Raw genomic sequence first — 57,671 nt, 5'->3', positions numbered from 1 at the left:
CCCGACTTCGATCGTATCATGACCGGATGGTGTAATGATCGTACCGTTTCGATTGATAAACGCGATCAGCACATCCTTCTTTAACTTCAGATCCATCAGTGGCTTACCCGTTACCTCGGATACTTCATCCACACGGAACTCGATCGCCTCTACCCGGAAATCAAACATATGATATAACGTCTGCACACTGCTGTTCATGGAACGTGTATTTGATTTTGCACGAACATAAGCAGTAATAGTCTCCGCTGTAATAAAACTCGGATAAAATACACTTCCGAGGTTCAGATTATTAATTATTTCCTTGAAATTACTACGATTGATCTTCGTGATGGTCTTTGCATCCGAAACATGTCTGGCATGCAGTGTCAGGAGGATATTTTCCTCGTCAATCCCGGTTAAAGCAACAAAGGATTCTGCATTGCTTAAGCCTTCTTCCTTTAATACGTCCTGATCGGTTCCGTCTGCATTGATAATAACTGCTTTTGGAAGCAGAATACTGAGTCGCTCACAACGATCCTTCTCTTTCTCAATGATCTTTACATTGATTCCCATATTGATCAACTGACTTGCAAGATAATATGCAACGTCACCACCGCCGACGATCATCGCATCACTGACACGATTTGTCTTGAATCCGATAAAATCAAGAAATGCACGGCTCATCGGACGGGATCCTACAAACGAAAGAACATCTCCTGCATGCAGTTTAAAATGACCGGATGGAATATAGACTTCTCCATCTCTTTCAACCGCACAAATCAGAATATTGATATTCTTCGCTCGATCCATAAGCTGCTGACCAAGATGTGCCACAGACAGTCCGTCTAACATATTATGCTCCGGAATCTTGATCTTCGTCATCTCTGCCTGACCATGTGCAAAGGAATTGATCTCCAGAGCTGTCGGCATATAAAGTACACGCGCAACCTCCGTTGCTGTTTCAAGCTCCGGATTGATGACCATGGTAAGTCCCAGACTCTTTTTCAGATATTTTATCTCCTTGCTGTAGTCCGGATTTCTGACACGCGCTACCGTTGCGCAGTCACGTCCCTGTTTTGCGATCGTACAGCAAAGCAGGTTCAGCTCGTCAGAATTTGTTACCGCGATCACAAGATCGGCATTCTCCACACCGGCTTCCATCAGCACGCTGTAGCTTGCACCATTTCCGCAGATTCCCATAACGTCATACTGATTGACGTTCATCTCAACCTTATCCGCATTTTTATCAATGACTGTTATATCATGCCCTTCCTTGCATAACTGTCTGGTCAGTGCCGTTCCGACCTTACCGCATCCTATGATCAATATATTAAGACCCGTTTTCTTCGCGCCTCGTTGCTTAAACATCACTTACCTCCACCGACTTCGGCTATATATTATACATACTTTTTGTGCATAAAACGCTCACTTTATTATAGCGTCAATCTTGATTGTAACATCTTTTTTCTATATGTACAGTGATATTTGAAAATTTTATCTAAAGTTTAGTTTGATTCTGTGCTATACTCCTGTCTGGAGGATTTGATATGTTATTTTCTTTATTTATTAATTTTTTCAAAATCGGATTATTTACATTTGGAGGCGGTTATGCGATGATCGCACAGATCCGGGAAGAAGTAGTTGCAAAACGAAACTGGCTCACGGAAGACGAACTGATCGAAGTGATTGCGATCGCTGAATCAACACCCGGGCCGTTGGCGATCAACCTCGCTACTTTTGTTGGTTATAAACAAAGAGGCTTCCGCGGAAGTCTGGCAGCCACCCTCGGTGTCTGTATCCCATCCGTTATTATTATATTTGTCATTTCTCTGTTTTTTGATGCTTTCATTGCAAATAAATATGTAGCATATGCCTTCGTTGGCATTAAATGTGCCGTTGCTTTTCTGATCCTTACAACCGGAATCAGCATGATGAAAACACTCGACCGAAAAAAAATACCGGTTCTTGTATTTGTAGTTACTTTTATAATCATGGTGATCGGAGAACTGCTTTCCAAATCCGTTAATGCAATTCTTCTGATCCTCGCAGGCGGCATCATCGGAATTTTCTGTACCTCTTTTAAAAGGATCCGAAAGGAGGATGCAGATAAATGATATATCTGACATTGTTTATTGAATTCTTTAAAGTAGGACTGTTCAGCTTCGGAGGCGGCTTCGGCATGATACCGCTGATCCAGGATGCTGTCATCCGCCATAACTGGATGAGTGAAGATGCCTTTTACAATTTTATCGGTGTCTGTGAATCTACACCGGGTCCGATCGCAGTCAACATGGCGACCTATGTCGGATCGACGCAGGCAGGACTTCCGGGCGGTATCGTCGCTACTCTCGGTGTCATCACGCCGTCCTTTTTCATTATATTATTAATTGCCGCAGTTATAAAAAATCTGACGAAAAATACCTACGTGCAGGGCTTTCTGTATGGCATCAAACCGGTTATCCTGGCCCTGATCCTTGCAACCGGAATCAACATGCTGTTAAAGTCTACCGGGTATGTCAGCTTATCCGAATATGATGTGAATATCCCTGCTATCATTATTCTGTGCCTGCTTGCAGGAATCTATTTCTTCATCCGGCGCAAATGGAAGCAGAAGCTGTCAGCGATCTCTCTGATCCTGCTTTCCGCGGTTCTGGGAATCGTGGTATCCGTGATTGCCGAACACATCAGATAAAAAGTCACCTGATACAATGCAAAGTATCAGGTGACTTCATATTTTTCATTGGCAGTCATAATTATCCTTTTATATCAGATTGCTCTGCCTTTTATTTTCGATAGGATGGAGCAAGTGCGTATGCCGGAACATACTCCTCTGCTGCCAAACTGTTCATGGCAAATGCCCGTACCAGAAACGTACCGATGGTTTTTGATGCATTCCGAATATAGCGTGCATCCGTTTCATTATCTCCGGCCTCCGTCATATACAGTGCATGTTTTTTCTTCAGATACTCGACCGCTTCCTCCACGGAATGAACCATTTCCCCGATCCGGCTCGTTTCTTCCTGTTCTACATGTCCATGTCCAAATAAAAACTTCTGAAATCCACTTTCATATGCAACATGTTCAGAAAATCCGCCTTCAAAAATGGAGTTATGCGCATATGTGAAGAAATCCTCCACATAATGAAGTACATATCCGAGTTTCAGGAAAGAATATCTGCTGTTCTTCCCCTTTTCTTCCAGCTTCTGTATCCGGTTCACTGTATTATCAAATGAACTTTTCCAGGTATGCTTCTTAATATAGGTATGAACCAATATATCCGGCAGAATACTGCCTAACAATAACCACTTCCTTTTGTTCTGTGGAACCTGTTCTATGATTTCTCTGGTTACAAATAAATGACTTCTTTTTTTCATATCAGTCTCCTTCCCACTTTTAACTCGGCACAACTTTTCCGTTGTTCCTATCTATATTTTACCGCAGGAAGTATGAAATACAAGCCATTTCACAGAATTTTCTTGAAATTAGAAAAATTTTCTAACAATTTTTACACTAACCAAGACATCTTACACAGAGGTAACATACCTGACTATCATCCGTATAGTCTTCCGCAGCCAGGATCTCCATCATTGTATCCTTATACTCTTCGCCATATTTTCTCCTGTATATGATGCTGTATGACTTTCCGGTGCCATTGATATTCTTTTTTAGATTTTGAAGTGCAGTCTTCTGCAAAAATGCCTGTCTGTCATCCGGATGCAATTCATCTGAATTTGCAAATGTCTCAAACCAGTCTGAAAGCTTTGCCGAAAACACACTGTTCTTTAAGCTTTCTCTGTCAATACTTACAATCTGATATGAATTCTGTATAAGATTAATGATAAGTACTTTAGTATATAGCTTTGTAAGTGCATTATGTGCCGCCTGCAATTTTCTCTGGTCTTCTCCCTTTTTACTGTAGTATTCTGCCTTACAGACATACATTCTCTCATCCGCCTGCTCTGCAAGTTCCTCAAAATTCTCCCACTGCCTTTCGCAGCAATTATGAAATACACGATCATAATCACCATTATGATAACATCTGTCTTTATATTCGAAAGTAAATTGCAGGTAACCACAACGATATAGTCATCTGTCCGGTCGAAAGCGCACCGGCTCACAATACCATCTATGTTCCTGTAGCATATTGCAGGGACATCTGCCTGTTCAGTAACCTTATCACGGGATATACCGACATCATTCAGCGTTTTACCAACCATTGCTGCTTTTGTACTTCCAAGGATTTTGCCATCTCCACTATCCGCAACAAATATATTGATGCCTGTATACATCGGCATATTGGAAATAACTACCGATATCTGATTCTGATTCTGATTCATCTCATCAATCAGGCGCTTCGGTTCTATTCCTACCTGGATCATCTTTGTTCCGGAATTATTCCAGGTTATTGCATACATCATGCTTCGCCCCTCAGATGTATTTGGCGTAACATCCTGGCACATTGTCAGATCTTTATCATATATAAAACCGCTGTCTTGCATATGGGTTAATCTGTCTGTATTCATTATACCTTATTGTATGTGTTTCATACAGTTTTCTTTTTATCCGATTGTCTTTCATTAATACATATCATTATAAAAGTCTTCCATACCTTCCGGCATCTCGGTTTCATAAAAACCTCGTCCATTTCTGGTTCCCATTCGGATTGTCATACCAAGATCCTCATAGACACTGGTGCACTCATAGTCAATCGGCTCTGTCGTTCTGACAAGCTTCTCCAGCTCTTCTGCAGCCGCCATATATTCGTCACCATCAAAGCCACCGATCGCCGGTCCTGACGCCCCATAATATAAAGTCAGATAGATCACCTTACCATCCTTATCTTCTGCCGCGATCGTATAGTCCAGTAACTCCTCATTATTCTCGGTTGTCTCCTTATCGCCAAATAATGTAACGATCTGACCAATGAACAGGCCATGATATTCTGCAAGTGCTTCGTCCTCATACACATTTAACAACAAATAACTGCCTGCCAGGTCCACATCATCATTTACTCTATAAAATGTATAATTTTCGCACGAATATCTCGTTTCCTCTGTCCCATCTGTCTTTTCTGTTGTGCTGTCTTTTTTCTGTGTATTCATATGATCTGAACTTTCCCCCGCTTCTTTTTCTGATGCTGCTTCTGTCTTCTCCGCTGTCGCATCTACTTCTATTGTCCGGTAATTCTCAGTTGTTCCATCCATACTGTATTCGGATGTAGCTACCCATTCTCCATAATCTGTCGTGATACCTTCATCGGCACACCCTGTCATCATAAGCACTCCAACTGCCCCTAATAATAAAATCGTCTTTTTCATATCCGGTGTCTCCCCATATATTTATTTTACCCCTGTAAACCTGTCAGATCTAATTTATATATCGTTCGCTCTAACTTCATCCGATCCAGGAACATTTTTTGCAACTTTTCCAACCTTATTATGCCTTATTTTTGCAACTTTTCCAACCTTATTATGCTCCATTTTTGCAACTTTTCCAACTTTTTGCTGTACGACAAAAGGACGGCCGTTTTCACGACCGTCCTCTTATGTCTGTCAATTTTATTTATAATCATTCTCTAGCCCGTCTGCATCAAAGTAATTGATCTTCATAGCAGAACGTACATCATGAAGAGTTGCTGCTGCTTTCTTCTGTGCAGCCTCGCTTCCTGCCTTTAAGATGTCAAGAACATCCGGAATACGGCTCTCCCACATCTTACGACGTTCACGGATCGGTGTAAGCTCTGCCTGTAATACATTGTTCAGGAACTTCTTCACCTTAACATCACCAAGACCACCACGGCTGTAATGCTCCTTCAGTTCATCCAGATTCTTATAATCCGGCAGGAACTGTTCAAAATGCTCCGGACGACAGAATGCATCCAGATATGTAAATACGGAATTTCCCTCGATCTGTCCCGGATCCTCCACACGGATATGATTTGGATCTGTATACATGGACATAACCTTCTTCTTTACTTCATCTGCTTCATCGGAAAGATAGATGCAGTTGCCAAGAGATTTGCTCATCTTTGCTTTTCCATCAATACCCGGAAGTCTGAGACACGCTTTGTTAGACGGTAATACGATCTCAGGATCTGTCAGAGTTTCGCCATATACGGAATTGAATTTGTGAACGATCTCCTTGCACTGTTCCAGCATAGGAAGCTGATCTTCACCAACCGGCACTTCTGTTGCACGGAAAGCCGTGATATCTGCTGCCTGACTGATCGGATAGCAGAAGAATCCAACCGGAATACTTGCTTCAAAATTACGCATCTTGATCTCGGATTTTACAGTAGGATTTCTCTGTACACGAGATACTGTAACGAGATTCATATAATAGAAAGATAATTCTGTCAGTTCCGGAACCATGGACTGAATGAAGATCGTTGATTTCTCAGGATCGATCCCACATGCCAGATAATCAAGTGCAACCTGGATAATGTTCTGTCTTACCTTCTCCGGATGCTCGGCATTATCTGTAAGTGCCTGTGCATCTGCAATCATTATATATATCTCGTCATAGTTTCCTGAATTCTGAAGCTTTACACGCTCAGAAAGGGAACCAACATAATGTCCAACGTGAAGTCGTCCTGTAGGGCGGTCACCGGTTAAAATAATTCTACTCATCTTAAAAAGTCTCCTTCATTTCTTCGTTCGATAATCCTGCCCCCAATTATACCGCGAGATACTGTCATCGTCAAGGAAACCCTACTGTTCACTGATGATCTTTCTGCCACTGAAATAGGTGATCAGGAAATATCCGCCATAGATCACAACCAGAACAACAACGGTCATAAGCATGGCTGCTCCCATGTCATCGGTTCCCATCAGTGAAAGGATCTGTCTGCTGAATTTCAATCCAAATATTGAATGAATGACTGCAAGTGCAAGCGGAAACAGGAAGAACAGACCCATCTGTGCAAATAACGCATGATTGATCATCTTCTGATCCACACCCAACTTTCGAAGCATCTTATATCGTTCCACATTATCGGTGCTTTCTGACAATTCCTTTAATGCAAGGATCGCTGCACCGGAGATCAGGAAGATCATTCCAATATATAAGCCGATAAAGGATGCGATCGCGCCAAGTCCGATACTGGCAGCTTTTACATTTTCTTTCGTATTCAGACTCAGCCTGACATCCGGGTCATCATCCAGATTGATATGTTCATTTCTCGCCATGATCTTATCCGTATCGGTCGTATTATAGATTGCAAGCAAGCTTTCAGAGATTGGAGTTACTCCTGTAAGCACCCCATCCGGCACAATAATGATACCAGTATTAATCGCCTGCGTAGAGATCTGGACATCACCAGCCTGACATTTGCTCATTCCCGGCTTCAGTTCATAACCATTTACCTGAATCATCGTACCAGCCTGCAATGACATATCTCTGTATTTCACCATCTGCTTGTAATTTGCCACAACTCCGTATTCATCATCTTTGATCGACACAGTTTCAAAACCACACAGCTTTGCCACACGATTATAATCGGACACTGTCATGACATTTTCCATAACATCCATCATACCATACACCGGCTGGTCACCAAGGAACTCACCCTTCGCCTGCTCACTGAACGTATCCCCGTATGTGAAATCCGGCAATGAGTATATATACACATCTTCATAGGCTGAAAACATAGACCGCAAATCAATTCCATGTTCCTTATATATATCGCAAATATCGCGTTTATCCCATGTCGGATCATAATAAGCATCCTCATCCGCACCCTTACCGGCTTCAACATCATAATCGGAGCTTCTTACCTGTCTGGTAATATTTACATCAACGGTAGCATACCTTCTTAACCCCTCATTCAAACCATTTCGGATCGTAAGCGCCGAAGTCAGCACGCAGATCGTAACAAATAACATAATACAAATGATCGAGATTGACAGTACATTTGTATTTACACGACTGCTCATCTGACGGATGACAAATGAATTCAGCCCTTTATAATAAACACGTTTCATGGAAGAAACTAACCGGAACAACATACCGGAAATCGACCAGAAAAACAAAAATGTGCAGACACATCCAAGCCCGATACAGAAATAGATATCTTTCATATAGAGCTCTGTTGTATTTGAATTGATCTGGTAATATGCATATCCAAGTCCTGCTACGGAAAGGAGAAATACGAATACCGATATCCACGGATTTTTCATCTTAACAGTCTCTGATCTTCTGCCACTCTGGAACAGGTCGATCAATTTGCAGCGTCCGATCGCGATCGTATTAAACAGAATCACAACCACATAGATGATAGCAAAATAGAAACAGGTCTTTACAAATGCGGAACTTGAAAATACAAAATTATAAGAAGACATATCCGCTTCAAACATATTTGCAACTAACAGACTGGTAAGCTGGGAAATTCCGACACCGGAAAGAAGCCCAACACCAAGTGAAACCAGACCGATGATCAGTGTCTCGATAAACAGCATCTTTGATACCTTCCATTTGCCCATTCCAAGCAGCAGATACAATCCAAATTCTTTGTTACGCCGTTTCATCAGGAATCGGCTGGCATATATTATCAGGAAACCAAGCACAAATGCAATGAATACGCTGACACCGGAAATGATATTTGCCATCAGCTCTACAATTTCTCTGGTATCTTTGGAGATCCTCATCATCGCCGTCTGTGTCTCGATCGCATTAAAAATATAGAAGATTGCTACGCCAAGAACTAAAGTGAAGAAATAGATTGCATAGTCCTTCAGGCTTTTCTTCATATTACTAAGGGATAACTTAAATAGCGTCATTTAAGTCACCTCCAAGCAAAGTTACGACATCTATGATCTTGTTGAAGAATTCTTTTCGGCTGTCTGCTCCACGGCGAAGTTCATGGAATACTTTACCGTCCTTGATGAACAGGATGCGACCGGCATAACTTGCGGTAAAGGAATCATGTGTTACCATCAGAATCGTAGCTGACAGTTCTTCATTCAGATGTTTCAGACTTTCAAGCAACAGCTTTGCGGATTTGGAATCCAGTGCTCCGGTCGGTTCATCGGCAAGGATCAGCTTCGGGTTCGTAATGATCGCTCTCGCAGATGCCACTCTCTGTTTCTGACCACCGGACATCTGATATGGATATTTATTCAGGACTTCTTCGATCGCAAGCTCCTTTGCGATCTTCTTTATCTTTTCATCAATCTTCTTTGCAGGAGTGTTCTGTATCGATAACGCCAGTGCAATGTTCTCATATGCTGTCAGTGTATCTAACAGATTGAAATCCTGAAAGATAAATCCCAGTTCTTCCCGGCGGAAGCGGTTCAACTGGTTGCCGCGAAGCTTTGTGATATCATCTCTTCCTACATAGATATGACCGCTGCTGACACGGTCTATGGTGGAAATGCAGTTAAGCAGTGTCGTCTTTCCACTTCCGGATGCTCCCATGATCGCAACGTACTCACCTTTTTCTACACTAAATGAAATGTTATCAATGGCTTTTGTAATGTTAGATTTGTTGCCGTAATACTTTTCGATATTCTCAATCTTTAAAATTGTTTCCACTTTTATCTCTCCTTGCTATCCGGTGTGTGACTAAATCGTTCAGGTAACACTTACATGTTTTTTGTGACCATTGTTCCACCAGTGAGCATCCCGTAAAATCACGTTTGCCTTTCCTCATGTTCTGCCATCCTATCTGCACATGTCTCTGTCGCAATAAAACCATTGCTCCGACGACATGGCACAGGATAGCAGAACACTCAGTCGGCTGCTCTATGGATTTTAGGTATTGCTCACTGTCAGAACAACAGCCCCATAAAAACATCCACGAAATACTAAAACGATTTACCCACACACCATTTTCTATTAATAACTGAGTTAAGAGCTGTTGATCCTGTCAACACCACATCTCCTGTTTACAAGTGTGAGTATATCGTTTTCAAGGGAGAGGGTCGTTTTTCTTATGTTACAGAAGGTTACAGTTTTGTAAGGTTAAGATATTGGGCATTCTTTATCTGTCTGTCAGATAAGGGGCACATGGTAAAGTATAGTTTTATTCATCCACCAGATAATAGTCGTTTCCGCCAAAGGTTACAGCGACGTCTGTTCCGATATTTTCTTTGGAAGTGATGGTAAGATGGTGTCCTAGCTGGTCGCACAGACCTTTTACGATATATAAGCCCATACCTGTTGACTTGGCAAAACGACGTCCGTTCTCACCGGTGAACGATTTTTCGCAAACGCGAGGAAGGTCTGCTTCGGAAATTCCGATTCCATTATCTCTGATATGGAGTGTGATATCGTCGCCTGCTTTTGTCGTCCAGATCCGGATCTGCCGATCCTCATCCGGCTTTATATATTTGATGCTGTTGCTCATGATCTGGTTTATCATGAATTCCAGCCATTTGGCATCTGTCGTAACGCTGACATCAACGTCATGCACATCCAGACAAATGTCACTCTCCAGCAACATATCTTTATTCTTCAACGCCACTTTATTCACAACCGACTTGATTCGCACTGAATCAAACCGATAATCTTTGCTCGCATGCTCTGCCCGGACATAATACAGCACCTGATCGGCATATGCATCCAGACGGTTCACCTGATCTTCGTATTTCTTCGGTATCTTATCCTGATTATTGTGGCACATCAATACCAGACTTGCGATCGGCAGTTTGATCTCATGCACCCATATCTCGATAAAATCCTTGAAATCATCCACACTCTGCCGGTACTCCTTCACATGCTCTGTCATGGATTTGTTGATCTCATATAACGCCTCATAGACCAGCTTTCCCTCATAGAAACCCGGCTCCTCTAACGTATCCATGACCAGATATTTCTGATCCAACCGCTCCATATGTGCATAAAGGGAATTATAGAAATGTCTGCGTTTTATATAGTCTGTTAATATGACAGTTACCAGAAGCAAAACTGTCAGCACAAGAAAGATCACCGTCAACTCCCCTGGTGTCCGCATCGCACGAAAAGCAATTAACATAATCGCTATAAATAACAGATAACCGATCAGAATACCCGCTTTATCTTTTATATATTCCCAAATTCTCATATCAGACGATACCCCTGTTTCTTTCTTGTCTCGATCGCATCCGGCAGTCCAAGCTCCGCAAGCTTTGTCCGAAGCCTGCTGATATTAACCGTAAGTGCATTATCATTTACATATTCTTCATTATCCCAGAGATCTGTCATGATCTCATCTCTGGATACGATCTTGTCCTTACTGCTTAACAACCGTTGGAAAATGATCATCTCATTCTTCGTCAGAACCTGTTCTTTCTCACCAAGCCGGATTGTCCCTTTGCTGAAATTCACCTCTGCTCCACGATAGGATGCTGCATTCTGGCTTCCCTCCATCCGTTTCAGCACTGCTGCGATCCGCAGCAACAGGATCGTCGGATTATACGGCTTCGTGATATAATCATCTGCCCCATAGCTCATCGACAGAACCTCGTCCATCTCTGATGTACGACTAGTTACCATGATAACCGGGATATCCGATTCCTTCCGGATCTCCTTTAACAGATTTCTGCCATTTATGCCCGGAATATTAATATCCATCAAAATAAGATCTGCACCTGCTGCCAGAATCTCTTCTTTTGAATGTTCAAAATCAGTCAGATAGGATGCTGCATAGCCTTCGTTCTCCAAAATCTCAACAAGCTCCATGCATATGCTCTTATCATCTTCCACAATAAAAATCTTTTTCATAACGCTCTCTACCGGCTCCTTTTATCGCCTATATTTACCCAACAGGCAGCCACACTACCCAGTTGCCTGTCGGCATCATTATAGCATACCCCAAAAACTTTTCACCATATTTGTTTCAGGGCTTTCTGCCACCACTTCTATGCGCTATCTTTCTTTACGAGGGATAATCTCTATTAAACATATAAAATTCTCCCGACTACTGTAATTGAAAGACTCACTCCGTTTTCTATTCAGCTCGCGCACTGATTTGTCAGCAGTCGCCCTAACTCACCCTGACGGGTTCAAACAAGGGCTTGATGCTGACAGTTAGCGCAAGCAGAATTACGAAAACTCCGTGAATGTCTTATCAATACAGTAGTCGGGAAATTTTATATTGCATAACAAAGTATAAGCCCATCGTAAAGAAAGATAGCGAATATCATCTCGCAATAAAAAGCCCTGAAACAGATATGGTGAAAAAACATTCATGAAGGATTCGCGATAAAGTTTGTGCTAACTGTCAGCACCAAGCCCTTGTCTGAACCCGTCAGGGTGAGTTAGGGCTGCAACTCTTCCTTACGAGGAGATAAAAATGCAACGCAACAATCCAAGCTAAAAAAAGCCATTAGGCAAATAAGAAGAAAAATGTTCATAGTATTTTTGTAATGAAGCTTGCGCTAACTGTCAGCACCAAGCCCTTGTCTGAACCCGTCAGGGTGAGTTAGGGCGACTGCTGACAAATCAGTGCGCAAGCTGAATAAAAAATACATGAATTTTTCTCTTATTGCTCTAATGGCTTTTTATAGTTTGGATTGTTGCTAAATATTATTCCTCGTAAGGAAGAACTGCTCCATCGTAAGTTTCTTTGATGTAGTTCTTTACGTCGTCAGACTTTAATACGTCAACGAGTGCCTTGATTGCTTCGTTGTTTTCGTTGCCTTCCTTAACAGCGATAACGTTTACATAGGTCTTAGCTGCTTCTGAATCATTCTGCTCATATGCAAGAGCATCTTTTCCTACTGAGAAGCCTGCTGCAAGTGCATAGTTACCATTTAAAACGACATACGCTGTCTCGTTTACAACTCTGGCAACCTGTGCTGCCTCAAGTTCAACGATTTCTACATTGTGTGGGTTTTCTTCGATATCATTAACAGTTGCATTGATACCTGCGCCATCCTTTAACTTGATGATTCCGTTGTCCTGTAATAACAGAAGGGCTCTTGCTTCATTTGTTGTATCATTCGGAACTGCAATAGAATCACCGTCAGCGATCTCGTCTAAACTTTTCTTTGTACCCGGATAGATACCGAATGGCTCATAGTGGATCTTGCCGGCAACTACAAGGTGTGTACCTTTTTCTTCATTGAAGCTCTCAAGGTATGGAACATGCTGGAAGTAGTTTGCATCGAACTCGCCGCTTTCTACAACCTCATTTGGCTTTACATAATCATCAAATACTGTAACCTGAAGATCATATCCTTTTTCCTTTAATGCTGTCTTTGCATACTCGAGAATCTCAGCATGTGGTGTTGCAGATGCTGCAATCGTAATTGTCTTTGAATCTGTTTTGCTGTCTTTATCTTCTTTCTTGCCGCAGCCTGAAAGGGCTCCTGCTACTAATACGCCTGTTAATGTAAGTGCTAATAATTTCTTAAATGTCTTTTTCATGGAAGATTCCTCTCTTTCTTTATTTTTTCTTTTCATTTTTATATATTGGATGCCCGGTGTGCACTTTCCTGACATCTGTTTGTAAACCGCCAATAACGCTCCGGCACTGATCCGGCTGTCATGGTCAGGGTTTATCTGATTATGATTTTCTCCGGTCTAATCGGTTTGCGATCAGCATTCCGACTGACTGGAAGATCTGAACGATCACGATCAGTAAGATAACTGTCACGATCATGATATCTGTCTGGTATCTGTAATATCCATAGCGGACTGCGATATCACCAAGTCCACCACCTCCAACTGCACCTGCCATCGCAGAATAACCAAGGATGGTTCCGATCGCGATCGTTGCTCCGGTGATCAGCGATGTTCTTGCTTCTACAAGGAGCACACGAAGGATGATCCTCATCGTTCCCGCACCCATCGCACGGGCAGCCTCAACAACTCCGTTGTCAACTTCCTTCAAGGATGACTCTACCATTCTTGCGATAAACGGAATAGCTGCTACCGTAAGCGGTACGATCGTTGCTGTCGATCCGTAACTCTTACCAAGAAGAAATCTGGTAAATGGGATCAATAAGATCAACAGGATCAGGAATGGTACGCTTCGAACGATATTTGCGATAAAATCAAGAATTTTATACAAAACCGGATGCGGTTTCAGTCCGTCTTTATCGCTGATACAGAGGAGCACGCCCATCGGAAGTCCGAATACATATCCAAACAATGTAGAAACAACTGTCATATAAAGTGTCTCTAAGATACCATTTAAGATCATTTCTCTAATTTGTTCCGTCCACATGTTCCTCACCTCCATTCACATTGTCACTTAATTCTTCAAGCTCCAATCCCCGTTCTTTCAGGTACTTTTCCATCGCTGCAACATTTGTCGAACCCTTCGGAAGCTCAAGTATCATTTCACCCTTCGCCACTCCTCCGACATTCTTTGTCGCTGCTTTTAAGATATTGACCGGCTCCTTAAATGTCAGGATCATATTTGCAATTACCGGTTCAAATGCTGAATTCTCCGTGTATACAATTCGGATTCTGGTTCCATTCTTTATGCGGTCAGCCGTTTTTAACGTCTTCGGCTCTGTAGCATTTCCTTCATCCTTCTGTAACAGCTCTCTGGCTACTTCGGACTTTGGATGATTAAAGATATCAATCGTTCTACCATGCTCAACGACCTGACCATCCTTCATGATCGCTACCTGATTACAGATTTCTCGGACAACCGCCATCTGGTGAGTGATAACAACGATCGTGATTCCAAATCTCTGGTTAATGTCCTTTAACAATTCCAGAATCGATGATGTCGTCTGTGGATCAAGTGCACTGGTTGCCTCATCACAAAGCAGGATCTGCGGATCGGATGCAAGTGCTCTTGCAATCGCAACTCTCTGCTTCTGTCCACCGGACAACTGTGAAGGATATGCTTTTGCACGATCCCGCAAACCAACGATCTCTAACAGCTCATATGCCTTTTTTCTCGCCTCTGCCTTTGATTTTCCCTGAATGAACAGTGGAAAACATACATTATCAAGAACCGATTTCTGCATCAGCAGATTAAAATGCTGGAAGATCATACCGATATGTTCTCTCTGTTTACGAAGCTCTTTATCTGACAGACCACCAAGCTCCTTATCCTGTACCACGACCGTTCCCGATGTCGGTACTTCTATATGATTGATACATCGTACCAGGGTACTTTTTCCTGCACCGGACATTCCGATGATTCCATAAATGTCGCCAGCTTCAATATTCAGTGATACATCCTTTAAAGCATCGATCGTTCCGTCTTTGGTCTGAAACGTCTTCGACACATGCTCGATCTGAATAATTGCCATATTGTTCTCCCCTTTCAAGTTCTTTTCCTATTATAAATCAGACAGTCTTCTACTTTATCCATGTAATAGATACCATCCTGCCGCATAACAAAAGGCAGTCATCATATGCTTATGACAACTGCCCTTTGTTATATGATAAACAATACTATATATCTAACAAATCAGGTGTTCAAAGCATATGAAATAAACGCCATACAATCACGCATCATCCGGCAGCAACACATATTGTTCTTTGCAGTTGTCATGATTTTTTCTGAGCCCATATGCTTATCCTCCTTGTAAATTCTCTGTGATTTATTCTCAGGAACTTTTCATACTATGTTGATATGTTTTATCTATTTTGTTCCTTTCATGTTTCATGATTATAGCGTCCGTTTTTCCGGTTGTCAACCATTATATCCTATTTAAGTTATAGGATATATATTTGACTGGCTATAAGTTTTTCTTATAGCCAACAAATATGCAGTATGATTTATACTCCCAGCTCTTGTTGAATCAGTAGAAAACTACACTTGTCTTCTCTTGTTGCACGCAATGATGTTGACACATATTACGTTTTCAGTTAAACTATACAGATGTAAATACTATTGTTAGGAGGAAGATTGGTTTAACATTACATATTTACTTCCATGTTTTACTAATCTAAAGTTATTGCCGGTATAACTGCATGTCATTTCATTCATTATTAAATTCAATCATCGATTCACAATCCGTAACGAAAAATTCTCTGATCAATGAAACCGGGATCGACCGTTCAAGCTTCTATCAGATCTTGAGCGGCAAACGTATTCCCACAAAAGATCAGATTACAAGTATTATCCGCCAGCTTGATATATCTGCTGCCGATGAGATGGCTTTATATGATGCCTTTTATCTGGAACGGCTTGGTGAGACCAATTATCATTACCTGAAATTCACAGAGAAATGTCTGAGGGTGATCGGTTCTCCATATATAGATACCAATGCATCTAACAACCAGACACCTTCCCGCTCACAGGAATTACAAAATAAACTACCTGACAATCCGATTGATACAGATCAGTCACAGGCTGCCACAGAAACTATACTTTATCACTCCACGGATGAGATCATCTGTGGTCTGACTAAATTCTTAATACACGCCAGCAAAAAAGAAAACAATCATTTACAGGTATCACTTCCGTTCGATCTGTCATCACGGATCAAACTGTTTTCCAGCATTCAATCACTTATCACTTCTGGGAAATTTCAAAATGCAACAATTTCCCAGATACTGCATTTTCAAACAAAAAATCCGAATGACATCACTGAAAAACTGGACGGATTTGCCACGCTGTTAGAATCGATTCTTACAAAAGAACCCAACATCACCTATAACATTTACTATTATTCCAATGAACAAAAAGTCAGCAAGAACTCCGGTGTACTTTTCCCGTTCTATATCATAACGGATGATGCCAGTCTCCTGCTAAATGCCGATGCCAACAAAGGTTGTCTGTTGACCGATCCGAGCCTTATCGGATTAATGCGGGAAGAATTCGCTTCCGTATTTGACCATGCGAAACCATTTCTGTCCAGCTTCAGCCAGAAGGAGCTTCCACAGTTTCAGGCAAGATCCATTCCTGCAGAAGAAGTGATCTTTATCCAGAAGCATCCCGGTGCCTGCCTGATGGTGACCGATGATCTGGTTGAGAAATATGTTCCTGAAGAATTCAAGGAAACCCTAAAACAGCATTTTCATTTCATGCAGCAAATGAATGCCAGTGAAGGCATCACACTGGACGGCATCCGGGAATTTGCAAGAAATCATGTGATTTCCGAATCCGGATTCTATGTGGAAGCAAACACGTCAGATATTATCAATGCTCTGGAACAGTTAGAGGCACGGCTTGACAGGAACCTCTTTGTCCTTGATACCGAAAAAATTCCGGTATCGGATAACTGGGCATTTCTTTTATATCCAGATCAATATGCCCTGCTTGTTCCAAATAAAGAACTGGATTTTATTATCTGTGTATCTGATCCGGATATTATTCATGCTTTAACCTATACCTTTCACTCGGTAGATTTTGAAGATTATATTTTAGATAATACCCTTGTCAGAAATGAGATACAAAAGCTGATTTCTGAAAATGAAAATCGAGTGGCAGATTCAACTTTATAAATGCCACTTCTGGTTTTTTGTACATCAGCATGGTAATATTTAATTGTTTTTATTGTTACATCATTTGATGTTCACTTTATTCATATGAGGGGTAATTTATAGACAGGCGGCGGCTTCTTACAGGTCAAAGAAGCCGCCGTCTTTGTGATCTTACTATATTATCATAGTAGCATTACAGGATTTTATTTCTCTGTTTTGCGCTATTCTGTCATGTTCAAAATCCCTAGATCGTGCCTTTTACAACCAGAGTACTGACACCCGGATCCGCCGTCCATACACCGGTAGCCGGATTCTGTGTATAGGTTGCAGCCGGGACTGTGATCTGACCCGCAATCGTTGTAAACACTCCTGTTGTCTCATCATAGGTATAGTTTGTTGTCTCTGCCCATGCCGTTCCATTAAAGGATACTGCAAGGTTTGACAAAAGCGGATTAAAGGTATCCACTATCACCGCATCGGTTCCGATATCTGCCGGTGCACTTCCTGCATTCTGGATCAGGAAAGTATAGGTCAATGTTCCGTTTTCTGTTACAGGAACCGGACTTACAGACTTCGTGATTGTAAGGATCGGCGTACTCTCTGTACCGATCGTCTCTGTTACCGTGATCGGAGTAATGCCACCACCGGATACAACTGCTGTATTCGTGATCGTTCCTGCTGCATCCATCGGTGCAAATGCATTCACCTCTGTCTCATAAGCAACTGTGATATTGCCCCCTGCAGGAACTGTCAGCCCTGAAATTGCAAGTGATGGTTCTGCAACAACAACTGGTGTTGACTGAAGCACTCCATTTACATAATATTTCACACTATCAGCCATATAAGTGAGCGGAGTCAGTGTTTCTGTTCCAAATGTGTATGCGCCCAGATTATCTGTAACTGTCAGACCATTAAATGCAGTCGTACCGGAATTTACAATCGTTATAATATACGTTACGGTATCATTCTGACCATATGTCTTTCTGACTGCGGTCTTGCTTGCTGACAATACCTCCAGCAGTTCTCCGACTGCTATATTGGAATTTGCTATGGAATTACCATAGCGAAGCTGTGCCTGATTGGTAAACTGTGCCATAAATTGCTCTCTTCCTTTCTTATATTCAGGTATAGTACAATATATGACAGAATTATTATTTTGTTATTTTTATTAATTATCTTTCTCCCGGAGTTTTACGACCAACTCATAAACCTCAGGATGTTTTTCTTTCAAATGCTCATCCAGCAAATGTCTTCGTTCTTTAAACTTCTCCGCAAGCTCCGGATGTTCCTTTGCAATACGGTCATGGATCTCTCTACGATGCTCCTCGAAGCGTCTGGCAATCGTTTTCTCATCCTTACCTGATATATGAACGATCTCCTTCAGATGCTCTTCCAGATGCTCTAACCACTCATCCTCATCCATAGCTTCCATATGTGACCAGCTTCCATGCAAAAGCTCATCAACATCTCCGGTCTGTTTCAAATGCTCGATCTGAAGTCTGATCTGCTTCTCTATCTCATCTTCACTCTCCGCTCCAAACGCCCAGACAAATTCCTGAACCCTGTTATCTGCACGCTTTCTGGACGCACTTCTCGGCTGATTGTCTACATCACCCTCTAATGGATATGGTCGCTTAATTCCCATATCCTTTAAGGCAATATGTACTGTTCGTCTGACACAGCCTTCCTCAATCAGATAACCAAGTCCCAGCTTACGCAGCTGTTCATTCACATCTGCGATATGCTCTGTCATGTAGAAACGGATTCCCTTATCCTTTAACGACTGATATAACATGGCGATCCTGTCAGCCGCTGTTATATCGATACTGCCGATTCCACTGGCATCTATGATAACCGCCTTTGTCTCAGGCGTGATATGATCTTCAATATCTCTCTGGAGGATCTGTATATTCGCAAAGAACAGATTGCTGCTGAACCGATAGATCAGTACACCGGAGATTGCATGGATCTGGCTGCTCTCCTTCAGATCCCGGAAATGCTTGTGCCCCGGCTGGATTCCAAGGAAACATCTTGCAGGCTTGGCTGTCCGTATGATCATCTCTGTAAACGAAAGAAGAATGCCGATCAATACACCGTTGATCGTGCCAAGTAACAGCACACCAAAGAATGCCCCGAAAAAGATCAGGCATTCTGTACGGCTGACTTTAAAGAGTCTTGCCGCAAGATCAAATTCCGTTGCTCCAAGCAACGCTGATATTACAATAGCTGTAAGCACAGGAACCGGAAGATAACCGATAAATCCGGTTGCACAGACCAGAACAACGATCATGGAAAGACCTGCTATGATAGCGGTAAGCTGTGTCTTTGCCTGATACTGTTCTCCCATTGCCGTTCTTGATACCGAGCCATTGATCGGACAACAACCGGTAAATGCCGCAAGGAAATTCCCCATTGAAAATGCCAGAATCTCCTGGTTATCATTGATCCGGTAACCATTCTTCTGCGCAAAATTATTCTCCGCCAGAAGTGTCTCTGCCATTATAACGACTGCTACCGACAGGCTGATCGTTACAGCCTCACGGATCGATATCACACTAAAATCCGGAACCGCCCAGCGTGGGAGTCCGGTATCAACAGATGCAAGTGTCTGTACACCCCAGTCCTCTATAGGAAGCAGGTATGTCATGCCTGCACCGGCTATCATCAAAAGAACCGCCATCGGAAATTTCGGGATCAGCTTCTTACATACCAGCAATAGCACAAGAGCCGCAAGTCCCAGTACCACCGACTGCCAGTTGATATCTTTGGCTGTCTTTATAATATGTTCTGCCAGCTCAAAAAACTCTCCGGTTCCTGCCGATCCTCCCATCAGCTTCGGTACCTGCATTAGTATAATAGTCGTACAGATTCCGGTAATGAATCCGCCCATAACCGGTGCCGATATATAGTTGACCAGTTTCCCTGCTTTCATAATATAAAACGCCAGAAGCCACAATGCCACAAAGAAGGTCAGTACCGGAACAACCGCCATTGCCTCCTCTGATCCACTCTCTATATGAAGGCTTAACAATGCCGACCCAATAAGGGCTGCCGGAGCTGCATCCACTCCAAAAATAAACTGAGGCGATGTCGAGAACAGAGCAAATATCAAGATCGGAAATACCGAACCATACAGTCCATAGACCGCAGGAAGTCCGGCAATCTGCGCATATCCCATGGAGATCGGAATGGATACTGCCATGATAATAATACCTGCAAGAAGATCCTTTATGAAATTTTTCTTATCATAATGACGTAATGTAGCCGCTAATGTTATCTTCATCTCTGCCTCTTATATCTGTATATTATTATACTGCCATTATAAAAGAAAAGTGGAGCTATGCACAACCATTATCTTCGCCTTTCTTTTATTCAGCCCCCTGTTATCAACCATCTGATATATGACATATATCAATTTCACCATCCGCCGTCTATCTCCGGCCGGATCTCCGCCAAATCTTTCTTGCTTCCGCTTCCCTGATCAATTCATCTCTGAAATCAGGGTGTGCGATCGATACCAGAGCCTCTGCCCGCTCCCATGTTGAACGGCCTTCCAGATTCACAACCCCATATTCTGTTGCCAGAAAATAAACCTGACTTCTTGGAGAAGTAACGATATCTCCATTAAACTGTGGATGAATTCTTGAATGAACCACCCCTTTACTGTCCTTGTACACAGAACTCATGCAGATAAATGCTTTACCTCCCTTAGATGCAGATGCACCAACGAGGAAATCCAGCTGTCCACCGGTTCCGGATATCTGTCTGACACCTGCACTCTCCGCTGCCACCTGACCATACAGATCAACAGCAACACAGCTATTGATGGAAACCATGTTATCAATCTCACCGATCACCCCAGGACGATTCACGTACTCTAACGGATATGCCGCAACTCCCGGATTATCATCAATCCAATCATATAGGTTCTTGCTTCCGACCGCACAACCAAATACTCCTTTTCCGCGATCGATCTGCTTGTATTTGTTCGTGAGCTTTCCCGCCAGATACATTTTCAGATATGCATCACTGCAAAGCTCCGTATGCATACCAAGATCCTTCAGATCAGACTCCGCAATAATATCACCCAGTGCATTCGGCATACTTCCAATACCGATCTGCAGGGTTGCTCCATCCACGATATAAGGAATGATCAGTTCCGCAATCTTACGATCAACTGCAGTCGGCTCCGGCATCAGCATATCCGGATACGGTTCATGCTCTCCTTCCACGATATAATCAATATCCGAAATATGGATACACTCATCATAACCGCCGCGAACCTTCGGAAGATTCTCATTGATCTCTACGATCACGATATCTGCCGCACGCACGATTGGTGCTGCCACTCCGGTATTGACCGAATAATTAAAATATCCATGCCGATCCATCGGTGACACACTGAGCATAACTACATTTACCTTAAGAAAATACTCATAATATGCTGCATTATTATGAAATACCATCGGAATATAATAGCAGAGTCCACGATCACATAACGATCGCTCATATGCTGAACAATGCCAGCTGTGATAAGTAAAATGCTCCTGACTCTCATCACATTCTGCAACTGCGATCGGCCCTGAGATCAGATTACCACGGATCTTAACATCAAACAGCTCGTCTCTACGTTTCGCCAATGCACGATCCAGGATCTCCGGCTTTCCAAGTGAACAGGTATAATCCACCCAGTCACCATCTTTTACAACGGAAACCGCTTCCTCCGGTGTGCGGAGTTTTCGTCTGTATTCCTCTAAAAAATGTTCGTATGTCATACTGTTCCCTCCTTCGCTTATCCGTCCCTGACACAAATTATGCCTGTAAAACCTCCGACAGCTTCGTGTCTGACTGCAATACTTCTATCGCTTTCTTTTGGTACTGTTCTTCGTGAAGATAAGTATACCGGAATGGTTTTATAGCCGGTGCTTTTTCGATCGCACGGATGAAATCTTCCCGCTTCATGCCGACTGTCTTCACATAATCCCAGAATCCGGTATCTGTAAATACCGTATTGATCCGCTCATATCTGTGATCCTGAACAACACTCATCAGATATGTTGCAACTCCGACCTGAATACCATGAAGCTGCGGACGTTCCAACATCTGATCCAATGCATGTGATATCAGATGCTCACTTCCACTGGTCGGCGCACTGTCTCCTGCAATCTCATTTGCCACACCGCTCATGGCAAGAGAATCTAATAGTTCTTTGATAAACCGTTCATCGTGAATGTCTTTAAACGGTGTCCGCACAAAGCTGTTGACCGCCTTCTTCGATATCATCATCGCAAAGTCATTTACCGAACCATGTCCATGTGCTTCTTCAAAATTCCAGTCATAAAGTGCCGTGATCTTCGATACCATATCACCGATACCGGAAAACAGAAATGCCTCCGGTGCCCCCTTTATCACATCGATATCTGCAAAGATTCCATATGCGATCCCTGCCGGTACGGATTTGCGTCGTCCCTCCACGATCAGAGATGCGCTGGCACTGGAAAATCCATCACTGGATGCCGATGTCGGCACACTGATGAATGGCAGTTTTCTTAAGAAGCCACAATATTTGGCCGCATCAACCACCTTACCGCCTCCGATACCAAGCACTGCCTGTGCTGTATTCGGGAATGAAAATGCAAGCTGCACCAGATCGTCGATCCGAACGGTATCCATCTCCATATATTGGAGTACCTCAACACCGCTGTCTGACATACCCTCCATCACCGTATGTCCAAACATATCGATCAACCCATTGCCAAACAGGATCACAACCTTGTAGATTCCCTCATCTGCAAGATAACCCCCGATCCGTCTGAGCAGATCTTTCTCCACCTTTAATATCGATGGTATCTGTATCTCCCTGGTATCAATCTTCGCCATAATCGCCAACCTCCTATAGTCCTGTAATTTATTATACATTCTCTTATTCAAAATTTCTGCATTACTCTATATTTTGCACGATTCTATATTCAACATACCCTATTTTAACCCAAACTGCAACTTATTCCATTCAGGCCAACACTAACATAGAGCAGTGGAAATACAAATGAAAGTGCTCTGCGTAATAAATATATATATCCCCCTGCTCCGCAACTACGCCATCCTTCAACACAACGATCTTATCAACACCATCTACCGTACGCATTCTATGTGCAATGATAAATATCATAAAATGGTATCAATGCGATCCAAGCAGCAAGGATCGCAAGAACACAGGACGCACAGGTAAAATACTTATGTCCTCCTGCTATGCCCATGAGTCTGGACAATGCACTTTGTTTCTTTTCTTTCATAGTTAACCTCCTGTTACTAAAGTTAGCATTTACTAACCCATGTTTATTTTTATAGGACTGATGCATGTTGTATTTCATGCAGCAGTCCCTATTATCAGAACTTCATTCCGATCACCGCCTGCCAGCCCGCATAGTTAAATGCTCTGACATTTGCCATAAATTCTTTTGCCTCTTCATAGCTCTTATCATGTGTGATGAGTTCATACACATACTGCCATCCGTTCCTGCAATATACATGGATAAAAAAATCATCTATCGGATGTCCTCCATCCGAAAACTGCTTCACAAACTGTTTATAATAGTATTCTTCCTTTGCCGCAAGCCTGTCAAAATATGTCTCATATTCTGTTCCCGCCGAACAGCAGAAGATCAGTTTGAATTCTTCCTGATGTCTGTAAATATATTCCAGTACAAGATCCGTTCCTTCATCTCCGGCACCCTCCGCCTGGCTGATATCTGTCGCTTCTCCTGCTTTTTTTATGCTGTCAGAATAAATCGCCATTAACTCATCTGCGGCTTCTTTTACGATCGCTGTAAATAAGCCACTCTTGTCGCCAAATCTTGTATAGATTGAATTCGTGCTGACTCCACTATCTGCCGATATTCTCCGCAGGCTGGCATCATGGAATCCATATTGTAAGAATTCCTTTCTGGCACTGACAAGTAAATTTTCCGTTACACCTTCTGATTCTTTTCTCATAAACCACACCTTGATCAGTATTTGCATTTATATACAATATAAAATAACAGTGTTATTGTAACGCTGTTATTTTATAAAAGTCAAGATTATTTACACAATTTGTTCTACATTATTTTTCAAATAAGAGAACTACTACTATACCTGTTACCAATACCAGATTACCGTTTTCGGATCGTATACAGACATCCCATTCCTGATACTGCAAGCAGAATATAAAGCACAGCCAGATTCATATCATCTCCTGTCTTGGGTGATGCTGTCCTATCATCTTTTTTCACTTCTGTTGTATCTCCATCACCACTCTGTGTCGTGCTGCCTGTTCCATCTTCTGTACGGTCTGTTGTTGTGCCCTCTGAAGAATTTTCCGTCGTAACTTCTGTTGTCTCTCCGGTTGTGGTCTCTGTTTCCGGTTCTGTTGTTTCTTCTGTTGAAGCTTCTGTTACATCCCCGGTCGTATCCTCCGATGGATCCTCAGTCGTTGCTCCTGTCTGATCCTCTGTTGTCGTCTCAACCTTCTTATATGCGATTGCATAATTTGAAAATCCATCTGTCTGGAACATCACCATTTTAGTTGCCACATCAAAAGAAGCAGGAATAATCTCATAGGTTCCATCCTTTTTCTCATGAATAACTGCCAGCTCACTGTTTGCAGGTTCCCAGTCGGCTTCTATCTGAAGGGATACCTTTGCCGGTTTCTTCAATGTCTCTATATTATTTACCCACAAATTTGCTACTGTATTCTTATACAGGATCTGTGCCAGCTTGATATCAAAATACCCGGTGATGTGATAATCACCTGCTGCCTTTTTAAAAGCCTCAAGCTGTTGCTGTGTGAGAACTGCATCCTTGATCGTCAGTCTATTGTTTCCTGACGTGATCTCATTTTCTGCAAGCTGGATCAATGCTTTTTTCACTTTATCTGTCTTAAGCTCTACCTGATCTTCTGCCTTTGTAAATATGCCGCTGATATGTACATTTTCATCCGGCATTGTATATGAAAATGTAGATGCATCTGACAAAGGCGTTAAAGACTGACCATTTATCGTTATCGATCCAAGCTGATATCCATATTCCGGTACTGCCCGGAGAATAATTTCTGAACTCGGTATAACACTTGCCCATCCATAATTGGTGTCCTGCTTAACACCATCTAAACCAATCGATGTTCCGTCCGGATTTTTGATCTCAAGGATCTCAAGCGTTCCATTCTTTAACAGCTCATAATCTTTCAATCCATTATTACCTGTTTTATCTTTGGCCCATATAATAGTTCTTGGTATGATCGTCGGCTTCTTTGTAACTTCGATCACATATTCACTGGCAGGCGCAATCGTGAATTCCACTGTATCCTTCGTTCCTTCCGGCAATGTGATTGCCTTTCCATTTACTGTGACCGTCCCGATATCTCCATCTCCAAATGCCAGTTGGATCCTGAGCAGATTATAGATTTCACCGGACGCATATCCCTTGCCAGTTCCCTGTATCTGACTGCTCTCAGCTCCGATCTTCGCTGAATTCAGATAAATTTCCATTCCAAATCCATCATAGGTTCCCATGATCTGAATATCATCCGGGTAACCGGGGTTCGGAGGCGTTGATACTTTTTCTATTCTGAAATTCAGATTACCGCTAAAACGGTTTGTATCCAATTTTACATAAGGATTCGAGCTGATATCATACGATTCATCATTGATATATAACTGAAGTTTCACACTTGAGATTCCAAGCAGGTCATCTGGCGAGGAAACATCCAAAACGGTAGTTGCTTTCAGATAATATTCTTTATCTGACAGATCGATCTGCATGTTATTTCCATTGATCGGACAATTTGTGTAACTGTCCATAACAATATCTCTCGTACATAATGTCAGCCTTACTTTATAGGCATCATCAACAGCAAAGGTCGCTTTTCCATTTTCAATAGATGCCCCGATAAAATTCAATGTTGCCATGTTGGTTTCTGCAGCCCTTACCTGTGTGCTGGCAAATGGCAACCATATCATACTGATACACAGCCATAAACTTAGAAAAATCCCTAATTTTTTCCTCATAATTTTGTCCTCCATCTGCTTCCCTCCCCAGGGAAGTTATTTGCAGTCATTCTATCAAAAAGCACCTGATTCCACAAGCGTTTCAGACAAGAAAAATCATGAAAAAAGTCAGGAAAATAGCGAGTTTGAGGCGTTGCGGCAAACACCGGAACGCAGTGCTATATTTCCTGACTGATATAATTTTTATGTCCGTAATTTGTCTTAGAATTTCTTCTCCATACAAATGAAATGTTTGTCAAACAGATCACATTCCCCGACAGTTCTAAACCCGATCTTTGCATATGTCGAGAGTGCTACCACATGGCCTTCCCGAACCAAAATATGGATTCCTTTCATGCCCCTGTTCTTCAACACATCACCGGCATAATTCATCATCTGCTTTGCGATTCCCTGTCCCTGCATATCCTTTCTTACACAGAGTCTGGACAATTCTCCCGACGGTGCCTGATCCTCATGCCAGCAGGTGAGCGACTCCACGGCATCGTCATGGTCGATTGAGATCGTCGCAATGATCTCTCCCGCATCGTTCTTCATCACAAACAGGTCTTCATTCTTAAGGTCAAATGCGATCGTGTTCTCATCCGGGTATGTCTCGCTCCACTCACATGGTCCCCCGATCATCGCATGGTATAAAGCCAGCAGTTCATCTTTATCTTCTTCTGTTGCATTCATTATCTGCATGGTAAGTCCTCTCTTTTCTGTCTTTCTTCGTTTACTTATTCACTCTGCATCAAACAGGTCTTCCATTTCCTCTACGGCTTCATAGTATTTGTTCATCCACTCGCTCATCCGGTCAATTTGTTCTCTGTCCGCTTCCACCTGTTCAATATCCTCCGGCCATTCATCACCCTCATCTATGCCCTGTTGCAGGAGCCAGTTCTCCGCACACTCAAACCGGCACATTCTGCCATCGTCACTTTCGATTGTTACCAGCACCAGAAGCGGTTCCCCGGGCATCCGCTCCTCGCAGCCATAATCTGCTTCATCTATTCTGGTCACAGACCACATGTTATGCATCTCCTTTTTCTTTTGCAACTATAAATAAATTAATATTCATTATAACACAGGTCATCTCAAAACTGAAAACAGGTTCTACCAACATTTCATTGTCGGTAAAACCTGTTTAAATTTATTCTGTAGTATTCTTTATATTAACAGATATTTTTACTTGTTATGTTTCCTTTTCCTGTCCAAAGTTACCACAAGGTCAATGTTGGAAACCTAACCAACCTTCTAGATCTGCTGTGTGTCATATCCTACAAGAGCCAGATAATTAAGAGCCTCTGCACACTCTGATGCAGAGAATGCAGTTTCTGCACCCATCTTCTTTGCCAGTTTAGAAAGGGTATCCATTGTATTCACTGACTGACCGTTTACCTTTGACATAGAATCTTTTGTGATTCCCATTGTTGCCTGTACCTGTGACATGGAAGATTCAAAATTGGCAGCCGTAGTAACCGATGCGGTTCCAAGAGCAGTCACCCCTGCTGTAACGGGTAATAGTTTCTGTCCGGCAGAGGAAATGTTATCTCCTGTGGTCTTTAACTTTTCTCCGGCTGTGGCTATCTTCTGGACTGCCGTAGCTGACTGATTTGCCTGTGTTTCAAGGTTCTTCAAATCCTGCTCCGTCTCTACGGTTTCCCTTTGAAGGGCATCATACTGTTCCTGTGAGATTTCTCCATTGGCAAGTGCTGTATTTGCCTGTTCTGCTACCGTCTTTAAGGTTGCCAGTTTTTCTTTCGTTTCACCAACGGCCTCAGCAAGCAGTTTATGTTTTTGTGCCAGAAGTTCCGTATTGCCCGGATCCAGTTTCAGCAGTTTGTTAACATCCTTCAGCTTCGACTGGGTGGACTTGATCTGTCCATTCACACCTTTAAGGGCATTCTGTAATTTGGTTGTATCACCACCAATTTCTACGGTAATTCCTTGTATACGGCTTGCCATGAATTCTCACCTCCTCTCTCCTAAATTTTGACATAAAAATGCTCGGATTTCTCCGAGCAAGAAAAAGCACCAACCCACTTAAGGATTGATGCTCTCAACTAAATATCAATATTCTTTTCCTTCAAACTTGATCTTACTTTATCTGCATTTGCATAGCCAAAAAACTGATTCGCATAATCTAGTAACAATGAATTCAAAAAGATAACATCTCTTTTTACTAACTGTTTAATTTTATATTGATACACCATCGCACCAGATTTTAAAAATTTATTTGTAGGTGGTTCTATCGTATCTTCACTCCCAAATCCCAAACACGCAGATAAAGTTGGGGCATGTGGCGGATATATTATCCTTGTACCTGAACCCTTTAAGTGCTGTTTATATGCAGGACTCATTGTAATTATTGCCATATTCCTTGATAAAGGAAATATACCATAATCTTGCGGTGATACCATTTGAAGCAACATAGCATCTTCAATCCGACCACTTTGCATTAGTGCGTTCATCTTTCTTACACCAATAGGTCCCATATATGCAGCCCATCCTCTATCAGTAATAATTAAATCCTCTTTACTATTGTTTGTTCTTACAAATACATTATACGAAAAAACAACATCTTTCACATAATTAAAAAGATTCATGTTCTCGCCTTTATTTGCTATCCTAACCAACTCTTCCTTATTTTGACATTCTAAAATCTTATTCATGTTTTCGTAGAAATCACCACTGAATATATCCTTAAATGGGTCATTCTCAAAAATAAATCCATCTCTTTTTAAGGTCTTATACCAGAGATTATGCTCCATATTTTCATCCTTAACTCTTAAAGTCGTAATAATTAAATACTTCTTTATTGTTAATAAGTCCTCTGATGTTAAAGCAATATTGTAGTTTTCTTTAAGAATTTTGTTGTTCAATATATTAGCAAACTGAACCTCTATCTTGTGACATAAGTCTTTCTCAATATTCTCAGGATAATACCCTTTTTCGGAAAATACTGATTTGGTACTCTTGGACTCTATATTCCCTGAATTCAAATCATAATACTGGATTTTTTCGTCTTCACAAAAATGTCTCAAAATGAGTTGAGGAATAAAATGGCTATTAACCATATAATCACCTCTTTACTGATTTGAGTATAACATATTATTAATAATTATTACCATTAAAACTTGTCGAAATCTTCCTGCGTTGCTAGTTCTGCATATTTGCAATCATCGTTTCTGCTCTCTGCATACATATCATTGATAAGACCTATCGACAGCATATCAAGATCTGCCATCGATAAGCCTAACTGCACACATCGAAGCAGAAACAATGGGGTTGTCATTTCACGCTCAGTTGGGCGAACTTTTTTTAGATTCAACATCCGTTTTTACATTCAGTCCCCAGAGTTCAATCAGCTGTGGAAGAACCTGGTAAATAGAGAATCTAAAATTTTATTAAACCGACTAAAGACTCCATAGTTTGTGTGTTTGACTTACTGTTTATATCTATCTTCTCCTAAATATTTTTCTAGTCATTGCAATATAAAATTGCTTATACAGTCTCTCCCTTAAGAGTCCTGGTATTCTGGATAATATACAGAGCGACCGATATGACCATCATTATAGCGCACAAACCAATCAATAGATCTGATACCATCGGTGTAATGTGGAACCATATAATATGCACCGCTGCAGTTCCATATAATAAAAAGGTTACTATCTTTCCATGCCAGTCTGCACCATATACTTTTCCTGTCTTTCGTATCACAAGACATCCACTGACTACCATATACAACTCTTTACCTGCCATTATTACGATTAAAAGAAGCACATGCGGAAAACGAGTAAACAGACAGATTAACATCGCTGCCTGTGTCAGCTTATCAGCCACCGGATCAAGTATTTTTCCTAAATTACTAATCCTATGGAATCTTCTTGCGATATATCCATCAGCAAGATCCGTAAGACCAGACAGCAATAAGATTTCACCAGCTAACAGAGGATTTTTCTTTACACAATAACTCCATATAATTACCGGAATCAGACAAAGCCGAAAAAAAGAAAGAAGATTAGGAACCGTAATAATTCTATTCAAATTTTCTTCCTGATTCACTTCACTCTGCATGTACGGTCACCTCACTTTCCTTTTTTTTAGACATAAACCAATAAAATATAACACAAAATGCTAAAGCAAACACAACACCAAAAACATTTTGAATCACTCTAAGACTAACCGCTCCTTGTAGTCCATAAGTCTCTGCAGCAATGGCTAAAGCACCAAATGTGTTAAATACTGCCTGCCAGCCATATTGTGCTGAAAATCCTACACCGATTCCACCAAGAATTCCTATATATGCATAGATTGACGAAGGAAGCAGAAAATATAATACTGTAAAACATATAACACCTGCAATATTTCCGACAATCCTTTTACGGACTCTGTAGTGCATATCTTCCATAAACGGCAAAATCACGGACATGGCCGCAATACCAGCCCACATTGCACGTGGCATATTACAAAGTTCTGCAATGCAAAGGACAATCGGTACGCATAAAATCTGACATATCTGCCATTTTGTTCTGGAAGAAGTGATATCAAATTCTTGTATCAGATCTTTCAGATTTCTTTTATAAGTTCTGTTTTTATGATTTCGATAAAATACGAAGCAGGTAAGTGCTGCACCTAAAGCCATTCCGACTAATCGCATCTGATAGCTTTTTCCCGTAACATCATAACCATATAGCAGCAGATACCCAAGAACCAATGTAGATTGATTAAACATGAGTGGATTATGGCATCCGAACAGAATCAACACAGCCAGTGCCGCAATATTTAACAGCATTCCCAATACCGGTGAAAACTGATTTGCTAAATGCGGACATACAGTCATAATTACAAAGAACAAAGCCAAAAGCATCGTAGATTGTCCGGTGTGGATCCCCAGATCCGCATTTCTAAACACCATGAGACATAATAAGACTACTACACCTACAATGCTGTTCTCATTTCCAAATAGGATGCTGAACATACTAACAAAGAAAAAACAAAATGCCATTGTAACAGCTATCTTCACCAGATATACCCACATATGATATAATTTTTCTTTTAGTGTTTCACTCTCTTTCAACAGTTTTTTAGAACCTGCCTGATTTAACTGCAACTCCTGATAAAATGTCATATAAATCCTCCTATCTTCTAATTTATCTTAAAACTATATAATCTCATCTTTCTGCTTTGGCAGCTCTATAACAAATCTGCATCCACCATATTCACGGTTTTCTGCTTTGATTGTTCCTCCGGCACTATCTACAATCCGTTTTACAAGTGCAAGACCTAGGCCATTTCCTTCTGCTTTATGAGATCCATCTACCTGATAGAACTTGTCAAATATTCTGGATTTTACATCATCCTCTATTCCTGGTCCTTCATCTTCCAGAATGAACTTAACAGAATCCTGTTCTTGTTTCAGAAACATCGTAATTGTCCCCTTTGAAGGGCTGAACTTAATCGCATTATCTAAAAGATTTATCCAGATATGCATAAAAAGTCCTTCATTCCCAGTATATTTAACTTCCTCCAATTCTACCTGAAAACCAATTTCTTTTTCTGTCCATTTTGTTTCCAATGAAAGAAATGCCTGGCGGATCTGTTCATCCAGACGATATTCCGTTTTTTTCATTGGTATATTCTGATTCTCTAACTTGGATAACAGCAAAATATTACCAACCAATCCGGAAAGCCTTTGGGTGTTAAATAAGATTTTTTCTACATATTCCTCTTGATCCGGAGACAGTTCTTCTCCCTGAAGCAGCATTGTATATCCTTCAATGGCATTAATCGGGGTCTTAAACTCATGAGAAACATTAGATACAAAATCCATCTGCAGCACCTCTGTTGCACGAAGTTCTTTTGTCATAACGTTAAAACTTTGATAAGATTCTCCAACTTCTGCTATACGGCTGTTCGTTTCCAAATGCTGTTCAAAATCTCCCTGAGAAACTTCCTTCATTGCTTTACTAAGTCTGGTAATTGGTTCCAGTAACTTTGCATTGATAAAGGAAGTGATCAGCCCTGCAATCAATGTATTGAAAATCAAAAGCCAGCCAAGCACAGGTATGCTGCCCGGCAGATTAAAAAAATGATTCAAAAAAGCAAATAATAAAGCAGATATGACTGTTGAAAATACAAGTGCAAGCCAGATTGCACCAGTCAGACAGGATCGGATCCGCAATCCTTTTTTTTTCTTTTGTTCCATTATTTTTTCACCACCTTGTATCCAATTCCACGCATTGTTACGATTTCAAAATCTGGGTTATCTTTAAAACGCTCTCTGAGTCTTCCTATATGTACCTCTATTGTATGTGGGTCTGCCTCCGTCTCGTATCCCCATACTTCATCCATCAACTGTTGTTTTGTAAATGTTCTGCCTGGCGAAGCTGCAAGCTTATATAAAAGCAGGAATTGTTTTTTAGGTAAAACAAGACTTTCCTTATCAGTTGTAACCGTCATTGCATCATAATCAAACTCTGTTGAACCGATCACAATTTTGTGTTCATTCAATATCTGTGCACGGCGAAGCAGTGCTCCGACTCTTAAAACCATTTCATTCACATTTACCGGTTTTACCATATAATCATCACTTCCCGAAAAAAATCCCTGACGCATATCATCAAAGGAACCTTTCGCAGTGATCATAAGCACTGGTATCTGATATCCTGCTGAACGAAGTTCTGACACCAGTTCATAGCCATCCATAACCGGCATCATAATATCAGAAATGATCAGATCAATATATTCCTTATCCAATACTTCTAATGCCTGTGCTCCATCCGATGCACTTTTGACTTGATATCCATTCTTCTCAAGCACTTTTTGGAATAGCTGGCTTAATTCTTTATCATCTTCTACAATCAATATTTGAAACACGTTTTCCTTCCTCCTTATTAAAACAGATACCTTGCCCATCCAAGCAGATGCTGTACCAAAAATATTTTTCTCTGACGTTTCTTTGTTAATTCGATTGGCTCTACATGATATGGATCATTATAAGTTCCGCCTTCTAATATCTGGCGGGACACTTTTTCATATTCCATCATGCCCTCTTCCAACTGTTTATTAATATCTTTACTGCGTATTACAAGCATCAGTTCCGTATCCAGATATACACTTCTCATGTCCATATTAAAGGAACCGATTACAGACAGATCATCGTCAATCAGAATACTTTTTCCGTGGTATGAATAACCGCCTTCATATTCCCAGATATTAATTCCTGTACTTAAGATTCTATTTCTGTTTTTCGCATAATCGGCAGACCCAAATGGATTCCTATTATTCGCAACTGAATTTGTCATGATAGAAAAATCTGAAACGTTCTCTGCAATCTCCTCCCATGTATTATACATCATATCATTACAGATAATATATGGCGTGTGGATCTTCACACGATTTTTTGCATTTTTCATCAATTCTCCCAACTGATACCACACTACTGGTTCTTTGGAACCTGTGTGAATAGGATTTGACACTAATGTAATCTTTTCTGTCTCAAAAGTTTCGTCCGTATAATCGGTCTCGCAGATTCTTTCCTTATTCTCCTCAAAATATTTCTGATAGCTGTTCTGCAGCTCTAAAACTGCGTTCTTTACAGATTTTCTATTTGCCAGTTTTTTATTGTTATGAAAATAACCACTGTCTTCCTGATTCCATATGGTTTCAAAATACTCTGACAACTGGTTAACTGAATTTTCTTTCTCAGGTTCATCGCAAACCACTAACACGTCTCTGTCATAGTTCTTATGTCCCGGAAAATCACCCAGGAAATAATTGTGTATATTTCTTCCCCCAAGAATATATCTCTTTCCATCTGCAATCAAATATTTATCATGCATTCTACCCATCATTTTCCACGGTTTCAACGGATTGGCCTTATTATACAGTTTAATTTCAACATTCTCATGGGAAGATAATCCATAGAAATACGGATTTCCTTCCATATCAATCCAGCTCTCCATTCCATCTACTAACAGACGAATATGTACACCTCTGTCTGCCGCATCATGCAGTGCTCCTAAAATCAATTTTCCACTTTCATCGGATTGAAATGCAAAAGTAGAAAGAATAATTTCCTTTTTTGCATTCTTAATCAAACGCACTCTTTGTAAAAGCGCTTCTGGATTCTTTTCTATGATTACTGCCCGTTCTGTATTTTCACTGCATTCGTTCCATGACCCATTTATTGTTTCTTTTTTGGTTGTATTGGACACTTCCGGCTGCTTTTTATATGCAACGCAGATTCCGAGCAATTCATAAAAAACCACACATAAAAAAATTGCCAGTATAACAAGAAGGATTTTACATATTTTATGCTTTATCATTGTACATCACCTGATTCCTTTTTATTTCATACTTATACAATACAAAGTCAATCTCAATTTAACCTCAACAAAATTTATTTTTCATGCGTCATTTCATCTGTTATGATTAGATATGGCGTCATAAACCAACAATATTTTTCAGCTTTATTTATCATACTGATATAAACTTCTTCTCCTACTTGTATAAACTTCAGGATAAAGTTCCCGAAGGTTAATTTTCTTCATTATGTACCTCCATTTCGATTCACGGATGATTGACGGGTGAATCGAATGGAGGCGGAGACCGACACCGGCAGGCAACCGGGTCACCTCCGAAAAAATGGCAACAAAAAACGCCAGATTTCCGTGAGGGAAAACTGGCGCGCCAAGAACAGCCATTATTATACTGAATTACATGGAACGATAATGCCGATGCAATGTTATACTTGCCCGGAGGAGGAGGGCGGCAGAAATGTTTGGTTTCAACCGCCGCGACATCTCAAGCGCAAATCATCGCTGTTAAATAGCAACGGTTTTGTGTTTGGAGTGCTTATTCCTAAAAATCAAAAAATGATTAGGGCAATCCGAAACTCAATCGTCTATTTTTCATAGAGAACACTGGCCGTCCTTATAGCGTTATTCTATTTTCATCATACGGTAGCCCACACCAATATGTGTTTGAATATATTGTGGAGACTCCTCTGTTGGCTCCAGTTTTTTTCGCAATGTTGCCATAAATACCCGCAGCGAAGCCACATCGTTATCCCAACTGCGGCCCCAGATATTTTGTGTGATAAAGGTATGGGTCAGTACCTTGCCGACATTCTTGGACAGCAGACACAACAGCTTATACTCAATGGGTGTCAGGTGAAGTTCGTTTTCATCCAGATAAGCGCATCCCCCGGCATAATCCACTTTCAACTTACCATTCACAAATACAGAACTGGCAGTAAACATCTCTGCCGTCATCAGAGAGAGTCTTCGCTGCGTCACCCGAAGTCGTGCCAGCAGTTCTTCTACCGAAAAGGGCTTTGTCAAATAATCATCCGCTCCGGCATCCAGCGCCTTGATTTTATCGTTATCCTCGCTTCGGGCGCTGATTACAATAATCGGAACATTGGACCAAGAGCGAACCGTTTGAATGACTTGAATGCCATCCATATCCGGCAAGCCCAAATCCAGTAAGATGATTTCAGGATTGTGCGATGTGGCCTCCATAATGGCTGCCGAGCCATTAGGTGCTACCACATAACGATAATCATTTGTTTTTAAAGTGGTCGTAATGAGATTTCGTACAGACGGGTCATCCTCAACCACTAATATCAAAGGTTTATTCATGAAGTTCTACCTCCTCTGCAGGTAATGTAAATTTAAAAGCAGTGCCATTTGGCTGATTGTCTGATACGGAAATCGTGCCGCCGTGGGCGGTCACAATGGACTTACAGAGGGACAGCCCCAATCCAAGGCTTCTGCGGCTGTCGACCACTTTATTGGCCCCACTATAAAACATATCGAAAATACGGGGTTTCTGCTCATCGGGAATCCCAGGGCCGTTGTCGGAAACGGAAACCGTGACCCATTGCTCTTTTTGATCGGTGTGTATTTCAATTACTGAACCGACAGGGGTATATTTGATGGCGTTGTCAACCAAATTGATAATCACCTGAACGATCAGCTTCGCGTCAATGAGGGCAAGGATAAAGTCTTTACCGCTGGTCACACGAATGGTGTGTTCTTTACTTTTTCTGTTGATGTGCTTCAGCGCTTCAGAAACGACCTCATCCATGAGTTCGATACTCCGAGTTAGATTGACCTGTCCGCCCTCAATTCGTGTGACTGCTAACAAATTTTCAACCAGATTGATTAGCCACATGGAATCGTCATAAATATCAGTAAAGGTCTGCTCCCGTAGTGCATCGTCCATTTTTTTATAATTTGCAAGCAAATTGTCTGCGCTGCCGGAAATCGCTGTCAAAGGCGTCCGAAGATCATGGGAGATTGCCCGCAGCAGGTTGGCACGAAGTTGTTCATTTTGTGCCAGGACAGCCGCTTCCTCCTTCTCCTTGGCATTTTTGATGTTTTCCAGCGCCAATGCGCACTCGCCAAGAATGGAAAGAAGCACGCTATTTTCAAAAGAGTCCAATGGAGTACCGTTCACAGCAATACCAGCTACTCCATATACATTCTGGTTAACCCGAATCGCAAGGTATAAACACTTTGCACTGGATAATGTATCTGTTGTGGCACCGGCGTGTTTATTGTTTCGGAAGGCCCAATCGGCGACTGCTTTCTCGTTCTCAGAAATTAAATCTTCCTGAATGCTATTAACAGCACGAAAAACGTTAGGGGTGGCAAGTTCTTTACCATCAGACAGGTAGACCACAATATCTTTTTTCAGCAGCTTCATGAGCTGCCCTGCCGTAGCGGTGATTACCGCATTCTCATCCTGCTCTTTTTGCAGAAGCTGGTTGGTTTCAAAAAGAATCTTTGTACGGTAAGCTGTATGGGCAGATTGTTTCGCATTTTCTTTCAGCCGGGTAGCGAGAGATCCGGAAAGCAGTGTTACTATAAACATAATGGTAAAGGTAATAATATAGTTCGGATCGTCAAAATGGAATGTCAGTCTCGGAGTGGTAAAAAAGAAATTGAAAACCAGCACACTGACAACCGAGGTCAGAATCCCGCACAGTCGGTTGGTTGTGATTACAGCGGTCACAAGTACGCCTAATATATAAACTGCGATAATATTACTCTCCGTGAACCCAAGAGCGTCAAAGCCACAGCCAATTAGTGTAGCTACCAGCAATACAGCTATACTCTTCAGAACATCACGCAGGGGCATCGCATCTACCTGCGCCTTACTCTTTTTTTCCTGATAGCTGGTTCCTGTGCTGGCATCCGGTATCACATGAATATCCAGATTAGGTACGCTGGAAATCAGGCGTTCCGTCAAGGTGGGCTTGCTGAAAATATTCTTTCGTGCAATGGTACTTCGTCCAATTACGATTTTTGAGATGCCGGAAAGACGGGCAAATTCCGCAATCTGATAAGGCACGTCATCGCCATAACTTGTCTCAATCGCAGCGCCAAGTTGCTGAGCCAGACGCTTATTATCCTGCAAACGTTTTTTATCATCGTCACTCATCGCCGCTGTATTTGTCGTTTCCACATAAAGAGCGGTAAATGTTCCCCGAAAGGCTCTTGCCATCCTTGCAGCAGTCCGAATGATTTTTGCGTTGGATGGCGACGAGGAAAGACATGCCAGAATGCGCTCGTCTGTATGGTAATCGCCTCGGCTCTGTACTCTGGCGCTTTCCGTCAGCAAGTTCACCCGGTCAGCGCACCGACGGAGGGCGATTTCCCGCAATGCGGTGAGATTTTCCAGCGTGAAAAAATTAACTGTTGCCCGCTGCGCCTGATCTTCCCGGTACACATTTCCACTTGCCAGTCGTTCCAGCAACTCCGCAGGCTCAATATCCACCAGTTCTACCTGATCTGCTTGATCAAAGGTGGAATCCGGAATACGCTCCCGCACAAGAATTCCGGTGATAGAGGCTACTGTATCGTTGAGACTCTCAATATGTTGGACATTTACAGTCGTATAGACATCAATTCCAGTATTTAGCAGTTCCTGAACATCCTGATACCGCTTCGTGTGCCGACTGCTTTCGGCATTGGTATGGGCCAACTCATCCACCAGTATGAGCTGAGGATTTCGCTTGAGTGCAGCATCAATATCAAATTCACGAAAGGTCATTCCTTCGTAAGCAACTTGTTTCACAGGAAGCTGCTCCAAACCGTCCAGAAGTGCCATCGTCTGGGGTCGGGCATGGGGTTCTATGTATCCAGCAACCACATCGATGCCACGCTCCTTAGCCTGATGAGCCGCCTGAAGCATGGCATAGGTCTTTCCGACACCTGCGGCATAACCGAAAAAGATTTTGAGTTTTCCGCTTTTCTTAGTGGATGCATCGTTACGGATCACACGAAGACGCTGATCCGGATCTTGTCTTGGCAGTTCCATTTTAACCCTCCTATCTGTCACTCAAGTAAAAGCGATTTCCTTTTTCAATATTATAACACACAACGTCAAAGCCTACATCTGCGACTGATCCACGGCAAATTTGTTCAGGCATCCAATGAAAAAATCGACGACAGGTAATTTTTTGGAATCCCTCCATAGTGCTATTTGTGTGATTTGATTCTGGGTAATCGGCTCAAAATTGTTTTCCAGAAAAACATCCAGTTTATTCATCAGAAAATCCCCAAAAATAAATATGGCTGATGTACTTACAAGTAAAATAACATCCTGCATGGATTCACCCCCAATTCCTTTGATTTTTCTTAAAATCAAGTATGAAAGCACTTTTGCAAATTTCTGTTACTTCCTAACGCCAACATGGTATCTCCTGCTTTCAGCACTGTGTCTGAAGTAATAGATAACTCCAGCTTGCCGCTTTTCTTGATTCCCATAATGTTAATATTGAATTTTTTACGAATATCAAGCTCTCCAATCGAATGGTCCGCCCAATCTTTGGGAATGGGAATCTCAAACATGGCATGATTTTCATCCAGTTCTATGTAATCGAGAATGTGATCCGCACTGTAACGGATTGCTGTCCACTTTGCGAGCTGTTTTTCCGGGTAGACTACTTCATTTGCACCGTTACGCAGCAAAAATTTTTCCTGAACATCAGTTGCAGCTCTGGAAACTACAAACCTCGCTCCTAATTCACTGAGCAGAGAAGTTGTTTCCAGTGAACTTTGAAAGTTGTTGCCGATGGCCACAATGCATACATCATAGTTGCGAACACCGAGAGATTCCAAGAAATCGGCATTCGTACTGTCTCCAATCTGTGCATTGGTAACAAGGGGCAGAACAGCCTCTACACGTTCCTCCGAAGTATCTACCGCCATCACTTGATGGCCCAAATGATTTAAGTGCAGGGCAATATGCTTTCCAAATCGCCCCAGACCAATTAGAAGAATTGATTTCATAATGTCTCCTTTATCCTACTGTTATTTTTTCCTTTGGTAGTTTTGAAACTTTCTTTTGTGCACTGGACAAGGCCGCAAAAATTAATGTAAGGCCACCGACTCGTCCAAAAAACATCAGCAGAATCAAAACACTCCGTGAGAGCAGATTCAGTTCCGGCGTAATTCCCAGGGACAGGCCGACTGTGCCAACAGCTGAGGCAGTTTCAAAAAGGCAGGTAAGCATGGGAAGTCCTTCGGAAACGCTGATGATAAGCCCACCGGTACAACATAGCGTGATATACATAAGCGAAATTGTCGCTGCATTTTTTACGACATCATCATCAATGCGACGTCCAAAGAGGTTGGCATTTTCTCTGCGCCGAAAGGTAGAAATCGCAGTAGTAAGCAAAACAGCAATGGTTGTTGTTTTCAAACCGCCTGCGGTAGACCCGGGACTACCGCCGATCAGCATCAGCGCAATGGTGATAAATTGTCCGGCCTCACTCAAATCAGTTAAATCCACCGTATTAAAACCCGCCGTTCGTGGTGTCACAGCTTGAAAAAGAGAAGATAAAAGCCGTTCCTTTCGGGTAAGATCAGCAAACTCAAAAAAATAAAAGTAAATTGCCGGAACGATCAATAAAACCGCTGTGGTACAAAGAATCACCTTACTCTGCATCCGATATTTGTGCAAATGCAATCGATTTGTCCGAATATCATCCCAAGTCAGAAAGCCAATGCCTCCAAACACAATTAAGAACATAATAGTAAAGTTTATGACTGGATTTGCTGCATAGCTGGTCAGGGAGGAAAAGGGAGTGCGCACACCCAATAGATCAAAGCCTGCGTTACAAAAAGCGGACACGGAATGAAACAGTGCCATCCAAAGTCCCTTTTTCCCGAAATCACGGCAAAACACCGGCGCCATCACGGCTGCACACAGCAGTTCCATCACCAGTGTCACCCTGACGATAAAGCCAGTCAAGCGAACGATTCCCCCTACCTTTGGCGCTGAAATCGCCTCCTGCATGGTACAGCGCTGCATCAAAGAAATCTTCCGACCGGAAATCATTGCAAAAGATGCGGCTATGGTAATAACCCCCATGCCTCCAATCTGAATCAGCAGTAAAATGACAAACTGGCCGAAGGCCGACCAGTATGTTGCCGTATCATGTATAATGAGTCCGGTTACACAAACTGCTGAGGTAGAAGTAAACAATGCATCCGAGAAAGGCGTTGCCAGTCCGCTTCGGCTGGAAAACGGCAACATTAAAAGGAAGGTGCCGAAAAGGATCACACCGGAAAACCCGAGGATGATAATTTGAAACGAAGTCAACTTCCTTTTTAACAACACTACTCCCATAACTGCAATCCTCCTTTATACCCCTTTATGTGCCCTTAATTATAAATCAAAGGGAGTAAAGAAAGTAAAAGAGAATGCGCATCTGTATTAAGACCGTCTAAAGATGCAGGACTTATTCTTTTTTATCACGAGCTTGTGCCAGAAATTCAATCAGCCGTTTCCTTGTCAGAATCCCGCATAGAGCATTCCGGCCATCAACGATGGGGACAAAATTCTGATTCAGCATTGAAGTTACAACCTGCTCGGAATCTGCATCTATTTGTAACGCAGGGCAAAAATCTCTGCGAACAATGCTGCCAAGTCGGTATCCCTCCTGTACTTTCAAGTCTGTACCTCCATTTCTATCGAATCACCATGCCACTTCCTACATAGTGGCATTTTTCTTCTACCTGCATAACGTTACTTGGTTTCTTACCAGAATCCTTTTTCTTTCTTGATACTTCTGCATACACACGTTTATATTTATCTGTTCCAACATTATCGAAAAAAGTCGAAACATTATTCACGTCAAATCGCTTATCTCTCTGAAGTAAACGTACAAACCAGCGTATGTCATTTTTTGTCCCTTGAAGCCTTATCTTTAACATATAGGCACCTCCTTGAATAGAAAAATAAAAGGCAGGGATATTCAATATTTGTAATTAAATATCCCTGCCAAATTGGCTATTTTATTCACTTTTATTCATCAAAGAATATTGTGTCCCTCGTGTCGACTCTATAGCCGACAACGACATGAATTCTGTCCACTATCTGCTTTTTATTCCTTTTCACATCGGTTCTGCCGAAATTGAAAAAGCTGCAAAAGTGCGTAAATTCAAGGATTTTCACGAATCTGTACGACGTAGCCCTATTATAGTCTCCACATGACACGATACGTCCTACTTGATGTTAGCCGTCGGGAGAGCTTTCGACTTGGCCTATTCAGAAATCATCACTCTGCCTGTGCATCAAAGGATTGTTTCACAATTTCCATGATTTGCTCTAATTCATCCTGATGCTCCATAAACAATTCTACATCGCCATTTCCCCAACGTCCTAAGCCAGTAATATCTTTGCAAATACCATTAGGGTCATTAATCTCTGAAAACTTCATATTAATCGAGATACGCAATCTTTGTTTCTGAAAAACAATATCAACAAAATTAGTATCTAGTTTATAGGCAACATACAACTTTTTATATTCCTTCTTAACCGCAGGGGATAAGTTCATAATGCGCTTATCTAAAGACTCGAATAGTATTCTTGTAAAAGCATTCACATCATATGTTTCCAAGGAATATTTCTGCACTGTTTTATCTTCTACTTGATATGGCGCAAGTTCTGCAACTGTTAAAGTTGGATATGGCCAAATAGATTCTGCTTTCTTTGCTAATTCGTTTGCCCTCTCTTGGATATGTTTTTCATTCCACTTATTTTGCAAAACCACATATTTATTAAGCCTAAGTGCACTTTCTTTGAATCCACCCGGCATATCCATCTTTTCCAAGAAAGGCCTGTCACTCATTTCAGAATTATATGCAGTCAAAGTAAGATTGCCAATTGTATGTAAATACTTTTTCTGAACCTCTTGCCACTCAGTACCAAGATCAGCTTGCCACTCTAAAGAAAGATTTTTGTTCTGCGGCATAATATGCTCAATGGTGTAATTCTCTATTATAATCGGAGCTTTGTTTTCAAAGTTTTCCAAACGACTGAGAATATAATTTCTAGCACGCATATTATAAATATCACGGCTTACAAATGCATCTTCAAACTTATCGTCATCTGGGAATTCTTTATATGTATCCTGCATCACGAAAAATGCCTTAATAGAATTCAGATAATCATCTGGTCTAATATAATTCTTCAATGTTGCAAAGGTTTTGTTCATTGAGTTGGTCGGGATCTCACAAATTGCACGTCTCAGAACATAGCTAATACAAAGCTTCAAAATTTTCTTCAGTTCATCTGATGTAATTAGTCCTTCTACGCAGTCATGATGAATTTTCAGCAAGAACGGGTAAGATACTTCCATTCTTAAATCGATAATGTCCTCATATAACTTCTTTAAATCCGTGTCAGTATTTCGCTTGAATACAATATTTGTATAATATTTTGCATATTCAAGCAAATCTTGACATAATTCTCTGATAGTTCCAAATTCACAATTCAAATGATACAATTTAAATTCTTCATATACACGTCCTTGCTTTGGAATACGAGAAAGTTTCATGGTCAAGTAATGGCGGAAGAAAGCATCCATTACCGTTCCTTGCGTTTCATAGATAAACAGCTGTTCCATAGGCCGCCAAAGATGTTCATATACATAAGTTTGTTCAGATGGCTCTAATCCCATCAAAACATAGTTACGAATCAAATCAGATTCAGAAAGTTCCTTACCAGTAGAATTCAAACTTTCAAAAATTGCCTGTGCATCGTCAACAGCGCGATCTAATGTGATATTAACAATTTGTAATTTTCCAATTGACTCATATACCTCTGCAGGCTGAATTTCTTTATCAGCAAGTTTTCCAGCAAAAAAATTGTAATTTTCAATCAGTCTTGATCTAGTGCCTTCTGCAATTGGCTTTTCCTCAACAAGGCTTATAAGAATATCTCTATCTGTTTCAGTCAGCAGTAACTTATATCGTTCATCACCACTTTCATACTCGTTTTTTAGAAGCATATTATCTATACGACGAGCATTGATTGTTGTGTCATTCGGATTCTTTATTGCATAATCACGCAAAGCCAGAAGAAGCAGTGTTAAGGTAGTCATTCGCTGTTGGCCGTCAATAATCATATATTTCTGAACACCTGTTGGCATTGCCTGTTCAGCAATATTAACAATAGAACCTACAAAATGGCCCACTTTACCTTTTCTCTGCATCTCTACAATATCGTTCCAAAGTCGTTTACACTGATCTATATCCCAGCTGTAGAATCTCTGATAAACCGGAATCAAGAATTGCTTATTTCCGTTCAATATCTCATAAATATTGCCTTTACGTGCATCCATATCGCACCTCCATTACTTCTTTTCTCCATAAGAAACCGTATCCTCTGCCACCTTGCTTAGTTCTATTTCAGATACATATTTATAGAGTTTTTCCTCTTTTCGTGGTTCCACATTATCCGTCCAAAGCTCACACTGACTAATTACTGTGCTTATTGCAAAATCATAGTCTTCCGGCGGATACTTATATTTCTTGAGGAGTCGCTTAACCATCTTACGCATCTGCGCTCTAGCAGTTTCTTTCTTCTGCCAATCGATAGTGCGATTCTTACGAAGCATTTCTGTAAGTTCTCTTGTCAAAGCAATCAACTCATCATTCTTATAAAAATCCTTAATATGCTCTGGTTTTGTAAGGGCATCATAAAATGCAAGCTCTTCTTGTGAAAGCCCCAGTTTCTGACCATTCTTATAGAGATTTGCAATTTCCTCTGCAGTTTTCAGCAGTTCTTTAATAACTTCTTCATTGGTGATTAGTCCGTTATAATAAGAGTTCATCAGTTGTGCAATCTTTTCCGAGAATTTTTGTGACTGTACCACATTTGTTCTCTTGTAAAGAGCCACTTGCTCGGCCATGAGTTTTTTCAAGATCTCGACAGCTATATTTTTTTCCTTCATCCTAGAGATTTCATCCAGGACTGCCGGATCAAACAAGCTGAAATTTTCACCACCACTTTTGCTGCTGTCAAATAAGCTGATGACACCTTCGCTCTGTACTGCCGCTTTCAAAAGTTCGTTGATTTGATCGTTAATCTCAGTAAGCGACAGGCTCTTTCCACCGGTACCACCGTAAGTGATCTTAATAACCGTAGATCGCAAAGCTTCCATATAAGCTGCTTCATGCCTTTCCTGTTCTGTTGTCATACTTGAACAAAGCGAATGAGACTGTTTCAAAAGCATAGCTTCCTTCAAGAACAAATCTTTTCTTTCTGGTACACTTGCATCGAGAATAAAGTTTACACCACCCGTAATAAGCTTAGCCATTGTAAGCGGAGAACCACCTACAAAGCCGCTAAAATCAAAGCCATGCAGTAAATCCTTGCATACCTGCAGCTTTTCTTGAAACTTCGGATAGGCCATCTTTGCAATATTCATGTCACCATATTTAGACTGATCGCGTTTCGTATATTCTTTCATCGCCGCCTTTAGAGCTGACGCAATTCCAACATAGTCTACGATCAAGCCACCTTCTTTGTCCTTGAATACACGGTTAACACGAGCTATTGCCTGCATCAAATTATAGCCATGCATTGGCTTGTACACATACATGGTAGCTAAAGAAGGTACGTCAAATCCGGTAAGCCACATATCTACAACAATGGCTATTTTCATTGGATCATTATTATCTTTAAATTTCCTCGCGAGTTCTTCTTTGTGCGCTTTGGTTCCGATAATCTCTTTCCAATCTTCCGGGTCATTGTTACCACCAGTCATAACCACACCAACTTTATCTGTCCATGTAGGTCTAATTTTTAAGATGCGGCGGTAAATTTTCATTGCAATCGGGCGAGAATACGCCACAATCATGGCTTTCCCTGTCAGAAGATTTGCTCTGTATTTTTCATAATGTTCAACGATATCATCACAAAGAGATTCAATCGTAGAATCTGCTCCCAGTACGCTTTCCATCTGGCCAAGCATCTTTTTGCTCTTCTCGATCGTTTGCGCATCGGATTGTTGCTCCAAGACATCATAAGTGGAATCAATTAACGCCAGCGTATTCTCATCCAACTTTAGATGAACTACACGGCTTTCATAATAAACCGGACGAGTAGCGCCATCTTCCACGGCCTGTGTCATATCATAAACATCGATATAGTCACCAAAAACCTCACGAGTATTTCTGTCCTTAGCTGAGATCGGTGTACCAGTAAAGCCAATAAATGTAGCATTCGGCAATGCGTCATGAATAACACGGGCATTACCAATTACCGTATGTGCTTCCTTTTCACCGTTTTCATTCTCTGACATAACGATTTTCTCATCAAAACCATATTGTCCACGATGTGCTTCATCCGCCATAACAACAATATTTCTGCGTTCCGATAAAGCTTTCTCTCCACGCTCAAATTTAAACATCGTAGTAAATATAATTCCATTTGCACTTCTGCCATCAAGAAGTGACTTCAGATGTTCCTTGCTCTCCGCCTGTACCGGTGTTTGACGCAAGAAATCTGCACATTGTGAAAACTGTGCATAGAGCTGATCATCCAAATCAATACGGTCTGTCATAACTACGATGGTCGGGCTATCTAATGCATCTTGCAATAAATGTGCATAGAATACCATCGACAATGACTTACCAGAGCCCTGTGTATGCCAGAACACACCACCCTTACCATCGGTCTTTGTTGCTACCTTTGCTTTCTCAATAGCTTTACGTACTGCAAAATACTGATGGTATCCTGCTAATACTTTAAAACGATTACTGCTTACGCCTGAAAAAAGAATAAAATTCTTCAAAATATCAAGCAAACGTTCCTTTTGGAACATACCCTCATAGAAAGTTTCAAAGGACGCATACGCAGTATCTTCATAATTACCGTCTTTTGTTTTCCATTCCATAAAACGATCTAATCCGGAGGTGATAGTTCCAGCCTTATTCGTAGATAAATCACTAATTACACAAATCGCATTATAATAGAAAATAGATGGAATATCCTGCATGTAATTTCGAATCTGATGAAATGCATTTTCTGCTCCAACTTCATCCTTAGCCGGGCTCTTCAATTCCATCAAAACAAGAGGCAATCCGTTAATAAATAGAATAATATCCGGACGACGGTTATTTCCATTTTCTAAAAACGTAAACTGATTTACCACATAGAAAGAGTTGCTATTTACATTTTGGTAATCAATCAAACGTACAATCGACGATTGCTCCTCGCCCTTCACAAAAAACTTAACCGTAACGCCATTTTGCAGATAATCCATGAATATCATATTCTTCTGCAGCAGGCTTCCGGTATCAAAATTCTTTAATTTAGACATTGCCTCATCAATAGCTTCTACAGGCAGACCACGGTTGATACGCACCAAACTATCTCTCAGAATAGAATCCAGAATCGGACTGGTATAATCTCTATCAAAATCCGGAGCGTAGAGGTGGTCATAGCCCATGTTTTCAAACAATTCAATGATTGCCTGTTCATATGTATCCTCTGTAAATAAATTTGGCATGTTCAACCTCCTGTATTTTTCGTTATATTCCAATAAGAAAAATATTTTCTGTTCCTCATTTGTAAACTTAATTACTCTTCATATATAATTTCTTTTATCTTCACAGCATCTTCGTTATTATCATCCTTACAAATCATGCTATAAAATTTCTTAACATCCTTATCTTTCAAAATATACATGACTTGTGTGTTTTCTAATGCAATTTTATATAACTTATTTTTTTGCTTTACCGACCAGTCTTTAATCTTTGAAAGTTGTCCTATAACCGTATGCGTATTAGCAAAGCTTTCACTATCTTCAAGTTTATCTATTAATTCTTCTTTCTTGCGTTCTTCTTCACTTTGACCTTTCGTTTCAGATATTTTCTCTGATACACAATCAAAATGAATCTCTTCAAGAATTTCATTAGAGATAGTTCTGTCAATTATTTTTTTAACCAATCGTTCAAGTGTTGAATCTTCTTCATAATCAGCTGGAGCAAAATATTTTATCCTGTTCTCATCAAGCATCCTGAAAACCTTTGATTTATCCTTTGAATCAGAATCATACACTCCTATGGAATGTCCTCCATTTATATTTACAAGCTTCATGCACGGAATATCCGTATCACTATCCCCAATATAAATCATATTTCTAAATGGCACTCTATACTGATTAGGTTCAAAGAAAGAATTAACTTCTTGATCATTTACATCAAGCACTCCCTTTTCTATTCTAAACAAAAATTGTGTTTTATTGGTATAATTAACTACCTGTGCCGGCCATACTGCTTCTCCTGCATCATTATAATAGAATGAACTTGCATATATTTTCTTAAACTCTTTTGCTACCTCTGTACCTTCAATCATTTCTTTTAATCCAGATGAAATAATGTAATGTTCTACAATAACCCCCTTACTTTTACCATATTCGTTAATTCTGTCAAACCATGTGCTAACCCCTGGAAACAATCGTACCTTACCACCATCTTGACGTAATGTTTCCTTTGTGAATAATACTTTTCCTCTTGATTTGTCACGCATCATATACATATAAGCAAGATTTTGATCCATATCATTGTCTGATGCTAACTTATTTGATTCCTTCCAGAAATCTGCCACTTCATACTCAATCGACTGTATATATCCTTGTGCTTGCATATCTTCTGGAGATAAGGTTTTGTCAAAATCATAACAAATTGCTAAAATAGGCTGTTTTTTCATATATTTTTCCTCCCTTTTTCATTCATTTGAAAATTATAAACAATAATTTAGAGCAACAAGCTCAGGCTATATACCGTTCTTGGTTTGTTAATTATGAACCTTTTGACGGAACGAAGCCAGATGACTGGTCAGATGGTACAATTGATGATCTCGGAACTGAAATCATATGTGGAAAAACACCCTCTACCAAGAAAAGTGAATATTATGGTGGTAATACTCCATTCATAACAATTCCTGATATGCATGGCTGCGTTTATATTGTTTCTACCGAGCGTTATCTTTCAGATGCAGGTGTTGCTTCTCAACCGAAGAAAACACTTCCACCTAATACTGTATGCGTAAGTTGTATAGGGACAGCCGGTCTGGTAACTTTGGTATCCGAAGAGAGTCAATCTAATCAACAGATTAACTCAATAATTCCCAAAGAAGGTATCTCTGTATATTATATCTACCTATTAATGCAAACATTAGCCGATACTATCAACAAACTTGGGCAAAGTGGTAGCACAATAGTCAACTTAAATAAAACACAGTTTGGCAAGATACAGGTAATGATCCCATCCGAACTTGTGTTACAGGACTTTGATTCCCTATGCAGGCCCTTGTTTGATACAATACTTTCAAATCAAAAAGAAAATATTAACCTATCAGAGCTTCGTGATGCATTGTTGCCAAAACTTATGTCCGGGGAACTTGATGTGTCCGACATTGACCTTTAAGCCACTAAATTATTGTTTATTTCTTCATTTTCTTCAATTTTTTTATCGATAGAATTTAGTATCTCAACTATTTTCCTTTGAGTTTCTATCTTTGGTAGCATAAGCGGTATCTGTTCGATAACATTTCTTTTGGCAATATTTACTTGTACAGAACCACTTGAACGTGAAACAATAGCATTATATCCATCTCTTGATGTAAAGAAATATTTCAAATACAACGGCAATATCTTATTTTGATCTACTCTTAACAGCAAAAGTGCTTGGCTAATAATCCCCTTGGGATCATCACTTCTGATAATAGAAACTTTTCCTACTGTCCCTGAACAACTTATTATTAAGTCATCAGTATTTACCTGAAATCGCTTCATCTCATTGAACTTTTGCTCATCAATATAATATCTAAAATGTCTACTATTATAGATAGCATGTTGTTGTTCATATACTGGTATACCATTATCTTTCATATCACCTCTTTTAAGTGCTGATCCAAATGGTCCTCTTATATAGCCTTTATCTACTAAAACGTCAGAAAGATATGTATTGTTCCATTCAGCCATATTCGTTTTCCTCTCTATCCAATATATTTACGATGAGCAATCTTAACATTGCTCTGCTTGACCATTGCATATTGCAAGGTTGTATCTATCTTTCTATGCCCCAAGAGCTGTTGAAGCTGCTCAATGGGCATTCCTTTATCTATTGCCATAGTTGCAAGTGTACGCCTGAATTTGTGCGGGTGTACCTTGTTAAGTCCTAATTGCTTTCCAAATTCTCTCAGACGGACTTCAACGCCGCCTATTTTCAATCTTTTGTGCGGTGATTTCAGTGAAACAAACAGTGCCGGATTATTGTCCCTTCTGCTCTCCAAGTAATTCTGTAAATGTATCTTTGTGCGAGCATCAAAATAAACCACTCGCTCTTTACTGCCTTTACCAAAAACAACACATTCTCTTTCATTAAAGTCAATATCATCTCTGTTGAGCAGCACCATTTCGCCAACACGCATACCCGTTGAAGCAAGCATATCAATAATCGCCAAGTCTCGAAGCTCTGTGCAGTTATCCCTCATAAGCTCCAAAGCTTCATCAGAGTATGTTTCCTTAATATTAGTACCAGTTTTTACTCTGTGTATGCGCCTAACCGGGCTTTTCAGTATGTAATCTTCATCCTCTAACCAAGAGAAAAAGCTGGACAGAATACGACGAATATTGTCTATCGTAACCTTACTTGACTTCTTCTTTTCTTGATATTCTGTCAGGTATCCGCGTATATCGTCTGTTACTATGTGTTTAACATCTTTTTGAAGTTCATCAAGCATGGCTTCAATAGTTGCCTTATAGTATTTAAGAGATTTCTCGGAACAGCCCTCTATTCTCTTTGCCGATAGAAATAACTCTACATAGTTCTGCTCCGAGTATTTCTCTTTGTTTTGATTTTCCGTTACCTCATACTTTGCAAGAGTATATCGCAACACCTCTTGCAATTTTTCATTTTGCGCGTTGTTCAGGTAAGGCAACATTCCCTGAATAACATCTTTGATTAAATTCTGTTTCACAGTCAATTCTCCTTTGAAATATTTTAGAGAACGACTATGGGGCGGAAGTCCCCTGATATTAACTCCCGCCACCCACAGAAGTTATGGGATATGTTATAAACAATAATTTAGAGCAACAAGCTCAGGCTATATACCGTTCTTGGTTTGTTAATTATGAACCTTTTGACGGAACGAAGCCAGATGACTGGTCAGATGGTACAATTGATGATCTCGGAACTGAAATCATATGTGGAAAAACACCCTCTACCAAGAAAAGTGAATATTATGGTGGTAATACTCCATTCATAACAATTCCTGATATGCATGGCTGCGTTTATATTGTTTCTACCGAGCGTTATCTTTCAGATGCAGGTGTTGCTTCTCAACCGAAGAAAACACTTCCACCTAATACTGTATGCGTAAGTTGTATAGGGACAGCCGGTCTGGTAACTTTGGTATCCGAAGAGAGTCAATCTAATCAACAGATTAACTCAATAATTCCCAAAGAAGGTATCTCTGTATATTATATCTACCTATTAATGCAAACATTAGCCGATACTATCAACAAACTTGGGCAAAGTGGTAGCACAATAGTCAACTTAAATAAAACACAGTTTGGCAAGATACAGGTAATGATCCCATCCGAACTTGTGTTACAGGACTTTGATTCCCTATGCAGGCCCTTGTTTGATACAATACTTTCAAATCAAAAAGAAAATATTAACCTATCAGAGCTTCGTGATGCATTGTTGCCAAAACTTATGTCCGGGGAACTTGATGTGTCCGACATTGACCTTTAAGCCACTAAATTATTGTTTATTTCTTCATTTTCTTCAATTTTTTTATCGATAGAATTTAGTATCTCAACTATTTTCCTTTGAGTTTCTATCTTTGGTAGCATAAGCGGTATCTGTTCGATAACATTTCTTTTGGCAATATTTACTTGTACAGAACCACTTGAACGTGAAACAATAGCATTATATCCATCTCTTGATGTAAAGAAATATTTCAAATACAACGGCAATATCTTATTTTGATCTACTCTTAACAGCAAAAGTGCTTGGCTAATAATCCCCTTGGGATCATCACTTCTGATAATAGAAACTTTTCCTACTGTCCCTGAACAACTTATTATTAAGTCATCAGTATTTACCTGAAATCGCTTCATCTCATTGAACTTTTGCTCATCAATATAATATCTAAAATGTCTACTATTATAGATAGCATGTTGTTGTTCATATACTGGTATACCATTATCTTTCATATCACCTCTTTTAAGTGCTGATCCAAATGGTCCTCTTATATAGCCTTTATCTACTAAAACGTCAGAAAGATATGTATTGTTCCATTCAGCCATATTCGTTTTCCTCTCTATCCAATATATTTACGATGAGCAATCTTAACATTGCTCTGCTTGACCATTGCATATTGCAAGGTTGTATCTATCTTTCTATGCCCCAAGAGCTGTTGAAGCTGCTCAATGGGCATTCCTTTATCTATTGCCATAGTTGCAAGTGTACGCCTGAATTTGTGCGGGTGTACCTTGTTAAGTCCTAATTGCTTTCCAAATTCTCTCAGACGGACTTCAACGCCGCCTATTTTCAATCTTTTGTGCGGTGATTTCAGTGAAACAAACAGTGCCGGATTATTGTCCCTTCTGCTCTCCAAGTAATTCTGTAAATGTATCTTTGTGCGAGCATCAAAATAAACCACTCGCTCTTTACTGCCTTTACCAAAAACAACACATTCTCTTTCATTAAAGTCAATATCATCTCTGTTGAGCAGCACCATTTCGCCAACACGCATACCCGTTGAAGCAAGCATATCAATAATCGCCAAGTCTCGAAGCTCTGTGCAGTTATCCCTCATAAGCTCCAAAGCTTCATCAGAGTATGTTTCCTTAATATTAGTACCAGTTTTTACTCTGTGTATGCGCCTAACCGGGCTTTTCAGTATGTAATCTTCATCCTCTAACCAAGAGAAAAAGCTGGACAGAATACGACGAATATTGTCTATCGTAACCTTACTTGACTTCTTCTTTTCTTGATATTCTGTCAGGTATCCGCGTATATCGTCTGTTACTATGTGTTTAACATCTTTTTGAAGTTCATCAAGCATGGCTTCAATAGTTGCCTTATAGTATTTAAGAGATTTCTCGGAACAGCCCTCTATTCTCTTTGCCGATAGAAATAACTCTACATAGTTCTGCTCCGAGTATTTCTCTTTGTTTTGATTTTCCGTTACCTCATACTTTGCAAGAGTATATCGCAACACCTCTTGCAATTTTTCATTTTGCGCGTTGTTCAGGTAAGGCAACATTCCCTGAATAACATCTTTGATTAAATTCTGTTTCACAGTCAATTCTCCTTTGAAATATTTTAGAGAACGACTATGGGGCGGAAGTCCCCTGATATTAACTCCCGCCACCCACAGAAGTTATGGGATATGTTATAAACAATAATTTAGTGGCTTAGATGTCTATATCAGAGACATCAAGTTCACCGGACATTAAACGAGGAAGCAAGGTATCACGAATATCCTGCAAGCGGCAAATTTCATCGTAATTATTGCGAATGGTTAAATCCATCGGTGCTACAATCCTTTCAAATTCGTCCAAAATATCATCAGATGGTATAAGAATTGGCATATCATTCAACGAATTACGATTGATAGAACCAAAAACCGTTCCCTCGCCATTGAAAACATCTAACTGCTTTTTTAGCGAAAACATCGTGTAAAGAACAAAGGATTGATGGTTGGATTTAGAATGAATGGCAGCAAGTCCACGACCAATGCAGCAATCCGTATGAGCGACATTTAGGTCGCCTACCGGCGCTCGAACGCTCATCAAAGTATCATTTGACCGTGCCATTCGTTTAGGTTCAGTGGTGTATAGACGAACTGACGGAAATCTAAATCCAAATTCCGCACGACCTTGAAAGAAAATTGTGCCAGTTCCGTCCTCGTTATAGCTACTGCCACTTGGCGACTGACCAATTGTAATATCAGCAATATCACTTAAAGTGCCTTCTGCCCAATCAGAACGAGCATTATCTATGAACATTTGCTGATAGATTGCCTGAGCTTGCTGCTCTAAATTATTGTTTATCTCTGTGTTAAGCTGTATTTTTTTGTCGAGTGCATCCAGTATTCCTGCAATTTTCTCCTGTTTCTCATATGTAAAATCAGGAACGTCATATTTCATAATGGCTGCTTTATCACCACGAGGCATCTTTGTGCCTTTTGAAGTCGACATCGAATAGTCAAAAAATGTATCGTTTGCAAGCACATAGTACAGGAAGCGCTTGCTCACGCCATTCTTTGCTCTAAACACAAGAACATCATTAGAACACCCGCCATTGAACTCAGCAAACCATATCTTCTTAAAGTATGGCCTGATATTCGACACTAAAATATCACCGGCAAGGAATGCCTGTGTTTGCGCTACAGTCGGCAAGGAAGTCGCACTTGTGATGCCCCTCTTATTGGGCATCATATTCTCCGTAGATATATAAGTATCAGCATCCAAGATGGCGACATCAACTTTTCCCTTGGCATATTCGCATATATCTGCAAGATTATACTTCATACCCAATCGCCCCCAGCTTCTTCCTGATTTCGTCCTCCAGCTCATGCGACTTTGCAAACATTTCCGCCAGTTCAGATGTTAACCTATCCATCTTTTCCTCAAACGGCTCATCGTCAGCTTCTTGTTCTTCGATACCAACATATCTGCCCGGAGTAAGAATATAATCTTGCTTTTCAATTTCAGCCGTATCTGTAACAGCACAATATCCTTTTACATTTTCAAGAGTTCCATCGACAAAAGCCTCATAGGTATCTGAAATCTTCTTGATATCATCGTCCGTCAACTCACGAAGTTTGCGACTTACCATCTTGCCCATCTTGCGAGCGTCAATAAATAATGTCCTTCCTGGTTGCTTCTTCTGCTTATTAATAAACCAAAGTGAAACCGGAATCTGTGTTGTATAGAAAAGCTGAGTAGGCATTGCGACAATGCACTCAACCAAATCAGCATTGATGATATTCTTACGAATTTCCCCCTCTCCGCCTGACTGAGAAGAAAGAGATCCATTAGCAAGTACCATACCAATTCTTCCTGCCGGTGCAAGGTGATAAATCATATGCTGCAGCCATGCAAAGTTGGCATTTCCTGCTGGTGGTATTCCATATTTCCAACGCTGATCTTCTTTTAGTTTATCCAATCCCCAATCGGAAAGGTTAAAAGGAGGATTGGCCATAATATAGTCTGCCCGCAATGTTGGATGGCGATCATCTAGGAATGTATCTGCAGCATAGGTTCCAAGATCTGGTTCAATTCCACGAATAGCCAGATTCATCTGTGCCATCTTCCATGTAGTCGGATTTGAATCCTGACCATAGATAGAAATATTGCTGATGTTCCCACTGTGATTCTCTATAAATTTTGCAGATTGAACAAACATACCACCTGATCCACAACAAGGATCATATACTCTACCCTTAAAAGGTTTCAATACTTCCACCAAAGTACGCACTACACATGACGGTGTGAAAAATTCACCGCCACGCTTGCCTTCTTGTTCAGCAAACATAGAAAGGCAATACTCGTAGGTACGACCCAAAATATCCTTTTCACTACCATGTTCGATCATCTGGATATTAGTAAATAAATCTACCACATCTCCTAATCTTCGCTTGTCCAATTCTGGACGTGCGAAATTCTTAGGGAGAATGTCTTTCAATCGTTTATTCTCTTTTTCAATAGCCCGCATAGCATTATCAATAACCGTACCGATTTCCGGAGTATGTGCTTTTGCTGCTATCTCACTCCAACGTGCACCTGCAGGTACAAAGAAAATACCTTCAGAAGTATATTCATCAATATCTTCCTCGAATCCGTCGCCTTCTTCAACAAGTTCTTGGTACTTATCATCAAATCTGTCTGAAATATACTTTAGGAAAATCAATCCCAGAACGACATTCTTATATTCTGATGCATCCATGTTTCCACGAAGCACACAAGCCGCATCCCATATTTGTTTTTCAAATCCAATATTGGCTGTATTTTTATCCGCCATTTTAGCTCTCCTCCTCTGATGATTCATTTGGGACTATTTCCGCAATATCAGCAATATCACACTTGAGATACTCGCATATCTTTACAAGCACATCTGTAGTGATATTTGCCCCCTTACCAAGCTTTGCTACAGATGCAGAACTAATTCCCGCCTTCTTAGCAAACTCTGTTTTCTTCATATCTAATTCTACAAGTTTCACCCATAATTTTTTATACGATAGTTTCATTTTGTCTCCTTTGTGAGGTTTCCCTCTAGCTTGGCATAATCCATGATCAGCCACGATCAAAACTCAAGAATCCAATTTTACTATTATGGATTCATACTTAACAGCAGGTCTCAAAATATTTTTTAAAGTATAACACATATTTTTCACGTTTTTCAATCTTCTGCAAGCTATCGTTTATAAATTATTTACGAACGCAAATAAATTCTTTTTTTCCGGAAGATAAAACATCTGTCCCATACATGTCTTTAAACTGTCTGACCTAACCGGAAGCTCACACGTGACCACAAAGTGCGTAGTATAAATAAGATTGTCCATGAGCTAGAACGTGATAGCATTCTCCCCAGTACAAGAGGAAAAAGACGGCATACAAACACCATCAACAAAATTCTTTGAAACGAAAAATACATCGGCGATGCTTTGCTCCAGAAAACCTACAACACCAACATTCTTAACAATACCCGAGTTAAGAATAACGATCTTGTCCTACAATATTACGTAAAAGACAATCATTAAGCCATTATTCCAAAGGGCATTTATCCATAAGTACCAGAAGAACTCGGTCTCAATCAATAAACTTCTCGAAAATAAGTCCATGCATCCAGCACAGTTACAACAGAACATCGCAAGAGTCAGCTAAATGACTCAGCAAAATACCGCTGATAGCATTGATAAGAAGCGTTAGGAGTTCCCGGGAGCATTAAGCAACAACCTACACGCCTTGAGTTCTTCGACGACACTATGGTAAAATGCTGGCTTGAGTGAATCATCGTCTGGGATGACCACTTCACTGTGGAACTTAAGTCCGGACTGAAAATTGAGATTGAAGGATAATACTTGCAAATGCATGAAACCCTCTCGACCTTAGTTGGCCAAGAGGGTTCCCTTTGTTATTTGCCACCTCTGTGATATGGCGCTTTATCTTTCCATACAACACCGTTTTTCGTATGATAGCGTTGTTTATGACCCGTTACATCGTTCTCGCTTGGTAAAGACCTGCTTGTTTTTTCTACTATATTTGCTACCTTCTCTGCGACTAATGAATTTGAAGAAGTAGATGCTGTGCTATGCGTACTTCCAGAACCTCTACCTTTGATGGAAGATACTGCTTTCGCCACACCACCAATTGCTAATCCAGCTATTTCAAGTGCCTCGACTGGGTGCTCGACAATAAATCTTCCGACTGATTTTAGTCCTTTAACAAAAGCATTTTTTGCTTTTTTAGAAGTCTCAATCTGTACTTTATGAGTCTTTGGTGTTTCAGGTTTACTGTACGTTTTTCTACTTGTTTCTGTAGATTGTTTCAAGGTCTCCTCAGCCTTACTAAAATTCTCTTTTTCTTCAATAACTATTTCCTGTATAGTCGAATCATCCGTTAAAGAAATAATAGGTTCCGGCAGTTGAATTATCTCACACGGAATGAATGGACCGTCACCAAAATCAAACTTTTCTTTTGTGATCGGATTATAATACCAGTTCGTTGGATTTTGCCAATTGCCATCATGTGCCTCTAAATGTTCTGCTCTTGTAAGGAATTGTATATTTCCGGCTTCACCCTGATATTCAGGATACATTTCGGCACTCTTCATATGCTGCCCTTCAAAAGCTTTGCCATTTTCATCATAAGCTCGCCCTTTTTCAAGAATGTCCTTTTGCTGCTCCAGCGTCCACTCTCTTGTGCCTTTACCTTCTTGTACAAGTTCAAGTTCCTTATTCCATGCTTCACGAACTGCTTTGTTTCGTTCTACAAAACTACTCTTTGCCATAGAATCA

General features: G+C 40.7%; 56 protein-coding genes (2 of these 56 cut by a window edge). 6 read left to right on the top strand and 50 right to left on the bottom strand.

The window, feature by feature from the left end; translation table 11 throughout:
* On the bottom strand, positions 1 to 1,347 hold the 5' portion of the coding sequence (trkA, locus tag CLOL250_RS09345; protein WP_008402152.1) for a Trk system potassium transporter TrkA. The gene continues 63 nt to the left of window position 1, outside the view; the window shows 1,347 of its 1,410 coding nt (coding positions 1–1,347); its start codon is at positions 1,345 to 1,347; the stop codon falls past the left edge of the window.
* 179 nt (positions 1,348 to 1,526) lie between these two features.
* Here trkA and CLOL250_RS09340 point away from each other — a divergent pair, with 179 nt between their 5' ends.
* Positions 1,527 to 2,093: a chromate transporter gene (locus CLOL250_RS09340; RefSeq protein ID WP_008402150.1), complete on the top strand. Its 567-nt coding sequence runs from the start codon at positions 1,527 to 1,529 to the stop codon at positions 2,091 to 2,093.
* Entirely contained in the window at positions 2,090 to 2,671 is a 582-nt protein-coding gene (locus CLOL250_RS09335; RefSeq protein WP_008402149.1) for a chromate transporter, read from the top strand. Before CLOL250_RS09340 ends, CLOL250_RS09335 begins: the two co-directional genes overlap by 4 nt.
* A 91-nt stretch (positions 2,672 to 2,762) precedes the next feature.
* On the opposite strand, the gene CLOL250_RS09330 is transcribed toward CLOL250_RS09335, so the two are convergent.
* The 12 genes from CLOL250_RS09330 to CLOL250_RS09275 form a co-directional block, all read right to left on the bottom strand.
* Positions 2,763 to 3,353, bottom strand: a complete 591-nt coding sequence (locus CLOL250_RS09330; RefSeq protein ID WP_008402148.1) for a zinc dependent phospholipase C family protein — start codon at positions 3,351 to 3,353, stop codon at positions 2,763 to 2,765.
* 136 nt (positions 3,354 to 3,489) lie between these two features.
* Positions 3,490 to 3,753 carry a hypothetical protein gene (locus CLOL250_RS09325; RefSeq protein ID WP_008402147.1) on the bottom strand — a complete coding sequence of 88 codons (264 nt, stop codon included), beginning with the start codon at positions 3,751 to 3,753 and terminating at the stop codon, positions 3,490 to 3,492.
* A gap of 29 nt (positions 3,754 to 3,782) precedes the next feature.
* On the bottom strand, positions 3,783 to 4,478 hold the full coding sequence (locus CLOL250_RS09320) for a hypothetical protein (protein ID WP_274922267.1): 696 nt from the start codon (positions 4,476 to 4,478) through the stop codon (positions 3,783 to 3,785).
* 78 nt (positions 4,479 to 4,556) lie between these two features.
* Positions 4,557 to 5,297 (bottom strand): hypothetical protein, encoded by a 741-nt coding sequence (locus CLOL250_RS09315; RefSeq protein ID WP_008402144.1) that lies wholly within the window; start codon positions 5,295 to 5,297, stop codon positions 4,557 to 4,559.
* A gap of 240 nt (positions 5,298 to 5,537) precedes the next feature.
* Positions 5,538 to 6,608 carry a tryptophan--tRNA ligase gene (gene trpS, locus CLOL250_RS09310; RefSeq protein WP_008402142.1) on the bottom strand — a complete coding sequence of 357 codons (1,071 nt, stop codon included), beginning with the start codon at positions 6,606 to 6,608 and terminating at the stop codon, positions 5,538 to 5,540.
* Between the two features lie 81 nt (positions 6,609 to 6,689).
* A complete protein-coding gene (locus tag CLOL250_RS09305) occupies positions 6,690 to 8,756 on the bottom strand; it encodes an FtsX-like permease family protein (RefSeq protein WP_008402141.1) in 2,067 nt (688 codons plus the stop codon).
* The gene (locus CLOL250_RS09300) at positions 8,743 to 9,510 is read right to left on the bottom strand and encodes an ABC transporter ATP-binding protein (RefSeq protein WP_008402139.1); all 768 of its coding nucleotides are present in this window, start codon (positions 9,508 to 9,510) and stop codon (positions 8,743 to 8,745) included. The genes CLOL250_RS09305 and CLOL250_RS09300 overlap by 14 nt, the downstream gene beginning before the upstream one ends.
* A 490-nt stretch (positions 9,511 to 10,000) precedes the next feature.
* Complete coding sequence (locus CLOL250_RS09295; RefSeq protein WP_008402138.1) at positions 10,001 to 11,020, bottom strand: sensor histidine kinase; 1,020 nt, start codon at positions 11,018 to 11,020, stop codon at positions 10,001 to 10,003.
* Positions 11,017 to 11,679 carry a response regulator transcription factor gene (locus tag CLOL250_RS09290; RefSeq protein WP_008402137.1) on the bottom strand — a complete coding sequence of 221 codons (663 nt, stop codon included), beginning with the start codon at positions 11,677 to 11,679 and terminating at the stop codon, positions 11,017 to 11,019. Before CLOL250_RS09290 ends, CLOL250_RS09295 begins: the two co-directional genes overlap by 4 nt.
* 804 nt (positions 11,680 to 12,483) lie before the next feature.
* The gene (locus tag CLOL250_RS09285; protein WP_044945817.1) at positions 12,484 to 13,326 is read right to left on the bottom strand and encodes a MetQ/NlpA family ABC transporter substrate-binding protein; all 843 of its coding nucleotides are present in this window, start codon (positions 13,324 to 13,326) and stop codon (positions 12,484 to 12,486) included.
* A 139-nt stretch (positions 13,327 to 13,465) separates the two neighbouring features.
* Positions 13,466 to 14,128 carry a methionine ABC transporter permease gene (locus CLOL250_RS09280; protein WP_008402135.1) on the bottom strand — a complete coding sequence of 221 codons (663 nt, stop codon included), beginning with the start codon at positions 14,126 to 14,128 and terminating at the stop codon, positions 13,466 to 13,468.
* Positions 14,109 to 15,173, bottom strand: coding sequence for a methionine ABC transporter ATP-binding protein (locus CLOL250_RS09275; protein WP_008402134.1), 1,065 nt, complete (start codon positions 15,171 to 15,173; stop codon positions 14,109 to 14,111). The genes CLOL250_RS09280 and CLOL250_RS09275 overlap by 20 nt, the downstream gene beginning before the upstream one ends.
* 667 nt (positions 15,174 to 15,840) lie before the next feature.
* On the opposite strand from CLOL250_RS09275, the gene CLOL250_RS09270 reads away from it, so the two are divergent.
* A complete protein-coding gene (locus CLOL250_RS09270) occupies positions 15,841 to 17,316 on the top strand; it encodes a hypothetical protein (RefSeq protein WP_008402133.1) in 1,476 nt (491 codons plus the stop codon).
* Positions 17,317 to 17,539: 223 nt separating this feature from the next.
* On the opposite strand, the gene CLOL250_RS09265 is transcribed toward CLOL250_RS09270, so the two are convergent.
* From CLOL250_RS09265 to CLOL250_RS09195, 18 genes are all read right to left on the bottom strand, one after another.
* Positions 17,540 to 18,391, bottom strand: a complete 852-nt coding sequence (locus tag CLOL250_RS09265) for a hypothetical protein (protein WP_008402132.1) — start codon at positions 18,389 to 18,391, stop codon at positions 17,540 to 17,542.
* 72 nt (positions 18,392 to 18,463) lie between these two features.
* Positions 18,464 to 20,578 carry a SulP family inorganic anion transporter gene (locus CLOL250_RS09260; RefSeq protein WP_008402131.1) on the bottom strand — a complete coding sequence of 705 codons (2,115 nt, stop codon included), beginning with the start codon at positions 20,576 to 20,578 and terminating at the stop codon, positions 18,464 to 18,466.
* A 148-nt stretch (positions 20,579 to 20,726) separates the two neighbouring features.
* Positions 20,727 to 22,070: an acetyl-CoA hydrolase/transferase family protein gene (locus CLOL250_RS09255; RefSeq protein WP_008402129.1), complete on the bottom strand. Its 1,344-nt coding sequence runs from the start codon at positions 22,068 to 22,070 to the stop codon at positions 20,727 to 20,729.
* A gap of 37 nt (positions 22,071 to 22,107) precedes the next feature.
* Entirely contained in the window at positions 22,108 to 23,175 is a 1,068-nt protein-coding gene (locus tag CLOL250_RS09250) for an iron-containing alcohol dehydrogenase family protein (protein WP_342413219.1), read from the bottom strand.
* 130 nt (positions 23,176 to 23,305) lie between these two features.
* Positions 23,306 to 23,464 carry a hypothetical protein gene (locus tag CLOL250_RS14405; protein ID WP_008402127.1) on the bottom strand — a complete coding sequence of 53 codons (159 nt, stop codon included), beginning with the start codon at positions 23,462 to 23,464 and terminating at the stop codon, positions 23,306 to 23,308.
* Positions 23,442 to 23,588, bottom strand: coding sequence for a hypothetical protein (locus CLOL250_RS13945; RefSeq protein WP_008402126.1), 147 nt, complete (start codon positions 23,586 to 23,588; stop codon positions 23,442 to 23,444). Before CLOL250_RS13945 ends, CLOL250_RS14405 begins: the two co-directional genes overlap by 23 nt.
* Before the next feature lie 94 nt (positions 23,589 to 23,682).
* Complete coding sequence (locus tag CLOL250_RS09245; protein WP_147554325.1) at positions 23,683 to 24,288, bottom strand: TetR/AcrR family transcriptional regulator; 606 nt, start codon at positions 24,286 to 24,288, stop codon at positions 23,683 to 23,685.
* 158 nt (positions 24,289 to 24,446) lie between these two features.
* Positions 24,447 to 26,339 (bottom strand): hypothetical protein, encoded by a 1,893-nt coding sequence (locus tag CLOL250_RS09240; protein WP_147554324.1) that lies wholly within the window; start codon positions 26,337 to 26,339, stop codon positions 24,447 to 24,449.
* 201 nt (positions 26,340 to 26,540) lie between these two features.
* Positions 26,541 to 27,020, bottom strand: coding sequence for a GNAT family N-acetyltransferase (locus tag CLOL250_RS09235; RefSeq protein WP_008402123.1), 480 nt, complete (start codon positions 27,018 to 27,020; stop codon positions 26,541 to 26,543).
* A 39-nt stretch (positions 27,021 to 27,059) separates the two neighbouring features.
* Positions 27,060 to 27,347, bottom strand: coding sequence for a hypothetical protein (locus tag CLOL250_RS09230; RefSeq protein WP_021943411.1), 288 nt, complete (start codon positions 27,345 to 27,347; stop codon positions 27,060 to 27,062).
* A 225-nt stretch (positions 27,348 to 27,572) separates the two neighbouring features.
* Entirely contained in the window at positions 27,573 to 28,283 is a 711-nt protein-coding gene (locus CLOL250_RS09225; RefSeq protein WP_008402121.1) for a phage tail tape measure protein, read from the bottom strand.
* 98 nt (positions 28,284 to 28,381) lie between these two features.
* Positions 28,382 to 29,395, bottom strand: coding sequence for a DUF4238 domain-containing protein (locus tag CLOL250_RS09220; RefSeq protein WP_008402120.1), 1,014 nt, complete (start codon positions 29,393 to 29,395; stop codon positions 28,382 to 28,384).
* A gap of 53 nt (positions 29,396 to 29,448) precedes the next feature.
* Complete coding sequence (locus CLOL250_RS14190) at positions 29,449 to 29,652, bottom strand: hypothetical protein (RefSeq protein ID WP_008402119.1); 204 nt, start codon at positions 29,650 to 29,652, stop codon at positions 29,449 to 29,451.
* A gap of 170 nt (positions 29,653 to 29,822) precedes the next feature.
* Entirely contained in the window at positions 29,823 to 30,395 is a 573-nt protein-coding gene (locus tag CLOL250_RS09215; RefSeq protein WP_008402118.1) for a CDP-alcohol phosphatidyltransferase family protein, read from the bottom strand.
* Entirely contained in the window at positions 30,385 to 31,449 is a 1,065-nt protein-coding gene (locus tag CLOL250_RS09210) for an FUSC family protein (RefSeq protein ID WP_008402116.1), read from the bottom strand. Before CLOL250_RS09210 ends, CLOL250_RS09215 begins: the two co-directional genes overlap by 11 nt.
* A gap of 33 nt (positions 31,450 to 31,482) precedes the next feature.
* Positions 31,483 to 32,526 (bottom strand): HAMP domain-containing sensor histidine kinase, encoded by a 1,044-nt coding sequence (locus CLOL250_RS09205; RefSeq protein ID WP_005421561.1) that lies wholly within the window; start codon positions 32,524 to 32,526, stop codon positions 31,483 to 31,485.
* A complete protein-coding gene (locus CLOL250_RS09200; RefSeq protein ID WP_005421560.1) occupies positions 32,526 to 33,236 on the bottom strand; it encodes a response regulator transcription factor in 711 nt (236 codons plus the stop codon). Before CLOL250_RS09200 ends, CLOL250_RS09205 begins: the two co-directional genes overlap by 1 nt.
* The gene (locus CLOL250_RS09195) at positions 33,215 to 34,648 is read right to left on the bottom strand and encodes a phospholipase D family protein (protein ID WP_008402112.1); all 1,434 of its coding nucleotides are present in this window, start codon (positions 34,646 to 34,648) and stop codon (positions 33,215 to 33,217) included. The genes CLOL250_RS09200 and CLOL250_RS09195 overlap by 22 nt, the downstream gene beginning before the upstream one ends.
* A 270-nt stretch (positions 34,649 to 34,918) precedes the next feature.
* Here CLOL250_RS09195 and CLOL250_RS13550 point away from each other — a divergent pair, with 270 nt between their 5' ends.
* Positions 34,919 to 35,239, top strand: coding sequence for a hypothetical protein (locus tag CLOL250_RS13550; RefSeq protein WP_008402110.1), 321 nt, complete (start codon positions 34,919 to 34,921; stop codon positions 35,237 to 35,239).
* Between the two features lie 24 nt (positions 35,240 to 35,263).
* Here the strand turns inward: CLOL250_RS13550 and CLOL250_RS09185 are convergent, their stop codons facing one another.
* From CLOL250_RS09185 to CLOL250_RS09140, 10 genes are all read right to left on the bottom strand, one after another.
* The gene (locus CLOL250_RS09185) at positions 35,264 to 35,965 is read right to left on the bottom strand and encodes a response regulator (protein ID WP_008402109.1); all 702 of its coding nucleotides are present in this window, start codon (positions 35,963 to 35,965) and stop codon (positions 35,264 to 35,266) included.
* Positions 35,958 to 38,651 (bottom strand): sensor histidine kinase, encoded by a 2,694-nt coding sequence (locus CLOL250_RS09180; protein ID WP_008402108.1) that lies wholly within the window; start codon positions 38,649 to 38,651, stop codon positions 35,958 to 35,960. The genes CLOL250_RS09185 and CLOL250_RS09180 overlap by 8 nt, the downstream gene beginning before the upstream one ends.
* A gap of 72 nt (positions 38,652 to 38,723) precedes the next feature.
* On the bottom strand, positions 38,724 to 38,981 hold the full coding sequence (locus tag CLOL250_RS09175; RefSeq protein WP_008402107.1) for a hypothetical protein: 258 nt from the start codon (positions 38,979 to 38,981) through the stop codon (positions 38,724 to 38,726).
* Positions 38,978 to 39,625, bottom strand: a complete 648-nt coding sequence (locus tag CLOL250_RS09170; protein WP_008402106.1) for a potassium channel family protein — start codon at positions 39,623 to 39,625, stop codon at positions 38,978 to 38,980. Before CLOL250_RS09170 ends, CLOL250_RS09175 begins: the two co-directional genes overlap by 4 nt.
* A gap of 10 nt (positions 39,626 to 39,635) precedes the next feature.
* Positions 39,636 to 40,967 carry a TrkH family potassium uptake protein gene (locus CLOL250_RS09165; RefSeq protein WP_008402105.1) on the bottom strand — a complete coding sequence of 444 codons (1,332 nt, stop codon included), beginning with the start codon at positions 40,965 to 40,967 and terminating at the stop codon, positions 39,636 to 39,638.
* A 112-nt stretch (positions 40,968 to 41,079) separates the two neighbouring features.
* A complete protein-coding gene (locus CLOL250_RS09160; RefSeq protein WP_008402104.1) occupies positions 41,080 to 41,292 on the bottom strand; it encodes a hypothetical protein in 213 nt (70 codons plus the stop codon).
* 16 nt (positions 41,293 to 41,308) lie between these two features.
* Complete coding sequence (locus CLOL250_RS09155) at positions 41,309 to 41,554, bottom strand: hypothetical protein (protein WP_008402103.1); 246 nt, start codon at positions 41,552 to 41,554, stop codon at positions 41,309 to 41,311.
* Between the two features lie 344 nt (positions 41,555 to 41,898).
* Positions 41,899 to 43,965, bottom strand: coding sequence for a DUF262 and DUF1524 domain-containing protein (locus CLOL250_RS09150; RefSeq protein ID WP_008402102.1), 2,067 nt, complete (start codon positions 43,963 to 43,965; stop codon positions 41,899 to 41,901).
* Positions 43,966 to 43,977: 12 nt separating this feature from the next.
* Positions 43,978 to 47,139, bottom strand: a complete 3,162-nt coding sequence (locus CLOL250_RS09145) for a type I restriction endonuclease subunit R (RefSeq protein WP_008402101.1) — start codon at positions 47,137 to 47,139, stop codon at positions 43,978 to 43,980.
* A gap of 71 nt (positions 47,140 to 47,210) precedes the next feature.
* Entirely contained in the window at positions 47,211 to 48,341 is a 1,131-nt protein-coding gene (locus CLOL250_RS09140) for an HAD family hydrolase (protein ID WP_008402099.1), read from the bottom strand.
* Positions 48,342 to 48,367: 26 nt separating this feature from the next.
* Here CLOL250_RS09140 and CLOL250_RS09135 point away from each other — a divergent pair, with 26 nt between their 5' ends.
* Complete coding sequence (locus CLOL250_RS09135; RefSeq protein ID WP_008402097.1) at positions 48,368 to 49,060, top strand: restriction endonuclease subunit S; 693 nt, start codon at positions 48,368 to 48,370, stop codon at positions 49,058 to 49,060.
* Here the strand turns inward: CLOL250_RS09135 and CLOL250_RS09130 are convergent.
* Positions 49,057 to 49,617: a restriction endonuclease subunit S gene (locus CLOL250_RS09130; protein WP_008402095.1), complete on the bottom strand. Its 561-nt coding sequence runs from the start codon at positions 49,615 to 49,617 to the stop codon at positions 49,057 to 49,059. The genes CLOL250_RS09135 and CLOL250_RS09130 overlap by 4 nt on opposite strands.
* Positions 49,618 to 49,631: 14 nt before the next feature.
* Positions 49,632 to 50,615, bottom strand: coding sequence for a site-specific tyrosine recombinase/integron integrase (gene xerA, locus CLOL250_RS09125; protein ID WP_044945786.1), 984 nt, complete (start codon positions 50,613 to 50,615; stop codon positions 49,632 to 49,634).
* Positions 50,616 to 50,698: 83 nt separating this feature from the next.
* On the opposite strand from xerA (CLOL250_RS09125), the gene CLOL250_RS09120 reads away from it, so the two are divergent.
* Complete coding sequence (locus CLOL250_RS09120; protein WP_008402096.1) at positions 50,699 to 51,394, top strand: restriction endonuclease subunit S; 696 nt, start codon at positions 50,699 to 50,701, stop codon at positions 51,392 to 51,394.
* Here CLOL250_RS09120 and CLOL250_RS09115 read toward each other — a convergent pair.
* The 7 genes from CLOL250_RS09115 to CLOL250_RS09085 all read right to left on the bottom strand — a co-directional run.
* On the bottom strand, positions 51,391 to 51,951 hold the full coding sequence (locus CLOL250_RS09115) for a restriction endonuclease subunit S (protein ID WP_008402095.1): 561 nt from the start codon (positions 51,949 to 51,951) through the stop codon (positions 51,391 to 51,393). The genes CLOL250_RS09120 and CLOL250_RS09115 overlap by 4 nt on opposite strands.
* A gap of 14 nt (positions 51,952 to 51,965) precedes the next feature.
* Positions 51,966 to 52,949, bottom strand: coding sequence for a site-specific tyrosine recombinase/integron integrase (xerA, locus tag CLOL250_RS09110; RefSeq protein ID WP_044945786.1), 984 nt, complete (start codon positions 52,947 to 52,949; stop codon positions 51,966 to 51,968).
* Between the two features lie 115 nt (positions 52,950 to 53,064).
* Positions 53,065 to 54,183, bottom strand: a complete 1,119-nt coding sequence (locus CLOL250_RS13735; RefSeq protein ID WP_008402092.1) for a restriction endonuclease subunit S — start codon at positions 54,181 to 54,183, stop codon at positions 53,065 to 53,067.
* Complete coding sequence (locus tag CLOL250_RS09100) at positions 54,173 to 55,675, bottom strand: class I SAM-dependent DNA methyltransferase (protein ID WP_008402091.1); 1,503 nt, start codon at positions 55,673 to 55,675, stop codon at positions 54,173 to 54,175. The genes CLOL250_RS13735 and CLOL250_RS09100 overlap by 11 nt, the downstream gene beginning before the upstream one ends.
* A 1-nt stretch (position 55,676) precedes the next feature.
* Complete coding sequence (locus CLOL250_RS09095) at positions 55,677 to 55,901, bottom strand: helix-turn-helix domain-containing protein (protein WP_044945783.1); 225 nt, start codon at positions 55,899 to 55,901, stop codon at positions 55,677 to 55,679.
* A gap of 887 nt (positions 55,902 to 56,788) precedes the next feature.
* The gene (locus CLOL250_RS09090; protein ID WP_008402088.1) at positions 56,789 to 57,664 is read right to left on the bottom strand and encodes a hypothetical protein; all 876 of its coding nucleotides are present in this window, start codon (positions 57,662 to 57,664) and stop codon (positions 56,789 to 56,791) included.
* 4 nt (positions 57,665 to 57,668) lie between these two features.
* Positions 57,669 to 57,671: the 3' portion of an SMI1/KNR4 family protein gene (locus CLOL250_RS09085; protein ID WP_008402087.1), read on the bottom strand. It continues 423 nt past the right edge of the window; only the last 3 of its 426 coding nucleotides appear in the window; its start codon lies beyond the right edge, outside the window; it ends in the stop codon at positions 57,669 to 57,671.

The sequence above is a fragment of the Clostridium sp. L2-50 genome (assembly GCF_000154245.1).
Taxonomy (GTDB): Bacteria; Bacillota; Clostridia; order Lachnospirales; family Lachnospiraceae; genus Coprococcus.
The sequence above is the reverse complement of the archived record's forward strand: the minus strand, read 5'-3'. Positions and strand labels throughout refer to the sequence as shown.

Excerpts from the sequence above, each read along its gene's own strand:
- CLOL250_RS09340 (WP_008402150.1), top strand. The coding sequence starts at position 1,527 with ATGTTATTTTCTTTATTTATTAATTTTTTCAAAATCGGATTATTTACA.
- CLOL250_RS09335 (WP_008402149.1), top strand. The coding sequence starts at position 2,090 with ATGATATATCTGACATTGTTTATTGAATTCTTTAAAGTAGGACTGTTC.
- CLOL250_RS09330 (WP_008402148.1), bottom strand. The coding sequence starts at position 3,353 with ATGAAAAAAAGAAGTCATTTATTTGTAACCAGAGAAATCATAGAACAG.
- CLOL250_RS09320 (WP_274922267.1), bottom strand. The coding sequence starts at position 4,478 with ATGCAAGACAGCGGTTTTATATATGATAAAGATCTGACAATGTGCCAG.
- CLOL250_RS09315 (WP_008402144.1), bottom strand. The coding sequence starts at position 5,297 with ATGAAAAAGACGATTTTATTATTAGGGGCAGTTGGAGTGCTTATGATG.
- trpS (WP_008402142.1), bottom strand. The coding sequence starts at position 6,608 with ATGAGTAGAATTATTTTAACCGGTGACCGCCCTACAGGACGACTTCAC.
- CLOL250_RS09305 (WP_008402141.1), bottom strand. The coding sequence starts at position 8,756 with ATGACGCTATTTAAGTTATCCCTTAGTAATATGAAGAAAAGCCTGAAG.
- CLOL250_RS09295 (WP_008402138.1), bottom strand. The coding sequence starts at position 11,020 with ATGAGAATTTGGGAATATATAAAAGATAAAGCGGGTATTCTGATCGGT.
- CLOL250_RS09290 (WP_008402137.1), bottom strand. The coding sequence starts at position 11,679 with ATGAAAAAGATTTTTATTGTGGAAGATGATAAGAGCATATGCATGGAG.
- CLOL250_RS09285 (WP_044945817.1), bottom strand. The coding sequence starts at position 13,326 with ATGAAAAAGACATTTAAGAAATTATTAGCACTTACATTAACAGGCGTA.
- CLOL250_RS09280 (WP_008402135.1), bottom strand. The coding sequence starts at position 14,128 with ATGTGGACGGAACAAATTAGAGAAATGATCTTAAATGGTATCTTAGAG.
- CLOL250_RS09275 (WP_008402134.1), bottom strand. The coding sequence starts at position 15,173 with ATGGCAATTATTCAGATCGAGCATGTGTCGAAGACGTTTCAGACCAAA.
- CLOL250_RS09270 (WP_008402133.1), top strand. The coding sequence starts at position 15,841 with ATGTCATTTCATTCATTATTAAATTCAATCATCGATTCACAATCCGTA.
- CLOL250_RS09265 (WP_008402132.1), bottom strand. The coding sequence starts at position 18,391 with ATGGCACAGTTTACCAATCAGGCACAGCTTCGCTATGGTAATTCCATA.
- CLOL250_RS09260 (WP_008402131.1), bottom strand. The coding sequence starts at position 20,578 with ATGAAGATAACATTAGCGGCTACATTACGTCATTATGATAAGAAAAAT.
- CLOL250_RS09255 (WP_008402129.1), bottom strand. The coding sequence starts at position 22,070 with ATGACATACGAACATTTTTTAGAGGAATACAGACGAAAACTCCGCACA.
- CLOL250_RS09250 (WP_342413219.1), bottom strand. The coding sequence starts at position 23,175 with ATGGCGAAGATTGATACCAGGGAGATACAGATACCATCGATATTAAAG.
- CLOL250_RS14405 (WP_008402127.1), bottom strand. The coding sequence starts at position 23,464 with ATGATATTTATCATTGCACATAGAATGCGTACGGTAGATGGTGTTGAT.
- CLOL250_RS13945 (WP_008402126.1), bottom strand. The coding sequence starts at position 23,588 with ATGAAAGAAAAGAAACAAAGTGCATTGTCCAGACTCATGGGCATAGCA.
- CLOL250_RS09245 (WP_147554325.1), bottom strand. The coding sequence starts at position 24,288 with ATGAGAAAAGAATCAGAAGGTGTAACGGAAAATTTACTTGTCAGTGCC.
- CLOL250_RS09240 (WP_147554324.1), bottom strand. The coding sequence starts at position 26,339 with ATGAGGAAAAAATTAGGGATTTTTCTAAGTTTATGGCTGTGTATCAGT.
- CLOL250_RS09235 (WP_008402123.1), bottom strand. The coding sequence starts at position 27,020 with ATGCAGATAATGAATGCAACAGAAGAAGATAAAGATGAACTGCTGGCT.
- CLOL250_RS09230 (WP_021943411.1), bottom strand. The coding sequence starts at position 27,347 with ATGTGGTCTGTGACCAGAATAGATGAAGCAGATTATGGCTGCGAGGAG.
- CLOL250_RS09225 (WP_008402121.1), bottom strand. The coding sequence starts at position 28,283 with ATGGCAAGCCGTATACAAGGAATTACCGTAGAAATTGGTGGTGATACA.
- CLOL250_RS09220 (WP_008402120.1), bottom strand. The coding sequence starts at position 29,395 with ATGGTTAATAGCCATTTTATTCCTCAACTCATTTTGAGACATTTTTGT.
- CLOL250_RS14190 (WP_008402119.1), bottom strand. The coding sequence starts at position 29,652 with ATGTTGAATCTAAAAAAAGTTCGCCCAACTGAGCGTGAAATGACAACC.
- CLOL250_RS09215 (WP_008402118.1), bottom strand. The coding sequence starts at position 30,395 with ATGCAGAGTGAAGTGAATCAGGAAGAAAATTTGAATAGAATTATTACG.
- CLOL250_RS09210 (WP_008402116.1), bottom strand. The coding sequence starts at position 31,449 with ATGACATTTTATCAGGAGTTGCAGTTAAATCAGGCAGGTTCTAAAAAA.
- CLOL250_RS09205 (WP_005421561.1), bottom strand. The coding sequence starts at position 32,526 with ATGGAACAAAAGAAAAAAAAAGGATTGCGGATCCGATCCTGTCTGACT.
- CLOL250_RS09200 (WP_005421560.1), bottom strand. The coding sequence starts at position 33,236 with ATGGGCAAGGTATCTGTTTTAATAAGGAGGAAGGAAAACGTGTTTCAA.
- CLOL250_RS09195 (WP_008402112.1), bottom strand. The coding sequence starts at position 34,648 with ATGATAAAGCATAAAATATGTAAAATCCTTCTTGTTATACTGGCAATT.
- CLOL250_RS13550 (WP_008402110.1), top strand. The coding sequence starts at position 34,919 with ATGGAGGCGGAGACCGACACCGGCAGGCAACCGGGTCACCTCCGAAAA.
- CLOL250_RS09185 (WP_008402109.1), bottom strand. The coding sequence starts at position 35,965 with ATGAATAAACCTTTGATATTAGTGGTTGAGGATGACCCGTCTGTACGA.
- CLOL250_RS09180 (WP_008402108.1), bottom strand. The coding sequence starts at position 38,651 with ATGGAACTGCCAAGACAAGATCCGGATCAGCGTCTTCGTGTGATCCGT.
- CLOL250_RS09170 (WP_008402106.1), bottom strand. The coding sequence starts at position 39,625 with ATGAAATCAATTCTTCTAATTGGTCTGGGGCGATTTGGAAAGCATATT.
- CLOL250_RS09165 (WP_008402105.1), bottom strand. The coding sequence starts at position 40,967 with ATGGGAGTAGTGTTGTTAAAAAGGAAGTTGACTTCGTTTCAAATTATC.
- CLOL250_RS09155 (WP_008402103.1), bottom strand. The coding sequence starts at position 41,554 with ATGTTAAAGATAAGGCTTCAAGGGACAAAAAATGACATACGCTGGTTT.
- CLOL250_RS09150 (WP_008402102.1), bottom strand. The coding sequence starts at position 43,965 with ATGGATGCACGTAAAGGCAATATTTATGAGATATTGAACGGAAATAAG.
- CLOL250_RS09145 (WP_008402101.1), bottom strand. The coding sequence starts at position 47,139 with ATGCCAAATTTATTTACAGAGGATACATATGAACAGGCAATCATTGAA.
- CLOL250_RS09140 (WP_008402099.1), bottom strand. The coding sequence starts at position 48,341 with ATGAAAAAACAGCCTATTTTAGCAATTTGTTATGATTTTGACAAAACC.
- CLOL250_RS09130 (WP_008402095.1), bottom strand. The coding sequence starts at position 49,617 with ATGGCTGAATGGAACAATACATATCTTTCTGACGTTTTAGTAGATAAA.
- CLOL250_RS09120 (WP_008402096.1), top strand. The coding sequence starts at position 50,699 with ATGGGATATGTTATAAACAATAATTTAGAGCAACAAGCTCAGGCTATA.
- CLOL250_RS09115 (WP_008402095.1), bottom strand. The coding sequence starts at position 51,951 with ATGGCTGAATGGAACAATACATATCTTTCTGACGTTTTAGTAGATAAA.
- CLOL250_RS13735 (WP_008402092.1), bottom strand. The coding sequence starts at position 54,183 with ATGAAGTATAATCTTGCAGATATATGCGAATATGCCAAGGGAAAAGTT.
- CLOL250_RS09100 (WP_008402091.1), bottom strand. The coding sequence starts at position 55,675 with ATGGCGGATAAAAATACAGCCAATATTGGATTTGAAAAACAAATATGG.
- CLOL250_RS09095 (WP_044945783.1), bottom strand. The coding sequence starts at position 55,901 with ATGAAACTATCGTATAAAAAATTATGGGTGAAACTTGTAGAATTAGAT.
- CLOL250_RS09090 (WP_008402088.1), bottom strand. The coding sequence starts at position 57,664 with ATGGCAAAGAGTAGTTTTGTAGAACGAAACAAAGCAGTTCGTGAAGCA.